The organism is Pseudomonas sp. PA-1-3F (genome assembly GCF_021609665.1).
In the GTDB taxonomy this organism is placed as follows: Bacteria; Pseudomonadota; Gammaproteobacteria; order Pseudomonadales; family Pseudomonadaceae; genus Aquipseudomonas; species Aquipseudomonas paracarnis.
This window is the reverse complement of record NZ_WJZD01000015.1, coordinates 1-57,671: the sequence shown is the minus strand read 5'-3', so window position 1 is coordinate 57,671 and position 57,671 is coordinate 1. Positions and strand designations below refer to the sequence as shown.

The window sequence follows — 57,671 nt, the reverse complement described above, 5'->3', positions numbered from 1 at the left end:
TCCAGGCACAGGCGTATTTCTTCCCAGCGCCCCAGCGCCAGGCTACCAGGCAATGTTCTGTACACGCGGGCCGAAGGGCGGCGACGCAAGCGTGCAGCATCCAGCATCGCCAGCAGCAACAGGGCCAGCAGCAGGCCCCAGGCTACCGAATGAAAGGTGGCGGGCACTTTGAACTGCAACGCTGCCGAGGCGCCCAACAAGATGTTCAAACCGAGCAGAACGCCCAGCCAGGTCAGCAGCAGACGAGTCGGTTTCATGGCCGCGTCATTGCCTTGGTGCTGCAATCTGGTCGAGTAACTGCTGGAGCACCTGGTCGACTTCCAAGCCGTCGATGTCCAGTTCTGGTGCGATGCGTACCCGGTGACGCAGTACCGCCAGGGCGCAGCCCTTGATGTCATCGGGGGTGACGAATTCGCCACCGCGCAACAGCGCACGGGCACGTGCCCCGCGTACCAGGGCGATGGAGGCCCTGGGGCCGGCACCGATGGCCAGCCCCGGCCAACTGCGCGTGGCACGGGCCAGGCGCACGGCGTAGTCGAGCACCTGCTCATCGAGTGGCAGGTCACTGGCAATTTGCTGCATCGTTACTACGTCCGCGGCTTGCAGCACCGTACGCAACGGCTGTACCTCCAGCATGTCGGCCTTGGACGAGCGCGTCACTTCGCGGACCATATCCAGCTCTTGTAGAGCATCTGGGTAGTCCATTCGCACCTTGAGCATGAACCGGTCCAGCTCGGCCTCGGGCAGTGGGTAGGTGCCTTCCTGTTCGATGGGGTTCTGGGTCGCCATCACCATGAAGGGCTGGCCGATGGGCAACGCCTCGCCCTCCAGGGTCACTTGACGTTCCTGCATGGCTTCCAGCAGCGCTGCCTGGGTCTTGGCGGGGGCACGGTTGATCTCATCGGCCAGCAACAGGTGGGTGAATATCGGCCCCTTGCGCAGTTTGAACTGTTCGGTCTGCAGGTCGTAAACGGCGTGGCCGGTGACATCGCTGGGCATCAGGTCCGGGGTGAACTGGATACGGGCGAAATCACCGCCAAAGCAGCGGGCCAGGGCTCGTACCAGCAAGGTCTTGCCCAGGCCTGGCACGCCTTCCAGCAATACGTGGCCGCCTGCGATCAGGGCGGTGAGCACGTCGTCAATCACAAGGTCCTGGCCAATCACGGCCTTGCGCAATTCCACGCGCAGCGCCTGCGCCTGCTGGCTGGCATGCTGAAGGTTTTCGGCGGTCAGGGTGGTGGCCAGTCGAGAGTCGCTCATAAGGCATTCCTGAGGGTTTGCAGGTGCGCCACCTGTCGGCTGAAGTCGGCGCTGGAGAGCCGCTTCAGCGCAACGGGCTCAAGCGCCTGGCTGATGATGTGAGGGGGTTGTCGCGTAAGGTGTTCCAGCACCTGGCGTTGCTCTGACGCATCGAGGTGTTCGAACCCTGGATGGCGTCGCCGGGCTGCGCGCAGAATGTCGTGTCGCAAGGCTTGCAACAACGTGCCCTGGCCGCTGCGGCGCAATAGGAAGTCCGCGCTGGCCTTCAAGTGTTCCTGCAACTGGCGACGTGCCTTGGGAGCCGGTGCCTGGATCGGGCCTTGGCGCATGCCTGCCTGCCACAGCCCCAGAGCAAGCAGCGCAACCAGGGCGACGAGGGCCTGGGGGAAATAACGGAGCAATAGAGTAAACAGATCGTCTGTGTCGCTGTTGAACAGCAGGGTGACGTCAGTGCCCTGGTTCAGGTACCACAGCAACCAGGCGTTATCATGTTTGCCGATATTGGCGGTTTTCCACAGGTCGCTGTCGGTGATCACCGTTACGTGGCCTTGCCCAAGGTCAAGTTGCATCAGGTGGCTGGACTTGGCGCTGTTGGCGGAAAACTGCGCCAAGTGCTTGGGGTCGGTGAGGTTGAAGTCGGTGTCAAAACTGAAGTACGCCGGGGCGGTTTCGTTGTCGACATAGAGCTTGGTCAGGTCCGGCTTGGTTTTTTTACGCGGTGGCGCGGGTTCGTCGAAGGTGTCGCTCAGGGCTTGGCGGATTGTGAGGCGATCAAGCAGCAGGTCACCGCTTGTGCCGGATTCCTCATCCCATAATGCCTCGGCGACCAGTAGCAGGTGGCCACCGGCTTTTGCCCAGCCCAGTAGTTGTTCGACCTGGCGCGGGGTCATGTTGCTGCGCTCCCCCAGCAGCAACAGGCTATGGCCTTTGGCAGGCAGGTCGGCGAGTCGTTCAAGGCCATTGGCGTGCGCCACCACCACGCCTTGCTGGCGCAGAAAGTGCTCGGCGGCCAGGTAAGGGTTGGCGCGTGCTTCTGGCGACGGGCCGCGGTCAACCACTTCGTCGTAGGGAATTGCCTTGTGCCAGGCATATAAGCCGCCCGCACCCAGCAGGCACGCCAACAACAGCGCTGTCCACAATAGCGCGCGATTCATTGGCTCGCTCCTTCACTGAAAAGAGCACGCCAGTCGCTGCACAGTTTTTGTTGGGCTGAAGAGGGCGGCAGACGGTGACCATAGGCCAGGTTTTGCCAGTGGCGCGTCAGTTCGTCGCTGAACGCCAGTAATTGCGGTTGTTGCAAACGATGAACGCGCTCCAGCACCTGCCCCTCGGTATCGGCGCTTGTCAGTGGCAGGTCGAACTCGTGCAACAGCCGGCTGAGCAACCCGCGATACAGCAGGCCAAGGGCTTCCCGGGGCTGGGTGGGCCATAGTTGTTCGGCGGTACTGGCGATGTCTTCGGGCAATGTCTCGGCGCCCAGCTCCAAGCCGAACAACTGAGCGGGAACGGGCGAGGGGGCGGTAGTGCGAGTGGGTCCGAGGCGGCTGACGAACGTGAGCAACCATTCACGGTAACGCCAGAACACCAAGGCCAGGCCGCCAATCACAAGGCTCCAGAGCAGTATTTCCAAGGTTTTGGCGACGTATTTGAAGGTGTCGCTGTTAAGGTTGTCGAGCAGTGCCTGGAGCCAGCCGGGTAATTTGCCGTCGCCCTTGGCCTTGTTTTCAACCGGCGCTTTTTCTTCGCCAAACCGATAGCGTGTGACGGTTTCCGGGTTCTTGAAAGGTGGCTTTTCCAGCAATGCCTGGATGGATTGGCTGGCGGTCTGGGTACTAAGTGGCTTATGGGCTGTGGTTTCATCTGCCATGGTCGGTGGGCTGATTTGTAGCAGTGCCAGACCAACGACCAGCAACAGCAGCGGTGCAACGTTGTTCAGGCGCTGGCGCAGGCGACGGAATACCAGTTCCAGGTCCCAGGCCTCCAGCACCGTGCGGCGGTTGAGGTACAGGCTGAAGCCACAGGCGACGTAGATGGGTTCCCAGAACACCAGGACCAGGGCATAGAAGGCATTGCTCAGGTGCTCAAGCCAAAGCACGTCCGAGCCTGATGCCAATACCAGTCGTTGCCAGTCCCAGTCCAGTTCAACCTGTTGCGGGATGAAGAGATAGAACAGGGCCATGCCGCCAAACCACAGACCGATTTCCAGGTGTACGCCGATCGTCGTCAGCCAGCGTGCGGCGCCAGCGTTACGTTGCAGCAACACCCCAAGGCGTCGTTGACGTGCGTCACCGTCCAGGCCTTCCAGTTGGCTGACGGGCAGGGTGAAGCTGCGACTCATGCTCAGCCGCCGCCAGGTCAGGCTGGCGAACAGTTGCCCTTTGAGCAACTGCGGCCAATGGCGAACGGCCTGTTTGAGGCTGGGGGGCTCAGCAAACAGGGCCTGGGAAAGAATGTACAGCGGCAAGCGGTCGAAGGCCGGCTTGAGCCACCAGAACAGGAACATGACCAGAGACGGGTAACTCCAGAGCAGCACCGTCAACAGGCTGAATATCGGAAGGCTCACCAGCGCCCAACTGTTCATCAGCAAGAAACGGTGTTCCCGGGCCATCAGCACACCCAAGTCCATGGCTTCCCAGGAAGTGCGCGGGCGAATGACTACGCTGGCGTCAGTCAGGCGCATGGCGACTCCGCCCGGCCAGGGTCAGGTAAGCGGCCACCAGCAGCCAGAGGGCGGCGCCTACCGCGTACTTGATCCAGGGCTCAATGCGAGTGGTTGAGGACCAGTAGGCTTCGATAAAGGCGGCGATCAACAGGAACACCATGACACCACAGAGCATCCTTACGCTTTTGCGCGCGGCCAGGCGCAGGGCTTCGCTGCGCGCCAAGCGCCCGGGGGCGACCAGTGACCAGCCCAGTTGCAAGCCTGCGGCACCGGCCAGTGTGATGGCGCTCAACTCGAATGCGCCGTGACCAATGACAAACGACCAGAAGGTCTGGCCATAGCCAATGTCGGTAAGGTGCCCGGAGACCGCACCTATGACCAAACCGTTGAAAATCAGGAAGAACACACTGCCCAGGCCAAACAACAGGCCGGCGGCAAAGGTCTGGAAGGCGATGCCGATGTTGTGCATCACGTAATAGCCAAACATCATCCAGTCTTCGCTGGCGGCACGCTCGGCAGCGCGGCCCAGGCGGTTGGCATCGGGGTTGTACATGCCCTGCATCTCGGCCACCTGCTGGGGGCTGATGATGCTGTAGACCAGGTCGGGGAACAGGTACACCAGCAGGGCGATCCCCGCCAGGCTGCCGAAGAACAGCAGGCCGGCGATCAGCACGAAGCGCCATTGTTCGCGTACCAGGCGTGGGAAGTCGGCGAGAAGAAACGCCAGTATGTTTGCCGTCAGTTGGCTGCGATGACGATACAGTTGTTGATGGCCGCGCAATGCCAGCTGTTGCAACGGATCGACCAGGTAACTGCTGTAGCCGCGCTGCTGAGCCAGGGCCAGATGTTGGCACAGGCGTCGATATTGATGCGGGAAGTCGGCGACATCGGCGGCCTTGGCTTTACCTTGCTCCAGTTGCTTCAACTGCTCGGCGAAGGTTTGCCATTGATGCTGGTGGCGGCTTTCAAAAAGGCTTTGCTTCATGTCGGCCCCAACAAGCCACGCGCTACACCGTTGAGTTGCTCCACGGCACGCGGTGCAGGCACCTGCAGGGGCCCTTCGAGGATGGCGGCCAGTTCATGCACCCGTTCGGCCGAGAGTTCCGCCTGGCGTTCGGCGAAACCGAGGATGGCCCGCTGTTCGCTCAGCTCCAGTGCGAAGGGTAGGCGCAGGGCGGGTGCTTGAGGGATGCTCGGGCGTACCAGCGGCAGATCGCGGTAGACCACCAGCGTGCCTGCCGCCAGGTCGCCGAGCCGCTTGAAGTGCGGATGCTGCAGGCAACTGATCGCGCCGAGGAAATAACCGAAGGGCAGCATGTCGACAAAACGCAGCAGGTTGCGGATCAATGATGCCGACCAGCCAATGGGCGTGCCGTCATCCTGTACCACGCGCAGGCCCATGACCTGCTTGCCCGGCGAGCAGCCGTGGTTGAGCACTTCGAACAACACCATGTACCACCAGCTCACCACGAACAGCAGCAGCGAACCCAGCCCGATCCCCACATTGCCGAGCAGCGCCAGCGGCACTAGCAGGATCCCCATGATGATCCCTCGCGCGCCCAGGTCGAATGCAAAGGCCAATGCCCGAGAGGGCAGGCCAGCAGGACGCAGGGGCAGGTCGATGCCCTCCGGCGTTTCTATCTGATAGTGGGTATCCAAAGGCGTTGATGGCATTGCGATCCTTGGCAGTGCGAGGCGACTTGAGAGACACGGATGCTAGCAGTGTCAACGGTGGAAGCAACCATTCGAGGGTTTTCTGGATATTTATACAGTCAGGTATCGCTGGCTCCCAACGCCTTGCAGCGCCTAGACTTTGTCGATCTTCAGCACAGGAATAGCCCGTGACCTCGATTTTCTGGTACGACTATGAAACCACTGGCATCAACCCGCGCAATGATCGCCCGCTCCAGGTAGCCGGGATCCGCACCGACCTTGAGCTCAATGAGATCGGTGCGCCGATCAATCTTTATTGCCAGCCCAGCGACGATATCCTGCCTCACCCGGCAGCGTGCGCGATCACGGGCATCACGCCGGGTGTCCTCGCCGAGAAGGGCCTTGCCGAAGCCGATTTCATGACTCGGGTGCACGCCGAACTGGCCGCGCCAGGTACCTGCGGCGCCGGCTACAACACCCTGCGATTCGACGATGAAATGACGCGCTACAGTCTGTACCGCAATTTTTTCGACCCGTATGCGCGCGAGTGGCAGGGCGGCAACAGCCGGTGGGACTTGATCGATGTGATGCGCACTGCCTACGCCCTGCGGCCGGAGGGGATCAACTGGCCCGAGCAGGACGGGCGTGTGACCCTCAAGCTCGAACGCTTGACCGAGGCCAACGGCATCGACCATGGCCAGGCCCATGATGCGTTGTCGGATGTGCGTGCAACCATCGCCCTGGCGCGGTTGGTCCGGGAGAAACAACCGAAGTTGTATGAATGGTTGTTTCAATTGCGCAGCAAGCAGCGGGTCATGGATCAGGTGCGGTTGCTGCAACCGATGGTGCATATCTCGGGGCGTTTTTCCGCCGAGCGCCATTATCTGGGCGTGGTCTTGCCCCTGGCGTGGCACCCGCGCAATCGCAATGCCTTGATCGTCTGTGACCTGGGGCTCGATCCACAAGGGCTGTTGGACCTGGATGCGACGACGCTGCGTCAGCGTCTTTACACGCGCCGCGATGAGCTAGCCGAAGGTGAACTGCCGGTTCCGCTCAAGTTGCTGCATATCAACCGCTGCCCGGTGGTTGCGCCGTTGAAGGTGCTGCGCCCTCAAGACCTCGAGCGCCTTCAATTGGATAAGGAAGCTTGCCTCGCGCGGGCGCTGCGGCTAACTGACGCACAGGAAGTTTGGCGGGACAAGTTAGCGGCCATTTATGCCGAGGAAGACTTTGCGTCAAACTCGGACCCGGAGCAGCAGCTCTACGAGGGTTTTATTGGTGACCGTGACCGCCGTTTATGTGAGCAAGTTCGCATGGCAGAGCCCGCGCAATTAGCCCGTCAGCAGTGGCCGTTCGATGATCATCGTTTGCCGGAATTATTATTTCGCTACCGGGCGCGTAACTTTCCTGAAACCTTGAACAATGAGGAGCAACAACGCTGGAAACTTTTCTGTCAGCAACGTTTGTCGGATGCACAGTGGGGGGCGCCGAATACCCTCTTGGCATTTAAGCAGGCGCGTGAGGAGTTGGCGGTTAGTGCTACATCGTTTCAGTGCCAGGTACTGGCGCAATGGCAGGGCTATGTGGATTCCTTAGCGGCGCGCCTGAATCTGTAGGCGCATAACTACAGAATATTCAGACAATAAAAAACGCCAGCAAGCTGGCGTTTTTCATGTGTGACGTATCGGGTGAACGTCCGACCGGGCTTAGCCCAGCAGGGTTGCCCAACCTTCAACTACGTCACCGCCCCACTTGGCTTTCCACTCTTTCAGAGTTTTGTGGTTGCCACCTTTGGTTTCAATTACTTCGCCGTTGTGCGGGTTTTTGTACTGCTTGACCTTGCGAGCACGCTTGGTGCCGGTAGTTTTCACAGCGCCACGCGGTGCTTTAACTTTCGACTCTGGATCCAGCAGCGCGATGATGTCACGCAGGGATTTGGAGTATTCACCCATCAGGGTGCGCAATTTGCCTTCGAATTCCAGCTCGGTTTTCAGCTTGTCGTCTTCGGACAGGTTCTTCAAACGGGCTTGCAGCTCTTTGATAGCTTCTTCGGTGGCGCGGTATTCGTTGATCAGTGACATGTGGACTACCTTATGTAGAACGCTGATTGACAGGGTGAGTGGCCTAATAATAGTCAGGCAATTTCATCAAGTAAACATTTAAGACGGTATTTAGGCGAATGACATTGAATGTGTGGGAGAAAACCTGGCCGATGAGTTAATTAGTGAGCGTTATGCGCAAAAGATAATCACCTTAATTTTTTGCTACTGGCCTGAGCATGCCGTTGTATCGTCATATAGCGCTGGTAAAACCTTACACGATTAAGGGGTGTTACCACGGCCATGCCTCAAGATAAGGTGCAAGGGAATACTGCAGTTTTTCTGCGTAATCGCTAGAATAGCGGCCTTTGTGAAGTTCTGGAGTTTCCCCCTAATGCGCACTTTTCGGCTGGTGATTGCTTGCCCGGACCGGGTTGGCATCGTTGCCAAGGTCAGTAACTTTCTGGCTTCCCATAATGGCTGGATCACCGAGGCGAGCCATCACTCGGACGATCTCAGTGGTTGGTTTTTCATGCGTCACGAAATCCGTGCCGATACGTTGCCCTTTGGCCTGGAAGCCTTCCGCGAGGCGTTTGCGCCGATTGCCGAAGAGTTTTCGATGACCTGGCACATCACCGATACAGAGCAGAAGAAACGCGTGGTGCTGATGGCCAGCCGCGAATCCCACTGCCTGGCAGACCTGCTGCACCGCTGGCACAGCGACGAACTCGATTGCGAGATTGCCTGCGTGATCTCCAACCATGACGACCTGCGCAGCATGGTCGAATGGCATGGCATCCCTTATTACCATGTGCCGGTCAACCCACAGGACAAGGAGCCGGCATTCGCCGAAGTGTCGCGCCTGGTCAAGCAGCATGACGCGGATGTAGTGGTGCTGGCGCGCTACATGCAAATCCTGCCACCGGAGTTGTGCCGCGAATACGCTGGCAAGGTGATCAACATCCACCACAGCTTCTTGCCGTCCTTTGTTGGTGCCAAGCCTTATCACCAGGCTTCCCTGCGTGGCGTGAAGCTGATTGGTGCAACCTGCCACTACGTGACCGAAGAGCTGGACGCCGGCCCGATCATCGAGCAGGACGTGGTGCGCGTCAGCCACAGCGACAGTATTGAAGACATGGTGCGGTTCGGCCGTGATGTCGAAAAGATGGTGTTGGCCCGTGGCTTGCGCTACCACCTGGAAGATCGCGTGTTGGTGCACGGCAACAAGACCGTGGTCTTCTGACCCAGCGGTTTTGATTGAAAGACACCGGGGCCTGGAGGTAAAACTCTCCAGGCCCTTTTTTATTTCTGTTTCAGGAGATTCCCATGAGCGACCCGCTCGATAAAGCCACCTCACGGGCGCCTGCTACCTTGGGCGAGGGCTGTTTGAGTCGTTACGACCCGGACGCGCTGGATGCCGAGGATGGTACTGATTTTCCAGGCGCGGCGCGTTTATGGGAACAGACACAGGCGCAGGATGAGCAGCCTGCCGCCCCTGAAAAAGACGCTTGAGCAGCGGTTTGCCGACCATCAATAGAAACACTGGCGCACCGGCCAGCAAATAGAAGTAGTAGGTCACCGCGCGCCAGATCAGAATCGCCGCAGCCGCTGTGGATGTGCCCACCATGGGCGCCAGCAGTGCCGCTGACGTCAACTCCGCAGCGCCGGCCCCGCCTGGCGCCAGGCTGAACTGCCCGGCAGTCAGGGATAACATTTGGATCAGAAAGCTCCAGGCCCACTGCACCTCGCCCCCCAACCCGCGCAGCGCCAGGTACAGCACGCTGTAACGCAGCAGCCAATGCAGGCTGGTCAGCGCAAAGACCCCAAGCAAGGTGCTCCGGGGTAGTTTCAGGGTGGCGCTGAACGCCGCAAGAAAACGCAGCAACCGGCGTGCCCAGCGTCGGCGGGTGGTAGCACTGACCTTCATGGCCTTGAGTGCCAAACCCGCCAGGCGAATCAGCCGTCGGTGAAAATGCACCACGGCCCAGCCACTGATTACCCCACCCACCATCGACACGGCGCTGAGCCCCAGCAACCACTCCAGACGCGGGCTGAGGCTATGGAATAGCGCATATAGCAAGATCCCCACCAGTGCGCAGAGAAAAAACACTAGGTCGCTCAACTGGTCCATGGCAAACACCGCGCTGCCTTGGGCGGGGCGGATGCCATTGCGTGCCAGCAGGGCCATCAGGGTCAACGGCCCGCCGCTGCCGCCGGGGGTTGCACACATGGCAAACTCGGTGGATATCACCACGCCAAGGCTTTTAAGCGGGCCTAACTCGCTGCGATGCTCGCCAAGCAGCAGGCGGATACGCAGACTGTTGATCAGCCAGCAGCCAATGATCATGGCGAACATCCCCAGTAACTGGGGCAAGGGAAACTGGCGCAGGCGCGCAATGCTTTCGCCGCCGCCCAGCCACAATGGGATCACCAGCGCCACCAAGAGCGCCAACACTAACCAGATCAGTCGGCCCATGGCTGCGTCGCCAGCCAGGCGGCCTTGGTTTGGGGGACGCGCCCCGCGTTGAGCAGGCGTTGCAGGGTGTCTAGCCAATAATCGCGGGAAAACCTGTGGCGCATGTCCACCGGGTGCAAACCCAGTCGGATCAGCGGGGCCTCCTGCCACCGCTGTTCACGGCGATCACTGAGGATTTTGGACAATCCCCGGCGCCAGCCGCTGCGGGCGCTCCACACCAGGCCGGGGGCGTTGATAGGCGTGAAGTCCGGCAGGCGATAAAGATGTTGTGGGTCGCTGGTGTAGCTCAGCGGCAACTGGCGCAATGCCTGCCGGGTGCCGTCGCTCATCAACCAGGCGGGCGCAACAAAGCCATGCAGCGGCCAGCCATTGCGCTCAAATACCTCAATGCCGGCGGTCAACCGCCGCAACGCCTCGGCTTCGGACAGCTGGTAAAACTCGCCTTCGTGGGTATAGATGCGTCGCATAAACCATTCTTTTGGCGTACGCGGCCGAGGTTGGTCGTCGCAATGGTAGTAACCGTGCAAGGTGAGCTCATCGCCCTTGGCGACACGGCTGTCGAGCAGGCGCCGAAAATCGCGGTGGGCGGCCAAGTCGTCATGGTGATGGAAGTCTGGCACCACCAGCCAAGTGATGGGCACGTGGCCCAGTGCATCGACGGCCTCGACGAACGGCCGGTAGTCGGCCCAGGTGTGCGGAGCCACGTCGTGCAGTACCAGCATCAGCGCGCGCTCAGCCATGGGCGAGCATCGGTTCATGGCTGCCCAGCACGGCGCAGTAATGCCCCAGCAGGCTGTCGACTACCGTGTCCCACGCATAATGCTGCTCGACATGGCGCCGAGCCTGAGCACCCAGGCGTCGGCTGTCGGTACTGAACAGCTCGCGCACCGCCTCGGCCATGGCCTTGGGGTTGTTTGGCGCGCACAGCAGGCCACAACGCTCGTCGACAATCTCGGTAAAGGCCCCGGCCGCCACGGCGACCACTGGAATACCGCAGGCCATGGCTTCCAGGATCACCAGGCCGAAGGTCTCCTGGTCACCACCATGCAGTAAGGCGTCGGCGCTGGCCATCAGCCGAGCTACATGTTGGGCGGGCCGGAATCCGTCAATCACGGTGACATTGTCTGGCACGCTGGCCGGCATGCCGGAGCCCACCAGCAGCAAGTGGTAGCCTTCCCCCAGGCGTTTCATGCAGTTGAGCAGCACCGGCAGGTTTTTCTCCTTGGAGCCGCGCCCGGCGAAGATCAGTAGCCGAGTGTCTTCGCCAATCCCCAGTTCGGCGCGCAGGCCGGGGTCACGTACCTCAGGGGTGAAGGTTTGCAGGTCTACGCCCAGGGGTTGAACGAAGACATTTCTGACGCCAAGCCCGATGAGCTTGTCGGCCATTACCTGGCTGGGGGCGAGCACTCGGTCAAAATTCCCATAGAGTTTGCGCACATAGGCTTCAACATTGGGGGTAAACCAAGGCCCCATGCGGTTGCTCACCAACAGTGGCAGGTCGGAGTGGTAAAAGCCGATGACCGGCACATCCAATTGGCGTCGGGCATCCAGCGCGGCCCAGGCGGTCAGGTAAGGGTCGCCAACTTCGATCAGGTCGGGCTGTAAATCGTGCAGGACATTTCGCCAAGGCGCCAAACGAAGGGGGAAGCGATAGCCTTTGCCGAAGGGCAGGGCGGGCGCCGGTACTTTGAAGATGCCGTCCTGCTCGCTCAAGTGTGCGCCAGGAATCAACAGGCTGTGGCGAATGCCCGGCTTGAGCGCCAGACGCCGGTGCTTGGCGTCAAGGTAAGTGCGTACGCCACCGCTGGCCGGGGCGTAGAACATGGTTATGTCAGCGATATGCACGATGAACATCCCTCCGATCCATTGCTCTCCCTAGATGGACCTGAGGTAAGGATAGATGTTCGGTTTAGATTCGCAGCATAACGGTGGCGGGAGTGGACAAACGCACGCTGTAGGAGCGAGCTTGCTCGCGAAAAACTCGCAGACGTCGCGTTTCTTCAGGCAGCCCGCGTTATCGTTGACGTTTTTCGCGAGCAAGCTCGCTCCTACGGGTGAATTTCAAATCCGGAAGCTGCCCACCAATTGCTTCAAGCGCGAGGCCTGTTGTTCCAGGTCCGAGCAGGCGCGAAGGGTCGATTGCAGGTTTTCCACCCCTTCCTGGTTGAGGGTGTTGATCTCGGTGATGTCCATATTGATCGACTCCACCACCGAGGTTTGTTCTTCCGTTGCGGTGGCGACCGACTGGTTCATGCCGTCGATCTCGCCAATGCGCTGGGTCACGCTGTTAAGGCGCTCGCCGGCCAGGTTGGCGATTTCCACGCTGTCCAGGCTGTGGCGTTGGCTTTCGCTCATGGTAGTCACCGAGTCCCGGGCACCCACCTGTAGCTCTTCGATCATCGTCTGCACCTGTTGCGCCGACTCCTGAGTGCGATGAGCGAGGTTGCGCACTTCATCGGCCACGACCGCAAATCCACGCCCGGCTTCCCCCGCGCGCGCCGCTTCGATCGCCGCATTGAGCGCCAGCAGATTGGTTTGCTGGGAAATGCTGGTGATCACCTCAAGAATCTGGCCGATATTCACCGTTTTGCTGTTAAGTGCTTCGATATTGGTGCTTGAGGTGCTGATCATGCTGGATAACTGCGTCATCGCCTTGATATTGCGTTCAACCACCTGCTGGCCGTCTTCGGCCAAGTGCCTGGCATCGCTGGCCTGACTGGAGGCTTGGGCGGCGTTGCGTGCGATCTCCTGGGCTGCGGCCCCCAGTTGATTGATGGCGGCAGCGACACTGTTGGTGCGGTTGGCCTGTTCGTCAGAGTTGACCATCGACGAGTTGGAGGCGCTGACCACCCGCAGGGCTACTTCATTGACGTGCTCGGTGGCTGAAGACACTTCGCGAATCGAGGTATGAATGCGCTCGACGAAGCGGTTGAAAGCATTGCCCAAGGTGCCGAATTCATCATTGTTCTGGATGGTCAGGCGGCGGGTCAGGTCGCCTTCACCGTCGGCAATGTCTTGCATGGCGCGGGTCATCAGGTGCAAAGGTTGCAGCAAGACGCGGATCAGCATGCCGAGCAGGGCGATGATGATCACCACCGCGATGATCGTGGCGATCACCGCCGAGGTGCGGAACTCACTGAGCATGGCGAAAGACTTGTCCTTGTCCACCGAAACGCCCAGGTACCAGTTCACCGATGGCAGGCCCTTGATCGGTGTGAACGTCACGATATTGGTCTTGCCATTGGCTTGCACTTCGCTGAAGTCGCCGCTGATCTTCGGCGTGTCTTTTGGATAAACGTCCGACAGGGTCTTCATCACCAAGGCTTTATCGGGGTGCACCAGCACTTTGCCGTCGGCGCTGACCAGGAACGCATAGCCCATGCCGCCAAAATCCAGCGCGCCGATGTTGTCCACCAGGGTCTGCAGGCTCAGGTCGCCGCCGACTACGCCGATGCTCTGGCCGCCCTTGGTACTGGGCGTGGCAACGGAGATGATCAGTTGCCCGGTCGCCGCGTCGATATAGGGTTCGGTCAGGGTCGAGCCATTACTGGCCTGGGCGCCCTTGTACCAGGGGCGAACACGCGGGTCGAAGCCGTCGGGCATCTTGGTGTCAGGGCGGATGGTGAACGTGCCCTGGCTGTCACCGACGTAGGTCGCCATGAATGACGAAGTCAGCGCTTTCTGCTCCAGCAGGCTGGCGACGACGGTTTTTTCAGGGTTGATGGCGATGTTCTGTGCGGCGTTTTCCACCAGGGCGATACGTCCGGTGAGCCAGGTCTGGATGTTGCTGGCGGTAACGTCGCCCATCTCGTGCAGGTAGTTGTTGAGGTCGTCGCGAATCGCGTTGCGCTGCAGATAGTCGTTGTAGAGGGTAAACAACGCAAAGGCGGCGATGACGATAAGGGAGGCTGCAAGCAGGATCTTGTGGCTGAAGCGCAGATTTTTGTTCATGGCTTGAAGGGTCCGCTAAGGTCTTAATATCCGAGGCGCATCCAATGCGGGAGGCGCGAAATGGCAGCGTTAAAAAAGGTGTGGTATTTCTGGTGATAGCTCCGTTGGTCCGTATCGGAATTATCTGACCGTTTTTTAGTCTTTGTCGGGCTTACATCCGTCTATATCGACCTCGCGGCACTAAAGATTAACCATAGGTGACGAAATGCCTGACTCCACACAACTGCTTATCGGTGCAGGCCCTGACGGCCAGCCCATCGCCCAGTCCATGCGCCTGGCCAACCGTCATGGGTTGATCGCCGGCGCCACCGGCACCGGCAAGACCGTCACCTTGCAGCGCCTGGCGGAAGCCTTCAGTGATGCGGGCGTGGCGGTGTTCGCTGCCGACATCAAAGGCGACCTCTGCGGCCTGGGCGCCGCCGCCAACCCCCAGGGCAAAGTGGCCGAGCGCATCGCCGGTATGCCCTTCCTTGATTACACGGCCCAGGCGTACCCGGTCACCCTGTGGGATATCCACGGCCAATCCGGTCATCCGTTGCGCACCACCATCAGTGAAATGGGCCCGCTCTTGCTCGGCAGCCTGTTGGAACTCACCGACAGCCAGCAGTCGGCGCTCTATGCGGCGTTCAAAGTGGCCGACCGCGAAGGCCTGTTGCTGCTGGACCTCAAGGACCTCAAGGCACTGCTCAATCACCTGCGCTATCACCCGGAACTGCTGGGCGAAGACGCCGCCTTGATGACCACCGGTTCCAGCCAGGCCTTGTTACGACGCCTGGCGGTGCTGGAGCAGCAGGGCGCCGAAGCCTTGTTTGGCGAGCCGGCCCTGCAACTGGAGGATATTTTGCAGCCCGCCAGTGATGGGCGTGGTCGCATCCACCTGCTGGACGCCAGCCGCCTGGTGCATGAAGCGCCGAAGGTCTACGCGACCTTCCTGTTATGGCTGCTGGCAGAGTTGTTCGAACAATTGCCGGAACGCGGCGATGCCGACAAACCGTTGCTGGCGTTGTTTTTCGATGAAGCGCACTTGTTGTTCGCCGATACGCCAAAAGCCTTGCAGGAGCGTCTGGAGCAAGTGGTGCGCCTGATCCGTTCCAAAGGGGTTGGCGTGTACTTCGTCACCCAGTCGCCGGGCGACCTGCCGGATACGGTACTGGCGCAACTGGGCCTGCGCATCCAGCACGGTTTGCGCGCATTCACCGCCAAAGAGCAGAAATCCCTGCGAGCGGTGGCGGACGGTTTTCGGCCCAATCCGACGTTCGATACTTTGTCTGTGCTTACAGAATTGGGCACCGGTGAGGCATTGGTGGGAACCTTGCAGGAAAAGGGCACGCCGGAAGTCGTCCAGCGCGTACTGGTTGCTCCCCCGCAATCGCGGATCGGGCCGCTCACCGAAGCCGAACGTAAGGCGTTGGTTGCCAGTTCGCCGCTGTTGGGGCGCTATGACAAACCAGTGGATCGTGAGTCTGCCTATGAGGTGCTGATGGCCCGCAAGGAGCTTGGGCCTGCCGAGCAGGCTGCTCCGGCCGCCGAAGAGCCGAGCTTCACCGACAAGGCGGGTGCATTCCTGGGGACCACGGCGGGCAAGGCGTTGAAATCAGCCATGCAGCAGGCCGCCAATCAGATGGGGCGCCAGTTGGTGCGGGGGTTGCTGGGTTCGTTGCTGGGCGGCAGCAAACGCAAATAGCGCTTCAGGCTTTGGGCCGGGCATGGGCGGCCAGCCGTTCCAGGGCAGCGCGCAACCCCGGGTCGTTGATCCCTTCAGCAGTGGCCTGAAGGGTTTCGGCGGCCGTTTCCGACAGGTCCATGGTATGCCCCACTGCGCCTTGCGGCACGGTGGGTGGCTGTACCTTGAACTGAATGCGCGTCAAATTGGCAAATTCGTCGAACGCCATCAACTGGCGCTGCAAGCGCTTCTGTTGGTAGCGCAAGCGGGTCGCCCAATGCCCATCGGTGACAATTAATAGCAGGTTGCCTTCACGCCAGGAGGCGACGTGACAATGTTCCCGGGCGGCCGGCTGCAGTTGGCTTTCCAGCAGGCGTTGCAGATGGCCCAAGCGTTGCGCCTGGCCGAAGATAGCTTTCAGCGGTTTGGCTTCGCGGAGCAACGCGCCGGGCGCGCGGGCTGTGAGAGGGCGAAATGCCATGTTTAGACACCTTAGGTAACAGAGCGGCTATCTTAGCAGAAAGCGCCTGTATGCCCTGAGGCTCTGCGTCGGCAGGGCTTTCTCCGTCAAATCAATAAGTAACTTCTGCGCCTGGTGGGTTGAAGTTCCAGCAAAAGCCCTTATTTTAAACATGCCCTCTCACTATGCCGTGCCTGTCTCAGGGAACAACGCCACTTTCCTCACCCACGATTCCGGGTAGAATGCGCGTTCGCAATGCGGCCGTGAGGGCTGCTCGGGCCACTCACGGTGCGCCCTCCATCCCTATGTGTGGAAGAACCTGCCGATATGTTTGCGCCTTTGTTAAAGAAACTTTTTGGAAGCAAGAATGAGCGCGAAGTCAAACGCATGCTCAAGACGGTGCAGCTGGTCAATGCCTTCGAAGAGCAGATGGTTGCTCTGTCGGACGAGCAATTGCGCGCCAAGACCCAAGAGTTCAAGGCCCGCATAGCCAAAGGTGAAACCCTCGACAAGCTGCTGCCCGAAGCCTTCGCGGTTGCCCGTGAAGCCGGTAAGCGCGTCATGGGCATGCGCCACTTCGACGTCCAGTTGATCGGCGGCATGACCTTGCATGAAGGCATGATTGCCGAAATGCGCACCGGTGAAGGCAAGACCCTGGTGGCAACCCTGGGCGTTTACCTCAACGCACTGTCCGGCAAGGGCGTGCACGTTGTGACGGTGAACGACTACCTGGCTCGCCGGGACGCCAACTGGATGCGCCCGTTGTATGAATTCCTCGGCCTGACCGTCGGCGTGGTAACGCCGTTCCAGCCGCCGGAAGAGAAGCGCGCCGCGTACGCCTGCGACATCACCTACGGTACCAACAACGAATTCGGTTTCGATTACCTGCGCGACAACATGGCGTTCAGCATGGATGAAAAATTCCAGCGTGAACTCAACTTTGCCGTGATCGACGAAGTCGACTCCATCCTCATCGACGAAGCCCGTACCCCGCTGATCATCTCCGGCCAGGCCGAAGACAGCTCGCGCCTGTACACCGAGATCAACAAGTTGATCCCGCGTCTTGAGCAGCACATCGAGGAAGTGGAAGGCGTGGTGACCAAAGAAGGTCACTTCACCATCGACGAGAAGACCCGCCAGGTCGAACTCAACGAAGCCGGTCACCAGTTTGTCGAAGAAATGCTGACCCAGATCGGCGAACTGGCCGAAGGCGAAAGCCTGTACTCGGCGCACAACCTGGGCCTGTTGACCCACGTGTACGCTGGCCTGCGCGCCCACAAGCTGTTCCATCGCAACGTCGAATACATCGTGCAGGACGGCCAGGTGGTACTGGTTGACGAGCACACCGGTCGTACCATGCCCGGTCGTCGTCTGTCCGAAGGCCTGCACCAGGCCATCGAAGCCAAGGAACACCTCAACATTCAGGCCGAAAGCCAGACGTTGGCGTCCACCACCTTCCAGAACTACTTCCGTCTGTACAACAAGCTGTCCGGCATGACCGGTACGGCCGACACCGAAGCGTTCGAATTCCACCAGATCTACAACCTGGCCGTGATGGTCATTCCGCCGAACAAACCGTTGGCGCGTAAAGACTACAACGACCTGGTGTTCCTGACCGCCGAAGAGAAATACGCGGCGATCATCAATGACATCAAGGACGGTATGGCCAAGGGCCGTCCGATCCTGGTGGGTACCGCCACCATCGAGACCTCCGAGCACGTGTCCAACCTGCTCAACAAGGAAGGCATCGAGCACAAGGTACTGAACGCCAAGTTCCACGAAAAAGAAGCCGAGATCATTGCCCAGGCCGGTCGCCCAGGCGCACTGACCATCGCCACCAACATGGCCGGTCGTGGTACCGACATCCTGTTGGGCGGCAACTGGGAAGTGGAAGTGGCCTCGCTCGACAACCCGACGCCTGAGCAGATCGCCCAGATCAAGGCCGACTGGCAGAAGCGTCACCAGGCTGTGCTGGAATCCGGTGGCTTGCAGGTGATCGCGTCCGAGCGTCACGAATCGCGTCGTATCGACAACCAGCTGCGTGGCCGTGCCGGCCGCCAGGGTGATGCCGGTTCCAGCCGTTTCTACCTGTCGTTGGAAGACAGCCTGATGCGTATCTTCGCATCGGACCGGGTGAAGAACTTCATGAAAGCCCTGGGCATGCAGTCCGGTGAAGCGATCGAGCACCGCATGGTGACCAACGCCATCGAGAAGGCCCAGCGCAAAGTAGAAGGCCGCAACTTCGATATTCGCAAGCAACTGCTCGAGTTCGACGACGTCAACAACGAACAGCGTAAAGTGATCTATCACATGCGTAACACGTTGCTGGCCGCCGACAACATTGGCGAGACCATCGCTGATTTCCGTCAGGACGTGCTCAACGCCACTGTCAGCGCCCATATTCCGCCACAGTCGCTGCCTGAGCAGTGGGATGTTGCCGGCCTGGAAGCGGCATTGAAGAGCGACTTCGGTGTGGACTTGCCGGTTCAGCAATGGCTGGACGAAGACGACCACCTGTATGAAGAAACCCTGCGCGAAAAACTGATGGCCGAGTTGCTGGCGGCGTACAACGAGAAAGAAGAGCAGGCGAGTGCCGAAGCTCTGCGCACCTTCGAGAAACAGATCGTATTGCGCGTGCTGGATGACCTGTGGAAAGACCACCTGTCGACCATGGACCACCTGCGCCACGGTATCCACCTGCGTGGCTACGCCCAGAAGAACCCGAAGCAGGAGTACAAGCGCGAGTCGTTCACGCTGTTCTCCGAATTGCTGGATTCGATCAAGCGCGATTCGATCCGCGTGCTGTCCCACGTTCAGGTGCGTCGCGAAGACCCGATCGAGGAAGAAGCACGCCTGCGTCAGGAAGCCGAAGCACTGGCGGCGCGCATGCAGTTCCAGCATGACGAAGCGCCGGGCCTGGATGAGCCTGAAGCATTGGGTGAAGAGGTCGATGTGGCCCTGGCCCAGACCCCGGTTCGCAATGACCAGAAGCTGGGCCGCAACGAGCTGTGCTACTGCGGTTCGGGCAAGAAATTCAAACACTGCCACGGCCAGATCGAATAAGATTTTCGCCTGAAGCTGCAACACCCCGCGCCGCGACCGGCCTTTGCCGTCGCGGCGTTTTGCCATTAATTCCCACCGTCGATAGCGACGGCACAGACATCACCTATTTTTGAGGAGCGCATTCATGGCTGTTGGTCTTGGTCCTTTGCCCACGTTGCACCCGGTTGCCGGTTTTGAACTCGGTATCGCTTCGGCGGGCATCAAGCGCCCGGGGCGCAAGGATGTGGTGGTGATGCGTTGTGCGGAAGGCTCGACCGTGGCGGGCGTGTTCACCCTCAATGCCTTCTGCGCTGCGCCGGTGATTCTGGCCAAGCAACGAGTGGCCGGGTCGATTCGCTACCTGCTGACCAATACCGGCAATGCCAACGCCGGCACCGGAGAGCCGGGCCTTGTCGCGGCGGCGCGCACCTGCGCCAAGCTGGCCCAGTTGACCGGCGTCGATGCCAGCCAGGTGCTGCCGTACTCCACCGGTGTGATCGGTGAGCCGCTGCCGGTGGAAAAAATCGAAGGTGCCCTGCAAGCCGCGCTCGATGACCTGTCTGCGGATAACTGGGCGGCTGCCGCTACCGGCATCATGACCACCGATACCTTGCCAAAAGGCGCGAGCCGTCAGTTCGTGCATGAGGGCGTGACCATCACCGTCACCGGTATCAGCAAGGGCGCAGGCATGATTCGACCAAACATGGCCACCATGCTCGGTTATATCGCCACCGACGCCAAAGTCTCCCGCGATGTGCTGCAACGCCTGATGCTGGATGGCGCCAACAAGTCGTTCAACCGCATCACCATCGACGGTGACACCTCCACCAACGACTGCTGCATGCTGATCGCCACCGGCCAGGCCAACCTGCCGGAAATCACGTCCACCGAAGGTCCATTGTTCGCGGCGTTGAAACAGGCAGTGTTTGAAGTGTGCATGGACGTGGCCCAGGCCATCGTGCGTGACGGCGAGGGCGCGACCAAGTTCGTCACTGTTGAAGTCAACGGTGGCGGCAACCATCAGGAATGCCTGGATGTGGGCTACACCGTGGCGCACTCGCCGCTGATCAAGACCGCGCTGTTTGCTTCGGACCCGAACTGGGGCCGTATCCTCGCGGCTGTCGGCCGTGCTGGCGTGCCGGACCTGGACGTGAGCAAGATCGACGTGTTCCTGGGTGACGTGTGCATCGCCAGCCGTGGCGCCCGCGCCGAAACCTACACCGAAGCCCAGGGCTCGGCGGTGATGCAGCAGGAAGAAATCACCATCCGTATCGAACTGGGTCGTGGTGACTGCAGCGAAACCATCTGGACCACCGACCTGTCCCACGAGTACGTGAAGATCAACGCGGAATACCGTACCTGAAAATGACCCTCCCCCTGTAGGAGCGAGCTTGCTCGCGAAAAACTCAATGCCATCGCGGTTATCCTGAATGCACGCGTTATCGTTGACGTTCTTCGCGAGCAAGCTCGCTCCTACAAAGGGCTACGACGAGAGGAAGCAGTGGCGTGAAACGAGTGCATGTAGCAGCAGCGGTGATCCGCGGTGTCGATGGCAGGATCCTGCTGGCGCGCCGTGCCGATACTCAGCATCAAGGTGGCCTCTGGGAGTTTCCCGGCGGCAAGGTGGAGGCTGATGAGTCGGTTGCCACGGCCTTGTCCCGTGAATTGCAGGAAGAGCTGGGCATCCAGGTCACCACGGCGCGGCCGCTGATCAAGGTGCAACATGACTATCCGGACAAGCAGGTATTGCTGGATGTCTGGGAAGTCTCGGCTTTTACCGGCGAGCCCCATGGCGCTGAAGGGCAGCCGTTGGCGTGGGTGGCACCGCGGGACCTGGTCAACTATGAATTTCCGGCGGCGAATGCGCCGATTGTCGCCGCGGCACGCTTGCCCGCCGAGTACCTGATCACCCCTGGCGAGCTGGAGACCCCGACGCTGTTGCGCGGTATCCAAAAGGCTATTGCTGGTGGCATCAAGCTGGTTCAACTGCGTGCGCCCAACGGCTATGACCCCAAATACCGTGACCTGGCGGTAGATGCGGTGGGCCTGTGTGCCGGCAAGGCGCAATTGATGCTCAAGGGGCCGTTCGAGTGGCTGGGGGATTTCCCCGCTGCCGGCTGGCACATGACCTCGGCGCAGTTGCGCAAATACGCCAGTAGGGGCCGCCCACTGCCCAAAGACCGTTGGCTGGCGGCTTCGTGCCACAACGCGGAAGAGCTGGCCCTGGCAGAAATGATGGACGTGGATTTCGTCACCCTATCGCCGGTGCAGCCGACCCAGACCCATCCGGATGCCCAGCCGTTGGGGTGGGAGCAGGCGCAGCAGTTGATCGCCGGGTTCAGCAAGCCGGTGTTTCTGTTGGGCGGGGTTGGGCCGGCGCAGCGGGAGCAGGCCTGGGAGGCTGGTGCGCAAGGTGTGGCAGGTATTCGAGCGTTCTGGCCGCAGGTGTGATGATTATTCCCACGCTCTGCGTGGGAATGCCTCCTGTGACGCTCTGCGTCATGTTTTGGACGCGGAGCGTCCCTTGATACATTCCCACGCAGAGCGTGGGAATGATCAGGTCAGTGTGGCTTGGCCGCCGCCTGCCACAACACTTCCGCAACGCCTTGGCGCTTGGCAATCACCCTGGCCGCCACAAACAGCAAATCCGACAACCGATTGATGTACGCCAACCCCACACCCTCCAGTGGCTCCACCGCATTCAAGTGCTGACAGCGGCGCTCGGCGCTGCGCGCCAGGCTGCGGCACACATGGGCCTGGGCAATCAGGGCTGAGCCGCCGGGCAGGATGAAATTCTCAAGCGGCCCGACTTCCTCGTTCCAGCGATCAATCGCTGCTTCCAGCCGATCCACTTCCGCCGCATTCAGCGCCTTGTATACCGGCATCGCCAGTTCACCGCCCAAGTCAAACAGACGGTGCTGGCAAGGCGTGAGCACTTCAATCACGTCCTTCAACGCCGGGTGCTTGCCGCTTTGTTCTTCAAGGTTGGCCAGCAGCAGGCCCAGTTGGCTGTTCAGGGTATCCACCTCGCCAATCGCTTCCACGCGTGGATGGTCCTTGGGCACGCGGCGGCCGTCGCCGAGGCCGGTCTCGCCTTTGTCGCCGGTACGGGTGTAGATCTTCGACAGGCGAAAGCCCATGGTCAGTGCTCCAGTTGGGTAAGTTCAGTGGGGGGCAATTGGCTGCCGGCCAAAGGCAGGCGCAAGGTAAAGCAGGTGCCCTGGCCCAGGGTGGAATGCACCTCCATCTGGCCCTTGTGGTTGTTGGTGATGATGAAGTACGACACCGACAGGCCTAGCCCGGTGCCCTGGCCGATTTCCTTGGTGGTAAAGAAGGGTTCGAACGTGCGCTTGCGCACGTTTTCGCTCATGCCTATGCCGTTGTCTTCTACCTGGATTTCTGCCCACGGCGGGTTCAGACGGGTGCGCAGGATAATGCGCCCAGGTTCGCTGTCGTCTTCACGCAGGTGAATGGCCTGGGCGGCGTTCTTCAACAGGTTGAGCAGCACTTGTTCCAGCTCGTTGGCGGTGCCGGGTACCGGGCCCAGTTGCGGATCGAACTGGCGGATGATCGCCTGGCCCTTGAAGTCGAAACCAATGGTCAGATCAAAGTCGTTGCCAGCGATTTCCACCGCCTGGTCGATCAGCGCCGGCAAATCGCAGGGCGCCATCTGGCGATTGCTGCGGCGGCTGAAGCTGAGCATGTGGGTAACGATTTTCGCGGCACGCGCCCCGGCCTGCTGAATGCCGTCGAGCAGTTGCGGGACTTCGCGGCCTTGCAGGTATCGGTTGACCGTCTCCAGCTCGATGCCCACCTGTTCGGCAAGTTCAAGGTTCTTGGGCAGCTCGGGAGACAGGCGCCGCCGAATGTTCTGCACGTTATGCAGGATCGCGCCCAACGGGTTGTTGATCTCATGGGCCATACCTGCGGCCAGGCCGCCCACGGAGAGCATTTTTTCCGATTGCACCATCATTTCTTCCAGGGACAGGCGCTGGGTGATGTCGTCGATTCGGATAACCACACCGCGCCCGGCGCCGCCCATCAACGGGTAGAACGTCAGCGCATAATGCTTGGGCTCGTCGTCCTTGATCCAGGTGACCCGTTCTATCCGCTCCACTGTGTGTTGCTCCACGGTGGCCTTGATCTGTGGCAGGTACGGCTTGAGCGGCTGGAATGCCAGGAAAACCGGCTGGTTCAGGGCTTCGTCCAGGCGAGTGCCGGATAGGGCGGTGGCTTCCTGGTTCCACTGGGTAACGTAGAGTTGTTCATCCAGGGCGATCAGCGCCGAGGGCATCGAGTCGATAATGCTGTTCAGGTAGTTCTGGAAGCCCGTGAGCTTTTTCTCGATCTTGCTGCGTACCTGGACTTCCAGTTCCAGCTTGCGGTTGGTATGCCGGGTTTCTTCGGCCAGGCCCTGAGCCTGGTCATACGCAGCCTGGGAGTCGTCGCGTGCGCGTTTGAGTTGCTGCTCGCGGGCTTCAATGCGCGACAACATGGTGTTGAACGCTTCGGCCAGGCTGCCGATTTCATCACGGTTGCCACGCCCGGCGCGTAAAGCGTAGTTCTCCTCGCGGGTCACCTGGCGGGACAGTTCTTCAAGTTCATGAATTGGCCGTGTGATCAGGCGTTTGATCTGCCGGGCGATGACCAGCCACAACAACACACTGAAAATCAGGATGCCCAGGCTGGCGGTCAGCGTGCCGGTATAGAACGCCACCGGCAGCTCACTGCTGGCCACCAGCAACAAATGCCCCGAAGGCTGAGTACCACGGGGCAGGGTGATGACCTGGTTACTTCGAAATTCAGTGAGGCGCCACGCTTCGATATGCCGGTAGTGGTCCGGCAGGTGCAGGCGGTCGCCGTGCTGCATCTGCGCCAGGCGGTTGCCTTCGCCATCGTACAAAGCGGCGGCGCGCAACGGTGAATAGCTGGTCAGCTCATTGAGCAGCGCCTCTGCCTTGGTCGGAGACTCAAGGGCCTCGGCGGCAAGCGCGGGGTTGGACACCAGTCGACCAATGGACTGCAAGGCCTGGGGGGCCATGCTTTCCTGGGAGATCCAGTAGGCGGCGCTGATAAACGTCAGGTTGGCCACCAGCAATACGGTGGTCAACAACACCAGCAGGGCCGCCAGCAGTTTCTGTCCTACCGGTAGATTTTCAAGACGCTGGCGCAATGGCATCAGGGGTTTCCCAGGTGATAGACAGGTAGGCAGGGTAGCGCGTGCCTCAGTCGCTGGCCAATCCGCGTGCGCGCAGATATTCGACCAGGCGCGCTTGCAACTGTTGCAGGTGCGGCAACACCAATTGATGGCGGGCCGCCGCCTGGCAGGCATAGCCCAGCAGGTAGCTGATCTCGGTACGTCGGTGGTTGGCCACGTCCTGGTGCATGGACGAGTAATTGGCCGCCGTGGCCTGGATCACCCGCTGCACTTCGCTGTGCAGGTCCTGTGCGGCAGCAGGCTGGCCGCAGCATTCCAGCAGCTCGGCCAATTCAGCGCACAAGGTTGCCACTTCACACGCGTGGGCTTGCAAACCGCCGTTGCGGCACTGGTAAAGCACGGTCAGCGGGTTGATGGCGCAATTGAGCGCCAGCTTGCGCCACAGGCGTGTGAGGATATCACTGGCCCAATCGTGGGGAATGCCGGCCGCTTGCAGGTCGTTCAGCCACAGCGGTGGCGTGGGGTGGCTCGCATCCCCCAGCCAGGTGTAACCATGGCCGGCAAATACCACCCGCCAGTCGCCTTCGCGAAACGCGCCTTCGGTACTTGAGGCATAGATGCAACGGGCCAACGGCACTTGTGCAGCCACTGCGTCCTGGCTGCCAAGGCCGTTTTGCAGCAGGATCAGTTCGGCGTCGGGCGCAAGTCTAGGGTGCAACTGGGCGATAGCGCTTTGAGCATCGTAGGCTTTGCACGCGACCAGCAGGCGATGAATCGGCTCCGGGCTGTCAGGCGTTTCACCGACTACCGGGTAAGTCTGTTCCACACCCTGCTCGACCAGGGTCAGCCCTTGGCCGGCTCGATAGTCGGCCAGGCGCGCCTCATTGCGCAGAATCAGCCTGACGGGCACCCCCGCACGTGCCAGCCGCGTGGCCCAGAGGGTGCCCAGGCTGCCGGCGCCAAGAATATGCCACGGGGTCGACATCAGTGTGTACTCCATAAGGTCGCCAGCGGTGAACGGCGCGAAAGAACCGCTATAATGCCCCGGCATTTTAGCTCGGGCGCGCTCCATCTCTACTGAGCCCGCCCCTTATATTGGAGAAATCACATGCCTTCGTTCGACGTGGTATCTGAACTGGACAAACACGAAGTCACCAACGCCGTCGAGAACGCCGTCAAGGAACTGGACCGTCGCTATGACTTGAAAGGCAAGGGCAGCTTCGAATTCAAGGAAAAGGAACTGACCGTCAACCTGACCGCTGAAGCCGATTTCCAGCTGGAAGCGATGATCGAGATCCTCAAGCTGGCCCTGGTCAAGCGCAAGATCGACGTGCAGTGCCTGGAAGTCAAGGACGCCTACGCCTCAGGCAAACTGATGAAGCAGGAAGCCGTGCTCAAGGAAGGCATCGACAAAGAGCTGGCCAAGAAGATCGTGGCGCACATCAAGGACGCCAAGCTCAAGGTCCAGGCTGCCATCCAGGGCGAGCAGGTTCGTGTCACCGGCAAGAAGCGTGACGACCTGCAAGAGGCCATTGCGGCCCTGCGCGCCAAGACATTTGACATGCCGCTGCAGTTCAATAACTTCCGCGACTGATGGCACTTTGGGGAACCTGTGGGCACTTTTGGCGTCCCACGCCCCAGCATCAGTGCCTACAATTGAGCCCTTCGGGGCTCAATTGCGTTTTCAGGCAGTCAATACAGCCTTATCGCCGCACAACAGGAGAAAGTAGATGGATTTGAACGCTGAAATGGATCACCTGATCAAGACCTCCCAGTCTTGGCTCCCCATGATCATGGAATATGGCAGCCGCGTATTGCTGGCGTTGGTCACCCTGGCCATCGGCTGGTGGCTGATCAACGTCTTGACTCACCGCGTGGGCCGTCTGCTGGCCATGCGTAACGCTGACTTGGCACTGCAACACTTCATCACCAGCCTTGCTAACATCGCGCTCAAAGTCATGCTGGTGGTCAACGTGGCCTCGATGATTGGTGTGGCCACCACCTCGTTCGTTGCGGCGATCGGTGCCGCTACCCTGGCAATCGGCCTGGCCTTGCAAGGCAGCCTGGCGAACTTTGCCGGCGGCGTGTTGATTCTGTTGTTCCGCCCGTTCCGTATCGGTGACTGGATCGAAGCCCAGGGTACCTCGGGTACCGTCGACAGCATCCAGATCTTCCACACGGTGCTGCGCACCGGCGACAACAAGACGGTGATCATTCCCAACGGCAGCCTGTCCAACGGCCTTATCACCAACACCAACCGCCAGCCGACCCGCAAGGTTGTGTTTGACGTGGGTGTGGACTATGAGGCGGACCTGCAGAAGGCCCGTGAAGTGCTGCTGGCTTTGGCTGAAGACCCGCGTGTACTGAAGGACCCTGCCGCCGTGGCGGTTGTGTCGACCTTGGGCGACAGTTCCATCACCGTCTCCCTGCGTTGCTGGACCAACACACCGGATTATTGGGACGTGATGTTTATGTTCAATGAGCTGGCGCGTGACCGTTTGAAAGCGGCCGGGATTGATATTCCGTTTCCGCAACGGGTTATTCGAGTGATGCAGGAAAGTGCGCCGAAGTAACTTGGCGTGATGCTATCGAAGTTGGCCGAAAGGTCAGCTTTGAAAAACTAGTTACTTAGCTTGCTAGTTGTTTGGTTGGTTGAAATAAAACTGCAATAAAAAAGCCGCTCCCTGTTTAAACAGAGGAGCGGCTTTTTGTTTAAGGCCGAGGCCTCAAGTCATCGTTGTAATTGAACCGGCAATTACAAGATGTTCAGCGGGTAGTTGGCGATCAGACGCAGCTCGTCGATCGATGGCGAACCGTAGTACACGCCATCACCGGAACGGTAAGTCGCTTGACGCAGGCGCAGGCTCAGGTCTTTTGCCGGGCCGCTCTGGATCACGTACTTGGCTTCGATGTCGCGTTCCCACTCTTTGCCATTCGAGGTGGTGCCCGTATTGGCGCCGCTACCGGTTACATAACGGGTCATGAAGCTCAGGCCCGGAATGCCGAAGGTTGCCATGTTGATGTCATAACGCGCCTGGTAGGACTTTTCGCCTTCGGCGTTGAAGTCGGAGCGGGCGATGGAGTTGGCCAGGAACACAGTGCCGCCGCCGTCTACGCCGTAACCGTAGTCGCCGTCACCGGTGACTTTCTGGGCTGCCAGGGTGAAGGTGTGAGCACCGATGGTGTACGCGCCCTGCAAGCTGAAGGCGCGGTTGTCGAGCTTGGTCACGCCATCTTTCTCTGCGCGTTGCAGGCCGGCGCCGTCGCTCTTGGTGTCGTAGATGTTGAAGTCCAGGGCGAACGACTGATCATCGCTCAGGGCGTGGGTCCAGTTCAGGTTGCTGTAGTACTTGCGGAAGTAATCTTCGGTTTTCGCGTAGTACAGGCTGCCGGTGACTTCTGGAGTGAAGGCATACACACCGCCGACGAAGTCGGTTTTGGTCAGGCCCAGGCTGTCGTGGTAGGTCTGGTTCTGCGCGACGCTGGAAGTGAAGTGACCGCCTTCAAGCTTCAGGCCCTTGATTTCGTTGCTGGTGATGGAGATACCTTGCGGCAGCTCTGGCAGCAGGCGGCTGTCGTCGGAGGCAAACACTGGGGCTGTGGTGTATTGGTCACCGACTTTCAGCACAGTGTTGGAGATGCGGAACTTCACCGCGCCGCCGCCTTTGGAATAGTCATCTTGCGAGCGACCGTCGGAACCGGTTGGGAACAGGCCGGTGCCGGCGCGACCCTTGCCGCTGTCGAGCTTGACGCCCATCAGGCCGATCACGTCGACACCGACACCAATGGTGCCTTGGGTGAAGCCCGATTCGTACAGGGCATTGAAGCCCAGGCCGGTTTCTTCAGCACGGCTCTTGGAGCCTGGGCCCGACGGGTTGTTACGGAAGTCACGGCTGAAGTACAGCGCGCGAGTATTGATGCTGAACGTACTGTCTTCAACAAAGCCCTTGGAATCGTCCTGGGCGGACGCCATTGCGAACTGCGAGGTGCCTGCTGAAACAGCCAGGGCGATCATGCTCCACTTCATCACGCGCATCGTGATTTGCTCCTTTGGTTTTAGGAAGAGTACTGCCGTCCCACCTGTATTTTTATCTGGGCGGCTCTTTCTTTTTGTGTCGGCGCAAAGTTATCTCACGCAGACCCTATTGACGATACTTACTCAATTATCCTTTCAGCTTCTTTACGAGGCTGTCGTAAATCGCTAGATCCATGTCGCAAATTCACAGCCTGAAATGTATCCAGGCTGACAACTTCAATGCTGTTTTCAGACTTCTTTCAAAGTTTGAACGCATCCCTGATACACATTGAAACGCCACTATTTTTATCGCGAAACACCTGTGTCCAAACGGGTGTCGTTGCCGACGATATGGGGGTGAATGCAACAAGCGTGCTCAAACCACTTACCGAATGTCATTTTTTCGTGAAAAGTGTGATGAACCTGTAAAAACCGCATAAGCACGGGGGTTTTACGCCATTTCGGTTGGGCTTGACGCCAGGGTGTTACCCCGGTTCGGTGGTACCTGAATCCTGTACCTGGGTAAAACGTTACCGGTTGACCCTTATCAGTGGGTAATCGGCGGATCCCTTTGAGGCACAGGTGGGTTATTTTGGTGCATCCCGTTGAGGCCCGGCCTAGCGTTGCTCACCTGGGCTGTTGCCTCTAAAGGGTGCATCTTTTTGCCTGGTTGCCTCAAGGCCGCCAGCATTGCCCGTGAAGCCTTGGGCATTCGAAGGTATGCTGGGCACCTGTTACCGACCTGCCGAACGGAGTGCCACGTGTTCGCCTTAGATCAACGCCTGCAACAAGATACCTTGGCCATTGGGGACTTCCCGCTCTGTCGCCTGCTGCTGTCCAATGACGCCAATTACCCCTGGTTCATCCTGGTGCCGCGCATCGAAGGTATCAGCGAAGTGTTTCAACTGGATGTCGCAGATCAACAAACCTTGTGGCAAGAAACGACGGCCCTGGCGCAGCTGCTTAACGACGGGCTGGCGGCCGACAAGATGAACATCGGCGCGCTGGGTAACGTGGTCAGCCAGTTGCATGTGCATGTGATTGTGCGCAAGCGCGACGACGCCGCCTGGCCAGCCCCGGTGTGGGGCAAGCACCCGGCCCGGCCCTACACCGAAGAGCAGGTGGCCGCGACTCGCAGCCGATTGCGCGAGCTATTGCCTGCCGACTTCATCTTTACCCAGGACTGAACCATGGACCTGCAAGAACGCGTCACCGACCTGGAAAGCCGCCTGGCCTTCCAGGACGACACCATTGAGACCCTCAACGACATCCTGGTCACCCAGCAGCGGGCCGTCGAACGTCTGCAATTGCAAATGACTGCATTGCTCAAGCGCCAGGAAGAAATGGGCGGGCAGTTCGAGTCATCCGAAGAGGAAGCGCCGCCGCCACACTATTGAGTGCGCAAGCAATAAAAAAACCGCGACTCAGCCAAGGCTGGATCGCGGTTTTTTTTGCTGCGAGGGCTGGGATCAGCGACGCGGCAGGGCAGCGATGACATCTTCGGCTTGCAGGCCCTTGTCACGGTTCATCACCGAGAACTCTACGCGCTGGCCTTCGACCAGGACGCGATGGCCTTCGCCACGAATGGCTCGGAAGTGGACGAAGATATCGTCGCCCGAGTCGCGGGAAATGAAGCCGAAGCCCTTGGAGGTGTTGAACCACTTGACGGTCCCGGTATCCCGGTTGGTCATGTCATAGTTTTGCGACGCGGCCGCTGGAGACGAGCGGTAGAAGCTGATGGCCAGGTGAAGAACGATGGCGACCACAGCGATCACCAGGCTGAGCAGGATGGCCGGATGGCCCCCGACTTCAGGCATGGGCGCCAGGAGGGTGAGGGTTTGTACGACAACAGTCAGCACCAGCAGCGCACTGACCAGGTTTTGCAGTTGATGACGCGTGCCTTTGTTCCAGTAAGGGATTACCGGTGCGAGCGTCAGGTTAAGAAGGCCGAACAAGGCCAGGTACAGGGCGTCGTGTTGTTCCAGGTAGGGCAGGCTTTCAGGCTGCAGGCTCGGAATAAAGGACAGCAGCAAGGATGCGACGCCCGTTAGCAGGTGGACGATTTTCAACATTTTGGTTAACTCACGTTAAGACGGATCACAAGGAAGAGCTGACTGGCACGGTTCGCTTCTGAACAATGGGAGGCGTTGAGCACGTGCGCGGGTATCAGCCTATGTGACGTGCCGCAGGAATAAACGGCAGCCACACCGCGTCTATTTAACAGCAAAGGCTGTGCCTACTCAAATCAAGCATTTCGGGGTGTTGCCACGGCCAAGGCATTTCTGCGTCAAACGCTTGTCCTAGACAGGTGCGGGATTTTTTCAGTGGTGGCCTAGACCCTTCCTACAGGTAAATAGGCTTGCCAAGTCAGATCCCGCAGTCGGTGCGGGGCGATTTGCCGCATGCAGCCCGAGTGTGTCGGGCTGCACGTGGCGCACTCTCTTGCTAGAGTGGAACTGCACCTGATCAATGAATGCTCGTCAATTGAAGGGGAAACACATGGCAATCGATATTGGTATCAGTGAAGAAGACCGTAAATCCATCGTCGACGGACTTTCCCGCCTACTCTCCGATACCTATGTTCTGTATCTGAAGACCCACAATTTCCATTGGAACGTCACAGGCCCCATGTTTCGTACGCTGCACCTGATGTTCGAAGAGCAGTACAACGAGCTTGCGCTGGCAGTGGACTCCATCGCCGAGCGTATCCGTGCCCTGGGCTTCCCGGCGCCGGGTGCCTATTCGATTTACGCCCGCCTGTCTTCCATCAAGGAAGAAGAGGGGGTGCCGAGCGCCGAAGAGATGATCAAGCAGTTGGTGGCCGGTCAGGAAGCAGTCACGCGTACCGCGCGAGGCATCTTCCCATTGCTCGACAAAGTCAGTGATGAGCCGACGGCGGACCTCTTGACCCAGCGTATGCAGGTTCATGAGAAAACCGCGTGGATGCTGCGCTCCCTGCTTGAAAACCAGTAACTGTCGAACCCAGGCGGCGCCTTTTCGGCGCCGCCTGCTGGTTTCCCTGCGCTTCCTGGCGTTGTCCTACAACTAACAACTCCCCGTCTTCTGGCTGCTCTGCGCTGGCTGCTGTTTTATAGGCCATCGTCCAATGGGAGAAGCCCATTGGCTGCTGTTTGGCAATGGAGTGTCAGGTGTATGTCACGTGGAGTGGGTAAGGGAATGATGGAAGCCTGTGGTTTTCACAAGATAAAGGTCGACCCTTTTACCAAGGGTTTTGATATGGGGCTGGCCAAGCCACTGTCCCGTTCGGTCAGGCTCAATGGGTTTTCTACCTGCCTGCGGCTTGAACAGATCTATTGGAATATCCTGACGGAAATCGCCAGGCTCAATACCTGTTCGGTCAGTGCGCTGTTGTCCTATGTCGATCGGGAAGTGCATTTGCGTTACGGAGGCGTGAAGAACTTCAGTGGGCTGGTGAGGGTGGTGTGCGTGGTTCACGTCCTCAAAGGTCGGGGCGCCCTCACGTCCGGGGATACGCTCGCGCAGTAGTCCGATGGCCGGGCCTTCAGCCCGACGGGCCGGGTCCTGGGCACAAAGCCGGCTGCGCTGTATTGATTTACCAGATATAATCCCGCGCTTTGCTGCGCATGCCGGGCTTTATGCACAGGGCAGGGCGTGGCGCTGTAACGATCTGATCGCCGAGACATCTCCATGCCCATGTACGACTATCAATGCGCTTCCTGTGGTCATCAGTTGGAAGCCATTCAGAAGATCAGCGCCGCGCCGCTGGTCGATTGCCCTGCCTGCCAGGCACCTGAGTTGAAGAAGATGTTGTCCATGCCGGGCTTCCGCCTGAGCGGCAGCGGCTGGTACGAGACTGATTTCAAGACCGGTGCCAAGAAGAACCTGGCCGGCGGCGACAAAGCAGACTGAGTTGAACTCTACGCGCAGGCTCCTGCATTATCCGTCCCCTGCTTTAATGTGCGGTGACGAGGCGGGCCTGCCACCGAATTTCGAATTACGAGAAGTGAAACCACGACCATGATGCGCAGCCACTATTGCGGCCAACTGAACGAGACCCTGGAAGGTCAGGAAATCACCCTTTGCGGATGGGTTCACCGTCGCCGCGACCACGGCGGGGTAATCTTCCTCGATATCCGTGACCGTGATGGTCTGGCCCAGGTAGTGTTCGACCCGGACCGCGCCGAAAGCTTCGCCGCCGCCGACCGCGTGCGCAGCGAATACGTCGTGAAGATCACCGGCAAGGTACGCCTGCGTCCGGCCGGTGCCGTGAACAAGAACATGGCGTCCGGCGGCATCGAAGTGCTGGGCTATGAGCTGGAAGTGCTGAACGAGTCGGAAACCCCGCCGTTCCCGCTCAACGAATACTCCGACGTGGGCGAAGAAACTCGCCTGCGCTACCGTTTCCTGGACCTGCGTCGTCCGGAAATGGCCGAGAAGCTGCGCCTGCGCTCGCGCATGACCACCAGCATCCGCCGCTTCCTGGATGAAAACGGCTTCCTCGACGTCGAAACCCCGATCCTCACCCGGGCCACCCCGGAAGGCGCGCGCGACTACCTGGTACCGAGCCGTACCCATGCCGGCAGCTTCTTCGCCTTGCCGCAATCGCCGCAGCTGTTCAAGCAACTGCTGATGGTGGCTGGTTTCGACCGCTACTACCAGATCGCCAAGTGCTTCCGTGACGAAGACCTGCGTGCCGATCGCCAGCCGGAATTCACCCAGATCGACATCGAGACCAGCTTCCTCGATGAAAAAGAGATCATGGGCCTGACCGAGCAGATGATCCGCAACCTGTTCAAGGAAGTCCTGGACCTGGAGTTCGGCGAGTTCCCGCACATGACCTTCGAAGAAGCCATGCGCCGCTACGGTTCCGACAAGCCAGACCTGCGTAACCCGCTGGAGCTGGTGGACGTGGCCGACCAGCTCAAGGACGTCGACTTCAAGGTGTTCAGCGGCCCGGCCAACGATCCTAAATGCCGCATCGCCGCCCTGCGTGTGCCTGGCGGCGCGAGCATGCCGCGCAAGCAGATCGACGACTACACCAAGTTCGTCGGCATCTACGGTGCCAAGGGCCTGGCGTACATCAAGGTCAACGAGCGCGCCAACGGTGTCGACGGCCTGCAGTCGCCGATCGTGAAAAACATCCCTGAAGCCAACCTGAACACGATCCTCGATCGCGTCGGTGCGGTTGACGGCGACATCGTGTTCTTCGGTGCCGACAAGGCCAAGATCGTCAGCGAGGCCCTGGGCGCGCTGCGTATCAAGCTCGGTCACGACCTGAACCTGCTGACCTGCGAATGGGCGCCGATGTGGGTTGTGGACTTCCCGATGTTCGAAGAGAACGACGACGGCAGCTTCAGCGCCTTGCACCACCCGTTCACCGCACCGAAGTGCTCCCCGCAAGAGCTGGAAGCCAACCCTGCAGGCGCGCTGTCCCGTGCCTACGACATGGTGTTGAACGGTACTGAACTGGGTGGCGGTTCGATCCGTATCCACCGCAAAGAGATGCAACAAGCGGTCTTCCGCCTGCTGGGCATCAACGAAGCGGAACAGGAAGAGAAATTCGGCTTCCTGCTCGACGCCCTGAAATACGGCGCGCCGCCGCACGGTGGCCTGGCGTTCGGCCTGGACCGTCTGGTGATGCTGATGACCGGCGCCCAGTCGATCCGTGAAGTGATCGCCTTCCCGAAAACCCAGAGCGCTGCGGACGTCATGACCCAGGCTCCGGGTGTGGTTGATGCCAAGGCACTGCGCGAGCTGCACATCCGCCTGCGCGAGACGCCGAAGGCTGAGTAAGGCTGCAGCGTGAAAGCGCGATAAGGTTGTACGCAGTCAAAAAGGCGCATCTTCGGATGCGCCTTTGCGTTTAAAAGAGGGAAATCTCGCCTGGGGCGTAATGCCGATCAGTTAAGGCTTTTTGTAGGAGCGAGCCTGCTCGCGAAAAACTCACAGGCGCCGCGTTCAATCAGGAAGCACGCGTTATCGTTGACGTTTTTCGCGAGCAAGCTCGCTCCTACAGGGGGCGATATACGCTTAACTGAACGGCATTACGCCGAGGGCGGGATTGATAAGATTTCTAGAGAATTCGGAGTTGTGTTATGGCTGGCCATTCCAAGTGGGCGAACATCAAGCACCGCAAAGAGCGTCAGGATGCCAAGAAAGGCAAGATCTTCACCAAGTGGATCCGCGAACTGACCGTGGCGGCCCGCCAGGGTGGCGGTGACCCGGGCTCCAACCCGCGTCTGCGCCTGGCGCTGGACAAGGCGCTGGGCGCCAACATGAGCCGCGACATCATCGACCGCGCCGTGGCCCGTGGTGCTGGTGCGGCCGACACCGACGATATGGTCGAGCTGACCTATGAAGGCTACGGCCCGGGCGGTGTGGCGGTGATGGTCGAATGCATGACCGACAACCGCAACCGTACCGCGGCAGCCGTGCGCCATGCGTTCAGCAAGTGTGGCGGCAACCTTGGCACGGACGGCTCGGTGGCCTACCTGTTCGAGCGCAAGGGGCAGATCACCTTCGCACCGGGCACTGATGAAGACGCGCTGATGGAATCCGCGATGGAAGCGGATGCCGATGACGTGGTCACCAACGAAGACGGCTCCATCGATGTGTTCACCTCGTTCGCCAGCTTCTACGCCGTGCGTAATGCCCTGGAAGCCGCTGGTTTCAGCGGCACCGACGCGGAGATCGTGATGCTGCCGACCACCAGTGCCGAACTGGACCTGGACGGTGCCCAGAAGGTGCTGAAGCTGCTGGACATGCTTGAAGATCTGGATGACGTGCAGAATGTGTATTCGAATGCCGACATCCCTGAGTCTGTGGCCGAACAGCTCGCTTAAGAACGATGAATATCCGCTGTGGGAGCTGGCTTGCCTGCGATAGCATCACCTCGATTTGACAGAAGCACCGAGGTGCCCGCATTGCAGGCAAGCCAGCTCCCACAGGGCTTCTATGCTGTTACACAAATGTGTGCCTGGCACATACCGTTGTAAATCCAACCCGCAGGCGTTATGACTTTAATCCTAGGTATCGACCCCGGTTCGCGCATCACCGGTTTTGGCGTGGTGCAGCAGACCCCACGCGGCTGTGTGTACGTCGCCTCGGGCTGCATCCGCACTGGCGCAGGGGAATTGGCCGAGCGGCTGCAGATCGTCTATCGCGGCGTACGTGAAGTCATCCAGACCTACGGCCCGGTCACCATGGGCATAGAGAAAGTCTTCATGGCCAAGAATGCCGACTCGGCGTTGAAGCTCGGGCAGGCCCGGGGCGCTGCCATCGTGGCAGGTGCCGAGGAGGGCATGGAGATCGCTGAATACACCGCGACCCAGGTCAAGCAGGCCGTGGTCGGCACCGGTGGCGCCAACAAGGAGCAGGTGCAAATGATGGTCATGCACATGCTCAAGCTCACTTCAAAGCCGCAGATCGACGCCTCGGATGCCCTGGCCATCGCCATTTGCCATGCCCATACCCGCTCCAGCCTGTTGCCTCACGGCTTGGGCGCAGCACGTAGTCGTGGCGGGCGGCTGCGTCTCTGATAGCATCAGCGCAATCGTTATTTTTGCGGTCAGACTCCGATCTGACCCCCAAGCTTTAAGGATCTGAACCGTGATTGGACGCTTGCGCGGCACCCTGGCTGAGAAACAGCCGCCGCACCTGATTCTGGATGTGAATGGGTTGGGTTATGAGCTGGAAGTGCCCATGACCACCCTGTATCGCCTGCCGTCGGTCGGCGAGCCGATAACCTTGCACACTCATTTAGTGGTGCGCGAAGACGCGCAACTACTCTATGGTTTCATCGGCAAGCGTGACCGCGATTTCTTCCGCGAGCTGATTCGTCTCAATGGCGTGGGGCCCAAATTGGCCCTGGCCTTGATGTCGAGCCTGGAAGTGGATGAATTGGTCCGGGCTGTATCGGCCCAGGATACCTCGGCCCTGACCAAGGTGCCGGGGGTGGGCAAGAAGACCGCCGAGCGCTTGTTGGTCGAGCTCAAGGACCGCTTCAAAGCCTGGGAGGTGGTGCCGAGCATGTTCGCCCTGGTACCGAACCAGCCGGATATGCCGGCGGCCCAGGTCGCCAGCGCGGAAAGCGATGCCGTCAATGCGCTGATCTCCCTGGGCTACAAGCCTCAGGAAGCCAGCAAGGCCGTATCGGCCATCAAGGACAAGAACCTGAGCGCTGAAGACATGATTCGCCGTGCCCTGAAGGGAATGATTTAAGTGATTGAAGCCGATCGTCTGATCGCGGCCACCGGCCCGCGTGACCGTGAAGAAGTCCAGGACCGGGCCATCCGCCCGTTGAGCCTGGCCGAATACATCGGCCAGCCCACCGTGCGCGAGCAGATGGAGCTGTTTATCCAGGCCGCTCGCGGGCGCAGTGAGTCCCTGGACCACACCCTGATCTTCGGCCCGCCGGGTTTGGGCAAGACCACTCTGGCCAATATCATCGCCCAGGAAATGGGCGTGTCGATCAAGTCCACCTCCGGCCCGGTGCTTGAGCGTCCTGGCGACTTGGCCGCGTTGCTGACCAATCTTGAACCCCATGACGTGCTGTTTATCGACGAAATCCATCGCTTGTCGCCGATTGTCGAAGAAGTGCTGTACCCAGCCATGGAAGACTTCCAGCTCGACATCATGATCGGCGAAGGCCCGGCGGCCCGTTCGATCAAGCTCGACCTGCCGCCCTTTACCCTGGTGGGCGCGACCACCCGCGCGGGCATGTTGACCAACCCGCTGCGAGACCGTTTCGGCATTGTTCAACGTCTAGAGTTCTATAGCACCGCCGATCTGGCGACCATTGTCAGCCGGTCGGCGAGTATCCTCGGCTTGCCCCTGGACCCGGAAGGCGCCTTTGAAATCGCTCGACGCGCTCGCGGTACGCCACGAATTGCCAACCGTTTGCTGCGCCGCGTGCGAGACTTTGCCGAGGTGCGTGCCAAGGGCCACATCACCAAGGCGGTCGCGGACCTGGCCTTGAACCTGCTGGATGTGGACGAACATGGTTTTGATCACCAAGATCGACGCCTACTTTTGACCATGATCGAGAAATTCGACGGTGGCCCGGTCGGCGTGGACAGCCTGGCCGCAGCCATCAGTGAGGAGCGCCATACCATTGAGGATGTGCTGGAACCGTACCTGATTCAGCAGGGCTACATCATGCGAACCCCGCGGGGCAGGGTGGTGACGCGTCATGCCTATTTGCACTTCGGGCTAAACATTCCGTCACGATTGGGAGAGATGCCCGTGGTAGACGAATTCCTCGATGCAGTGGACGATTAAAAAATTGCAGGAGCGAGCTTGCTCGCGAAAAACGCCAACGATAACGCGGTATGTCTGGTTATACGCGGCGTGCTCAGGTTCTTCGCGAGCAAGCTCGCTCCTACAGGGTATTTGTCATGTGGGGTGATTTATCTGAGCTTTGTGCTGTCCCAGTGTCTGGCGTCGTCATTTGAAAGCGTTCAGGAATGAAAAAACAGTTGCCCAGCCAATTGGCAACCTGAGGAGTAAGCACTAGAGTATGCGCGCGCAAAACGGGGATCAGTCGTTCGCACATCGCTGTCGCGTTTATTACGAGGACACCGATGCCGGCGGCATCGTTTATTACGTCAATTACCTGAAATTCATGGAACGGGCTCGAACCGAGCGGCTGCGGGAGTTGGGTTTTGCCCAGTCCGAGCTGGTAGGCGAGGACCTGTTATTCGTCGTGCATTCCAGCGAGGCGCGGTATTACGCGCCGGCGCGACTGGACGATGAGTTGCTGGTCAGTGCTGAAGTCATCGAATTGAACCGTGCCAGCCTGCGTTTCAAACAGCAGGTCAGGCGGGCCACGGATGCAACGCTGCTCTGTGAGGGGCAGTTCCTGGTGGCGTGTGTGCGCACCAACAGCTTGAAACCTCGGGCCATTCCCGAAACTCTACGCGCGGCCTTTGCCGCCGTGAGCGGCGCGGGTCAACAATCAAAGCAGGAGATTTAGCGTGGAACCTACCGTCGTCGACCATTCCTCCATGTGGAGCCTGGTCAGCAATGCCAGTGTCGTGGTTCAACTGGTCATGCTGACCCTGGTAGCCGCATCGGTTACCTCTTGGGTCATGATTTTTCAGCGCAGCAACATGTTGCGCGCCGGTCGACGTGCCCTGGAGAGCTTTGAAGAGCGCTTCTGGTCGGGTATCGACCTGTCCAAACTGTACCGCCAGGCCGGCAGCAACCCGGACCCGGACTCGGGCGTCGAGCAGATCTTCCGTGCCGGTTTCAAGGAGTTCTCGCGCTTGCGCCAACAGCCGGGTGTCGATCCTGAAGCGGTGATGGAAGGTGTGGCCCGTGCCATGCGCGTGGCCATCTCCCGCGAAGAAGAGAAACTCGAGCAGGGCCTGCCGTTCCTTGCCACCGTGGGTTCTGTCAGCCCGTACATCGGCCTGTTCGGTACCGTATGGGGCATCATGAACTCCTTCCGCGGCCTGGCCCAGGCGCAACAAGCCACACTGGCCACCGTGGCCCCGGGTATTGCCGAAGCCCTGATCGCCACCGCGATCGGCCTGTTCGCCGCTATCCCCGCAGTAATCGCCTACAACCGTTTTGCCGCAACCAGCGAAACCTTGATCGGCCGTTACTACACCTTCGCCGATGAATTCCAGGCGATCCTGCACCGTAAAGTGCACACCAGCGAAGAATAAGCAGGTAATTCCCAATGGCTTTAATCGCTCGAGCTCGCAAAAAGCGCAAGCCGGTCGCCGAGATGAACGTAGTGCCCTACATCGACGTGATGCTGGTGCTGCTGGTGATCTTCATGGTGACCGCGCCGATGCTCAACCAGGGCGTGAAAGTTGATCTGCCCAAGGTTTCCAGTGAAGCCTTGCCGCAGGACAACAACACTCAGGTCCTGACCATTTCGATCAAGGCTGACAAGACCTATTACTGGAACCTTGGCAGCGAAGTCGATACGCAAAAGCAGCAGGACAAGGCCCTGACCTTGCCTGCAATGACCGATGCGGTGACCAAGATCATTCGCTCCGGCAACGAAGGCGGCAAGCACACCCAGGTGTTTATCCGGGGTGACAAATCGGTCGACTACGGCTCCGTCATGGGCGCCATGGGCGGGCTGCAGAAGGCCGGCGTCGGTAACGTTGGCTTGATTACCGAGGCGCCCTGATGCAGCAACAGCGAGAGCCGTCCGCCTCGGAAAGCTACTTCTGGCCTGGCGTGTGGGCAATTGCCCTGCACGTCCTGGTGTTCGGCATGCTGTTCGTCAGCTTTGCCATGACCCCGGACCTGCCGCCAGCCAAGCCGATCGTGCAGGCGACCCTGTATCAGCTGAAATCGAAAAGTCAGGCCACCACCCAGACCAATCAGAAGATTGCGGGTGAGGCCCAGAAGTCGGCCGCGCGCCAGACTGAAGTCGAGCAGATGGAACAGAAGAAGGTCGAGCAGGAAGCGGTGAAGGCTGCTGCGGAACAAAAGAAAGAAGAGGCGGCTCAAAAGGCCGAGGAATCGAAAAAGGCTGACGAAGCCAAGAAGGCCGACGAGGCTAAAAAGGCTGATGAAGCGAAGAAAGCCGAGAAAGCTGCCGAAGCGAAAAAGGCCGAAGAGAAACAATTGGCTGATATAGCCAAGAAGAAATCGGAAGAAGAAGCCAAGAAGGCTGCCGAAGAAGAGGCCAAGAAAAAGGCCGCTGAAGAAGCCAAGAAAAAGATAGTCGAAGACGCGAAAAAGAAAGCCGCCGAAGACGCCAAGAAAAAAGCTGAAGCAGACGAGGCGAAGAAGAAAGTCGCCGACGAAGCGAAGAAGAAAGCTGCCGCCGACGCCTCCAAGAAAAAGGCCCAGGAAGCAGCACGCAAATCCGCCGAAGAGAAAAAGGCCCAGGCCCTGGCAGATTTGCTTTCCGACACGCCGCAGCGTCAGCAAGCCTTGGCCGATGAGCGTGGCGATGAAGTCGCGGGCAGTTTCGACGACCTGATTCGGGCGCGGGCAGCGGAAGGTTGGACACGTCCACCTTCGGCACGTAAAGGCATGACAGTAGTGCTGCAGATCGGCATGTTGCCGGACGGTACGGTGACTTCGGTCAGCGTGGCCAAGTCCAGTGGTGACGGTTCGTTCGACAGTTCGGCGGTTGCCGCGGTCAAGAATATTGGCCGGTTGACCGAGATGCAGGGAATGAAACCAAGTGACTTCGCTCCCTATCGTTCATTCAAGATGACATTCACACCTGAGGATCTAGCCTTGTGAGAAACCTTCTTCGAGGAATGCTTGTCGTTATTTGCTGTATGGCAGGGATAGCGGCGGCGGATGAAAAGAACATCCTGGTAACGAGCGGCAGTGATCGGGCCACCCCGATTGCAGTCGTGCCGTTCGGTTGGCAGGGCGGCAGCGTGCTGCCGGACGACATGGCCCAGATCGTCAGCGACGACCTGCGTAACTCCGGTTACTACGCGCCGATTCCAAAAGGCAACATGATCAGCCAGCCAACCCAGGCCAGCGAAGTCATCTTCCGTGACTGGAAGGCGGTGGGTGCCCAGTACCTGATGGTCGGCAGCATCACGCCGGCCGGCGGTCGCCTGCAGATCCAGTACACGTTGTTCAACGTGGCCACCGAGCAGCAGGTCTTGACCGGCAGCGTATCGGGTACCGCCGAACAACTGCGCGACATGGCTCACTACATCTCGGACCAGTCGTTTGAAAAACTCACCGGTATCAAGGGGGCGTTCTCGACGCGCCTGCTGTATGTCACGGCTGAGCGTTTCTCTGTAGACAATACCCGCTACACCCTGCAGCGTTCGGACTACGACGGTGCTCGTGCAGTGACCTTGCTGCAGTCCCGTGAGCCAATCCTGTCGCCGCGCTTCGCGCCGGACGGCAAGCGTATTGCCTACGTATCGTTCGAACAGCGTCGCCCGCGTATCTTTGTGCAGCACATCGATACTGGCCGTCGTGAGCAGATCACCAACTTCGAAGGCCTCAACGGTGCGCCAGCCTGGTCGCCGGACGGTTCGCGCCTGGCTTTCGTGCTGTCCAAGGACGGCAACCCGGATATCTACGTGATGAACATGGCCTCGCGTCAACTCTCGCGTGTAACCAGCGGCCCGGGCATCAACACCGAACCGTTCTGGGGCAAAGATGGCTCGACCATCTACTTCACCTCTGACCGTGGCGGCAAGCCTCAGGTCTACAAGGCAAATGTGAACGGCGGCGGTGCGGAACGTGTGACCTTTATTGGTAACTACAACGCCAACCCCAAGCTTTCGGCCGATGAAAAGACGTTGGTGATGATTCACCGTCAGGATGGTTTCACTAATTTCCGGGTTGCGGCCCAGGATTTGCAGCGCGGAACCGTAAAAATCCTTACAGATACCAACCTTGATGAGTCAGCCACTGTTGCGCCCAACGGCACCATGGTAATCTACGCCACCCGCCAGCAGGGCCGGGGAGTCTTGATGCTCGTGTCCATCAATGGACGCGTAAGGCTCCCACTTCCTACCGCACAAGGCGAAGTCAGAGAACCATCCTGGTCCCCTTACCTGAACTGACGCGGCGCTACAAAAAGAAGTACTTAACACACTGGGGTTCATTAGGAGTTTCACGATGGAAATGCTGAAGTTTGGTAAGTTTGCTGCTCTGGCTCTGGCTCTGTCCGTAGCCGTTGGTTGCTCCTCTAAAGGCGGCGACAATGCCGGTGAAGGCGCAGCTGTTGATCCAAACGCTGGTTACGGCGCCAACACTGGTGCGGTCGACGGCTCCCTGAGCGAAGAAGCTGCTCTGCGCGCTATCACCACTTTCTACTTCGAATACGACAGTTCGGACCTGAAGCCAGAAGCCATGCGCGCTCTGGACGTTCACGCCAAGGACCTGAAAGCTAACGGCGCTCGCGTTGTTCTGGAAGGTAACACTGACGCCCGTGGTACTCGTGAGTACAACATGGCACTGGGCGAGCGTCGTGCGAAAGCCGTTCAGCGCTACCTGGTACTGCAAGGTGTTGCTCCAGGCCAGCTGGAGCTGGTTTCCTACGGTAAAGAGCGTCCAGTTGCAACTGGCAACGACGAACAGTCGTGGGCTCAGAACCGTCGCGTCGAACTGCGTAAGTAATTCGTCATGCGAACGTGCCGTCGTGCTCTAACTGTATTGGCTCTCAGCTTCGCACCGCTTGCGGTGTGGGCTGCGGTTCCTGTAACGGATAGCAACTCAGGCTATAACAATAGCGGGAGCAGTTATCCGCCAGCGGGTTATGGCACGAACGGCGCCTATGCGGGGGGAGCGGCTACGTCCGCTCCCTCGGCACAGGGCGAACTGTTCAACCAGCTGCAACGCATGCAGGATCAATTGGCCCAGCAACAAGGCGCCATTGAAGTTCTGCAGAACCAAGTGAACCAGCTGAAGCAAGAAGGCCTGGAGCGTTACCAGGATCTTGACCGTCGTATTGGAGCCGGTGTTGCACCTGCCGCTACTCCTGATAATTCTTCTACCGGTGGCGCACCCAGTGCCGCTGCCGGTGGCGCAGCAGCGGGGGCCGCCGCTGCAGCTCCTGCCGCCAGCAGCGAGCCGGGCGATCCAGCGAAGGAAAAACTGTACTACGATGCAGCCTTCGACCTGATCAAGGCCAAGGATTTCGATAAAGCCAGCCAGGCTTTTACCGCTTTCCTGCGCAAATACCCCAACAGCCAGTACGCGGGCAACGCCCAGTACTGGTTGGGTGAGGTCAACCTGGCAAAGGGTGATTTGCAGGCGGCGGGCCAGGCTTTTGCCAAGGTCAGCCAGCTGTATCCCAAGCACGCCAAGGTGCCGGATTCGCTGTATAAACTCGCTGACGTAGAACGCCGCCTGGGTCATACCGACAAGGTCAAAGGCATTCTGCAACAGGTGGTTGCCCAGTATCCGGGTACCTCCGCGGCGCAGTTGGCCCAGCGGGACCTGCAACGCTTGTAAGCAGTGCAGCCCGTTTAGAAGAAACCCGCGCTTGTCGCGGGTTTTTTCGTTAGAATCCACGCCCTTTTATGAAACACGCTTTCTGGGGTTGGCGCGTTGGCGCAATCCCTTGAAGTGCCTGACGGAGGCGGACAGCCTGTTTAGCTGTTACGCCCGTGGCGACTATGCAAGACACATTACGTATTACCGAAGTCTTTTACTCGTTGCAGGGTGAAACGCGCACTGCTGGCCTGCCCACCGTATTTGTACGGCTCACCGGCTGCCCGTTGCGCTGCCAATACTGTGACAGCGCCTACGCCTTCAGCGGCGGCACCGTGCGCACCCTCGACGACATCCTGGAACAGGTTGCCGGTTACCGGCCGCGCTACGTCTGCGTGACGGGCGGTGAGCCTCTGGCGCAACCCAACGCCATTCCGTTGCTCAAACAGCTGTGTGATGCCGGTTACGAGGTCTCCCTGGAAACCAGTGGCGCCCTGGACATCTCCGCGGTCGACCCGCGCGTCAGCCGAGTGGTTGACCTCAAGACCCCGGACTCCAAGGAAGCCCACCGCAATCGCTACGAGAACATGGACTTGCTGACGGCCAACGATCAGGTCAAGTTCGTCATCTGTTCCCGTGACGATTATGACTGGGCCACCTCCAAGCTGATCCAGTATGGCCTGGAGCGTCGAGCGGGCGAGGTGCTGTTCTCGCCGAGCCATCACGACCTGAATGCCCGTGACCTGGCGGATTGGGTAGTGGCGGACAACCTGCCGGTACGCCTGCAATTGCAGCTGCACAAGTACTTGTGGAACGACGAGCCGGGGCGCTGATCCGGCTGCTGCGATAGGCGTTCTACCCACCGAATTACCGTTGAAATGCGTTTTTTCTGATTTATTTAAAATAAGGTGTTGAATAATCCTTAGAAATCAGTATTATACGCGCCACCACACAGCGGGTCGTTAGCTCAGTTGGTAGAGCAGTTGGCTTTTAACCAATTGGTCGTAGGTTCGAATCCCACACGACCCACCATTTTTGGCGGTTTAGAAAATCCGGAAGGCCCACGCAAGTGAGGATTTCCGGGTTTTTTTTTGCCTGTGATTTGGCAGGCCCGAGTCGACGCTGAGTCGTCTCTTGCTCAGATTCCGTCGCCGTCCAAAAAGCATTCCTTAAATTCAAATACTCATACGCGGACCGGCGCTGACCGATAGTCCGGTCGTTCGTATACGGCTTCAATGTGTATCAAACCTGATACCGCTGGTCGGAAACCAAATCGGAACTTCAAACGAAACTCTCTCCTTTTTGGTTATTTTTTATTCTGTGTCAGCTGCTTACGAATTTTTTAAGACATTGCCTAAAGTGCAGTCGGTTTATTGGCGTGAGGGGCGGTCGATGTTAGTTTGCCACCCTTCGTAAATTCGATGGATCGAACATGAATTCCCAACCACCACGGACTCGGTATTCACTGAGCATTGCCCTGCTTGTCTGCCTCGCCTCCCCCAGCGTGATGGCGGCAACCCTTCCGGGTGATCAGGACCTGATCCGCGACCGGCAAAACCGCCTGTTGGAAGATCAGCAGCGCCGCCTTGAACAACTCAAGGAACTGCCCGGCAAAGAGGCCAGGCCCGAAGCGCCAGCAGCCCCGGTGGACAGCCGTTGCTTCCCGATCCAAACCATTGAACTCCAGGGGGCCGACCACCTGCCTGCCCCTGAACGCGAGCGTCTGCTCAAACCGTACATCGGTCAATGCCTGGGCGTCTCACAACTCAACGCCCTGCTCAAAGACCTCACCGACTTCTACATCGACAAGGGCCTGATGACGAGTCGCGCCTACTTGCCGCAACAGGACATGTCCAAGGGGCATCTGCAAGTGCTGGTGGTGGAGGGCAAACTCGAAGGCTTGAAGGGCGCCGACAACAGCAAGTTGACGGACCGCGAGCTGGCCATGGCCTTTCCCGGCAAAAGCGGCGAGATATTGAACCTGCGAGAAATCGAGCAGGCCGTCGACCAACTCAATCGCTTGCCGTCCAATCAAGCCCAAATGGAGCTGACCCCGGGCGAAGCCGTGGGCGGCAGCTCGGTATTGGTCAAAAACAACCCGCAAAAGCCATGGCGCGCCAGCCTTTCACGTAACAACGATGGCCAGAAAAGCACCGGCGAACAGCAGTGGGGCACCGGCTTTGAGTGGGACAGCCCGCTGGGCCTGGCCGATCAGCTGATTCTGCGTGGCGGCCATGACGCGGTCAGCGACCATCAGAAAACCTCCAAGAATGCGATGCTCTACTACAACGTGCCCTGGGGCTGGTGGAACTTCAGCTACAGCTACAACCAGAGCGATTACCGTTCGGTCGTCCAGGGCGACGGTTTCGACTTCAAGCAAACCGGTGACAGTGAAAACCATCAGTTACGCGCTGAGCGGGTGATCCACCGTGATGCCGTGAGCAAGACGTCGCTCAACGTCGGCTTGTCCCACCTGCGAACCAACAACTACATCGATAGCAGCCGCCTCAAAGAGAGCAGCAACCGCCTCAGTGAACTGCAGTTGGGCATCAACCATGGTCGTCGTATCGGCAGTGCGTTCGTCAACGTCGATGTGGGCATGCAAAACGGCACCGGCGCCTTCGACGCCCAAGGCAATCATAACCCCCTGCCTGGCGTGCCGGATGCGCGCTACCGCAAATACACCGCCACCGTCAGCTACCTGCAACCCTTCACGCTGTGGGGCGAGTCGTTCAGTTTCACCAGCCTGGCCACCGGCCAACGCAGCGAAGACGTGCTGTTCAGCCCCCAGCGCATGAGCCTCGGTGGCTCGGCGTCGGTACGCGGCTACAAGGATCAGCAACTGACCGGCGACAGCGGCGGCTACTGGCGCAATGACCTGCGCTGGAGCCGCCCGGTGACCCTCGGTTGGCTGCGCCCGGTGTTCGGCGAGTACGGTGCCAGCGTGGGCTACGACCAGGGCGTGATCCGCAATGGTCGCTACAACGGCGAGGTGCACGGCCGCGTCTCGAGCAACTCCCTTGAGCTGTTCGCCCGCGGCCAGCACGTGAGCACCAGCGTGACCTTCGCCCACTCCTTGGAACGACCGGCCGCGCTGCTTGAGCGCGAGGCACCGATCTACTTCCGCATGGATTTCTTCCTGTAATTCAACGCCCAGTTGCAACGAGAATTTGAAATGGATGTTCGCCAATTTGCCTTCCTGGTTCGCCAGCCTTCTGCTGCCCTGAAAAGCCGTGACGCGTTCCTGGGCCTGCCCAAACGTGGCGTGGCGCTGATCCTGGCCAACGCGCTGTTCTGGCAACCGCTGCTGGCCCAGGCCGAAGGCATCGTGGTCAGCGCGCCGGGCACCACGGTCGGCCAGGCGGGCAATGGCGTGCCGGTGGTAAACATCGCCGCCCCCAATGGCAGTGGCCTGTCCCACAACCAGTTCAAGGACTACAACGTCGGCGCCAACGGCGTGATACTCAACAACGCCACCGACCGTACCCAATCGACGCAACTGGGCGGCATCATCCTCGGCAACCCGAACCTGCAAGGCCGCGCCGCCAACGTCATCCTCAACGAAGTCAACGGCGGCAGCCCCAGCCAACTGCGCGGCTACACCGAAGTGGCGGGCCAGTCGGCCAAGGTCATCGTCGCCAACCCCTATGGCATTACTTGCAGTGGCTGCGGCTTCATCAACACCCCCAACGTCACCCTGACCACCGGCAAACCGATACTCGACGCAAGCGGGCAACTGCAACGTTACCAGGTTGATGGCGGCGCCGTGACCATCGACGGCCAGGGCTTGAATGCCGATAACGTCGACCGCTTTGAAATCATCACCCGCTCGGCCAGGATTAACGCACAGATCAACGCGCGCAACTTGAGCGTGATTGCCGGGCGCAATGACGTCGATGCTAAAAGTCTGCAAGCCACCGCCCGGGCCGATGACGGCAGTGCCAAGCCGGAGCTGGCGATTGATTCGACGGCGTTGGGTGGGATGTATGCCGGGGCGATCAAACTGGTGGGCACCGAGGCCGGGGTGGGCGTGAAGCTCGACGGTACGTTAATGGCCAGTGGCGGTGATATTCAGCTCGATGCCAATGGACGACTGAGTTTGGCTAATGCCAAAGCCAGCGAAGCGGTGGTGATTAAGGCCGGTCAATTGGACGCTACGGGTGCGGTGTATGCCGGCACGCGAGTCGATGTACAAACCTCTACAGGCCTGAGCAACCAGAAAAGCCTGGCGGCCCGCGACAGCATCACCGTGACCAGCGGTGGGGCGCTGGTCAACAGCGGCATCATCGAAGCCGGTGTCAACGCCGATGAAAGCCGCAATGCCGGTGGCGATGTCAGTCTGCGCGCGGCAAACCTGAGCAATAGCGGCAGCGTGGTTGCCAGCCGAACCCTTACCGCCACGGCCAACCAAACCTTGAACAACCAAGGCGGCACTCTGAGCGGTACCACCGCCGTGATTAACGCCGGTCAACTCGACAACCGTGGCGGTCGTGTACTGGGTACGGACTCGCTCAAGGTCACGGCCACCGGTCTGGATAACCGCACCAACGGTCTGCTGCACAGTGAAAACAGCACCGACGTTACGGTGACCGCTGCGCTGGATAACCAGAACGGTCGCGTGATCGGCCTCAAGAACCTGACGCTCAACGCCGGCCAACTGACTAACGATAACGGCCTGGTCGCCAGCCAGGCGCAGGCCCGTGTAACCGCAGGGCAACTGAGTAACCAGGCGGGTGAAATCTCTGCCAGCCACACAACCGTGATTGCCACGAACCTGGATAACCGTTCAGGCAAATTGCTGGGCAGCAACCTCAACGTAACCGCCAGCGGTGCCATCGATAACCGCCTGGGGATTTTCTCTGCGACCAGCCTGACAGTACAGGCGGCCAGCCTGGATAACCGCGACAAAGGTTCCATCGCCGCCCAAGGCGTGATGAACCTGACCGTCGCCGGGCTGCTGGACAATCGCAATGAAGGCAACCTCGTCAGCCAGGGGGCTCAACAAATAACCGCAGGGCAGTTGAACAACAGCCAGGGCGGCCTGGTGTCCAGCAAAACCACCCTGGCGTTGCACGGCGACAGCCTGATCAACCAGGGTGGCCTGGTCATTGCCGACGGCGCGCTGACCCTCACCGGCGGCGATCTGGATAACAGCCAAGCGGGCGTGATCAGCACCAAGGCCGCCGCGCATGTGCAACTGAACCAGTTGAACAACAGCAATGGCGGCAAGTTGGGCAGCGATGGTGCGCTGACCCTCAACGCCAACCAGCTCGAAAACGGCGCCGGTCGCATCAGCGCCAAGGGCGACCTGCAGGCAACCGTCGGTGTGCTCAATCAACAAGCGGGCGAACTCGTCAGCGACGGTGCGCTGAACCTGACCGGCGCGTCCCTGGATAACCGCAACGGCGGCCTTATCGCTGCCACCAAGGGCGTGGACCTGCGCAGCCAGACCATCCTCAATCAGCAAGGCGAGATCTCCAGCCAGGCCAGGGTGCTGGTGGTCGCCGATCAACTGAACAACACCACCGGCAAGGTCATCGGCGACAGCGGCCTGACGCTCACGGTGCAGCGCCTGCTCAACCAGAGCAACGGCTTGCTGGCGGGGCGTGAGAGCCTGGCATTGAATGGCGACCAACTGGATAACAGCCTGGGTGGCCGCGTTACCAGCCAAAAAGACCTGACCATTAGCCTGACCGGAGACTTGCTCAACCAAGGGCAGGGCACGCTGCTGAGCGAGGGCGGACTGACCGTCAGGGCTGGCACCCTGGATAACAGCCGGGGCGGTATTCTTTCTGCGGCCAATGCGCTGTCGATCACCACCCAGGGCCAACTGAACAATCAGGCTGGCAAGCTGCTGGCCGATGGCACCGCCACGCTGGTCAGCACTGCGCTGAACAACAGCCAGGGCGGCGTGATCAGCGCCAAGCAACAGGTGGACGTGCGCAGCGCCGGCCTGGACAACAGCCAGCGCGGCAGCATCAGCAGTGACGCTGGCATCACCCTCAACGCAGGGCGACTGGATAACAGCCAACAAGGTTCGATCTTCGCCAAGTCCACGGTCAAGGCAACCCTGACCGGGCTGGACCAACATGATCGTGGCGAGCTGATCAGCAATACCAGCATCGACCTGGACTTGAGCCATGGGCAACTGATCAACCGTGACTACGGCCTGATCGCGACACCGGGCCAACTGCTGCTGAACAACCTGGGCACCGTCGACAACAGTCAGGGCGGTGAAATCTCCAGCACCCAATCATTCCTGTTGATGGCCGATGCGCTGAATAACCGCGGCGGTAAAGTCATCAGTGGCGACAGCCTGCAGGTACGTATCGCCAAGGCGCTGGATAACAGTGTGGAAGGTGTACTGTCCGCCAAGAGCGTTCTGCAGGTGGCAGCCGACAGCCTGGACAACCAGGCCGGTGGCGCGCTCGCCAGCCGTGGTGCGCTGGACCTGAAGGTCACCGGCGTGCTGGATAACCATAACCAGGGGCAGATCTTTGCCGCTACGGTTTTGACGACCACCTCAGGCTCCTTGAACAACAGCGACAAGGGCAGCCTTTCGGCCGGCACGCTCCAGACGCTCAACACCGGCGCGCTGGACAATCACCAGGGCGGGCGAATCGTCAGCGATGGTAGCCAGACGGTCACAGCCGCCAATGTGGATAACCGCGCGGGTGTGATCGGCAGTCAACAGGCGTTGAACCTGACCACTGCCAACCTCGATAACACTGCCGGGTTGATCAACAGCCAGGCTGATTTGACCCTGACCGGGCAAACGGTCGACTCAAGCCTGGATGGCGAAATCTCAGCCAAGGGCGACTTGAAACTCATCGTCCAACAGCTGATCCAGCGCCAGGGTCGCTTGATCGGCGAACGCGCTGTGAGCCTCGATCTGCAAGGCGGAAATCTCGAAAACAGCGCAGGCTTGATCAGCGCCAAAGGTCCGCTGACCTTCGCGCGCCTGGCTAACCTGACCAACCGAGAACAAGGCGAAATCTCCAGCCAGACGGCGTTCACCATCGCCGCCAAACGCATCGATAACGGTGATCGCGGGGTCATCCTCAGTGCCGATCAATTGCGCCTTGAAGCGGATACCGTGGTCAACACCAACAAGGGCTTGATCTCCGGCTGGAACGGTCTGACGGTGGTCGGCAATGGCCTCGACAACAGCGCCGAGGGCACGTTGTCGAGCAAGAGTGGCACCCTGCACACTGACCTCACCGGTGTATTGGATAACCACGCGGCGGGTGCCCTGGTCAGCATGGGCAAACAAACGCTCATCGCGGGCAGCCTGAACAATGATCAGGGGATCATCTCCGGCCAGGCCGATGTCGACCTCAACGTTGCCGGTCGCCTGGATAACAGCAACAACGGCCTGATTTCCGCAGCTCAACACCTGGGCTTCAATAATGCCCAGAGTCAAATTCTCAACCGTGGTGGGCGTATCAACGCCGCCAACATCACCTTTATCGGCGAGAGTCTCGACAACAGTGCTGGCCAACTGATCAGCCAGGGCACCTTGGACGGCACCCTCAGTGGCGCGCTGATCAATGCCAACAATGCGCGCCTGGCCAGTGGCGCAGCCCTGTTGCTGAACGCCGCCAGCCTGGGCAACCGAGGCGGCCAACTGGTCAGCCAGGATCGCCTTGACCTGACCCTCGCCAATGGCGACCTGGATAACAGCGCCAAAGGCACGCTTGCCAGCCAGAAAGACCTGGTGATCAAGCTGTTGGCCGGTGACGTTCAAAACCAGCAAGACGGCCTGATGTTCAGCCAGAAGGGCAAGCTCGACCTTACCGCCCGCGCCCTCACCAACGATCAAGGCACGCTGCAAAGCCAGACCGATAACCGCCTGCGCCTCAGCGGCGCCCTGAGTAACCAGGGCGGCCGCGTCGACAGCCTCAGTGGCAACCTGGACCTGGAAACCGCCAGTGTAGCCAACACGGCCGGTGGCGTACTCAACAGCAGCAAGGGCTGGGTCAAACTGGTCACTGGGTTGTTCACTAACAGCAACGGCATCACTCAGGCGCAGTCGCTGGATATCCAAGCCAAGGGCGGGCTGCTCAACCAAATGGGGCATTTGTCCGCACTCGGCGGTGAAAGCCGCATCGTCACCACGACCTTCAATAACCAGGGCGGCGGTGTCTACGCCGATACCTTGCTCAAGGTCACTGCCCAGGCTTTCGATAACCAGGGCACGGCGGCCGGTAAGGGCGGCAAGGTCGGTGCACGCAATATCGACTTCGGCCTCACTGGCGCCCTGAGCAATGGCTATGGCCTGATTGAAAGCGACGACGTCCTGCGCCTTGCTGCGCAAACCATCAACAACGTCGGCGGTAACCTGCGGGCCATGGGCCGTACGGGCACGACCGACATCGATGTTTCCGGCCTGTTCGATAACCGCTTCGGCGTGCTTGAAAGCGCCAACGAACACCTGAACCTGCAAGCCGCCGGCCTGGACAATAACGGCGGGCGCATCGTACACACCGGCACCGGTACGTTCGACCTGACCTCCGACCAAGTCACCCGGGCCGGCGGCAGCTTCGTCACCAACGGCCAGTTGGACATCAAGGCTGCCAGTTGGACCAACAGCAGCGTGCTCCAGGCCGGGCGCCTGAACCTCGACATCGGCCAGTTCACCCAGACCGCCAGCGGCCAGTTGCTCGGTGCACAAAGCCTGATCGGCATTGGCGACACCTGGACCAACGACGGCCTCCTGGCCAGTGATGGCACCCTCAGTGTGACGCTCACCGGTGGCTACAGCGGCAACGGCCGCGTCAGCAGCCTGGGCAACATGAGCCTCACCAGCGCCAGCATGGACCTGGGCGAGAACGCCCGCATTGCCGGCGGCGCACTCAACCAGGTCACTAGCACGAGCCTGAATAACCACGGGCGCCTGACTGCCATCGGCGACCTGACAGTCAATGCCACCAGCCTGAACAACTACGGCACCCTAGGCGGCGCCGGAAAAGTCCGGCTGAACGCCACGCACCTGGTCAATGACAAGGGCTTGCTCTTCAGCGGCAACGACATGGCGTTGCGCGTCAATGATTTCAGCAACCGCTATGGCGACGTCTACAGCCTCGGCGCCCTGGACATCGCCCGGGATGATGCGAGCGCGCGCAGCAGCCTGATCGAGAACGTCTCCGGCAGCCTGGAAAGTGGCACCGGCATGCGCTTGCTGGCAGACACCCTGAGCAACCGTCGTGACCAGTTCACCACTGAAATGAAGCTGGTGTCGGGCAACCTCAATATCTATTGGAACGACTACTGCAAAGGCAAAGGCTGCGAGCTGTACTTCAACTCGGTGGAGAAATACGAAGATGTCATCACCGGCAGCTCGGCCTCTGCGTTCATCAACGCCGGTGGCGACCTGACTGTGGGCAGCCAGACCTTCGATAACCTTTACAGCTCGGTATCCGCCGCCGGGAATATCCTGATCAACACCGATGTGCTGACCAACCGCGGCGCGGCAGGCGGCGAAGAGCGTCACTTCAATTCCGGGCTCTATACCCGCGACCGTGGCATCTACAACACCTTCATGGAGCGCCAGAACCAGTTCAACATCTACAACAATCCCAACTCAGGCGACTACCGCCCGGGCCAGATGACGATGGACCAGGTCAGGGCAGGCGTTGGCAATTTCTATGAAAGCAGTAGCTATGTAGTGCCCACCACCGGCAGCGTGATTGCACAGGCGGTGATTCAGGCCGCAGGTGCGGTGACGGTCAATGCGACCTCCAGGATCGACAACAGCGTCATCCGCCCCAACGCTACCCACATCGACACCCCGGCGGCCAACCGCAACACCAATTCCGAGGTATTTGCCTCCACCGTCAAACCGGCGATCACCGCACAGCTACCGCCAGATCTGGCCCAACGCCAAGTCAACCCGGTGACCTTGCCAGGCTTCAGTTTGCCGACCAGCCAGAACGGCCTGTTCCGTCTCAGCGGCCAGGCAGCGAACGCGGGTGTAGCGGGTAAAGCGGACACCGCTACCGGTGACTTCAGCGTCAACGGGCGTGTCATCACCGCCGCCGACCGCGAAAAAAACCTCGACTACACCGCCGTGCAAGAACGCGGTTTCAGCCTCGACGGCCAGCCCGTCAGCGGCGCAGTCAACGGCCAGGGTCCGCTGGCTCTGGACAGCCGTGCCCCATCAGTCACCCGCGTACAAGGCCTGCCGGAAATCACCCCGGTAGATAACAGCCACAAATACCTGATCGAAACCAACCCGGCGCTCACCGACCTCAAGCAGTTCATGAGCTCCGACTACCTGCTCGGCAAACTGGGCTACAACCCCGACGCCAGCTGGAAGCGCTTGGGCGACGGCCTGTACGAGCAACGCCTGATCCGCGAAGCCGTTGTGGCCCGTACCGGCCAACGCTACATCAACGGCCTCGCCAGCGACGACGCACTGTTCCGCTACCTGATGGACAACGCCATCTCGTACAAGGACTCGCTCAACCTCCAACTGGGCGTGTCGCTAACTGCCGAGCAAGTCGCGGCACTGACCCACGACATCGTTTGGATGGAAGAAGCCGAGGTCAACGGCCAGAAAGTCCTCACCCCCGTGCTCTACCTGGCCCAGGCCAACAACCGCCTGGCCCCCAACGGCTCGCTGATCCAAGGCCAGGACGTGAGCCTGGTCACCGGCGGCGACCTGCACAACAGCGGCACCCTGCGTGCCACCAACAACCTGAACATGGTTGCCAACAACATCGACAACAGCGGCCTGATACAAGCCGGCAACCGCCTGGAAATGCTCGCCACCGACTCGATCCGCAACAGCCGTGGCGGCATCATCAATGGCCGCGACATCAGCGCCACCGCGGTGACCGGCGACATCATCAACGAGCGCACCGTCACCACCTTTAAACAGGAAGGCCAGGGCTACCAACTGCGCAACGACGTGGCCAGCGAAGCCTCCCGCTTCGAAGCCACCGACACGCTCAAGCTGAACGCCGGCCGCGACGTGCTCAACCTCGGCAGCAACCTCAAGGCCGGTGGCAACGCCAGCGTAACCGCAGGGCGTGATGTGCTGATCGCCAGCCAGACCGAACAGGACGACTACGCCTACCAACGCCGCCGCATCAAAGGCACCGAGCAAACCATCCTGCAACACACCTCCGGTGTGGACGTGGGCGGCAACCTCGCCATCGACGCCCGCCGCGACATCGCAGTGGTCGCCAGCACTGTAAGCGCGGCCAAAGACCTCATCGTCAAAGCCGGCGAAAGTCTGACCCTGGCTGCTGCCGCCAACGAACAACATGACTACTCCAAAGGTAAAAAAGGCGGCACCAAAACCACTACTCAACTGGACGACGTCACCCAACAAAGCGCCGAACTCAAAGCCGGCGGCGACCTGATCGCCATCGCCGGCACCGACCTAACACTGGTCGCCAGCAAAATCAGCGCGGGCAACGAAGCCTATGTGCATGCGGATAACGAACTGCAAATGCTGGCGGCGCAAGACAGCCACTACTCGCTGTACGACATGAGCAAGAAGGGCAATTGGGGCAGCAAGAAAACTCAGCGTGATGAAGTGACCGATGTGAAGAATGTCGGGAGTGAAATCAAGACTGGGGGTGATCTGACGCTGGAGAGTGGTGGGGATCAGAAGTACCAGGCGGCGAAGCTTGAGAGTGGTGGGGATATTGCGATTGTCAGTGGGGGGGCGGTTGAGTTTGAGGCGGTGAAGGATCTGCATCAGGAGAGCCACGAGAAGAGCAAGGGAGATGCGTTCTGGACATCATCAAAAGGTAAAGGCAATACAGATGAGACCCTGCGCCAGACCCAAATGGTGGCTGAGGGAAATATCGCGATCAAGGCGGTGGAAGGCCTGAAGATTGACGTCAGGCAGGTCAACCAGCAAACCGTCAGCCAATCGATTGATGCGATGGTCAAGGCCGATCCGCAGTTGGCCTGGATCAAAGAGGCCGAAGCGCGTGGGGATGTGGACTGGAGGCAGGTCAAGGAGATTCACGACAGCTTCAAGTACAGCAACTCGGGGTTGGGGCCTGCGTCGCAGATCATTATTGCGATTGTGATGGCTGCATTTGTTGGACCTGCAGCTATGGGGGCAATGACCACCGCAGGTGCTGGTATTGGCGTCGCTGCTGGCACTGGCGCTATTGCCGCAGGTGCTGCGACTAATGCCACGGTGAGTGCGGTTAATAATCGCGGCAACCTCGGCGCGGTATTTAAAGATGTCACTTCGTCTGATGCGATGAAGGGATACGCAGTATCTGGCCTCACAGCAGGTTTCACGGCGGCATATTTTGACGGTTGGACGGGAAGTAAAACGACTCAAGCTTCCGGAAAAATCGACTTACAACTTAATACGCTGAAGGGCGTAGGGCAGTTTGCGGCCAACCAGACGCTACAGAACGGCACCTCGGCCGTGCTTAAAAAAGCGCTGGGGCAGGATGCCGATTTGGGTGATGCGCTCACCAGCGTTTTATTCAACACATTGGCGGCCACCAGCTTTAACGCAGTTGGTGAAATAGGTTTGAAGACGGGCAGTATCGAAAAAGTAGCTACCCACGCGCTCGTTGGTGGATTTATCGCGGAGGTGGCCGGAGGAGATTTTGTTAGCGGGGCTATCGCCGCCGGAGCTAACGAAGCACTGGCAAATCAGCTACGCCGCTTGGCTACCGATATAAGCCCTGAGAAGCGGGACGTCCTTCTAACCACCGCCGCTCAACTGATTGGTGTCGCTGCAGCAGCAGTTGTTGATGGTGGCGCCGACACGAAAAATCTTCAAGTTGCCGCATGGGCTGCTCAGAATGCCACCAATTACAACAGCTTAAATCATGAAGATGCCGCCGATTTTGTAGCAGATATGAATATCTGCGGGAAAGACGTGACATGCCAGCAGAAAACGTGGAAGGCAGGTAAGTACGACGATATCAGCCTCGGAAATTATGAAGAGGCCATGAAAACCGCTGGCCCGGCGTGGGCAAAGTCTCAGATAACAACGCTCGAAGGTGGTTTGTTTGCGCTTAAATCGCTCAACTGCCAAACAGATGTGTGTTTTAACTACAAGCAGATATTGGAGGCTAGGGCGTATGAGAATCTGGATAAGCTCCATACGTTGGTTAACACCTATGAACCTTATATTGCAGGCATAGCTGGTGGTGTTGCTGGAGGCGTGCGTCCTAGGCAACCTACGCTTCGAGAGGGTGAGACAGCAGGTGCGCAGGCTGGTAAATCAGAGGCGTACTGGAGTAAGGTTAAAATCGAAACTGGCGGTGTAAAAACACCGACAAGCTGGCAGGGGTCAGGCCCTGCGCCTGGGGTTTTAGGCTTGGAGCCGGGGTCTGTATCATCTAAAGCTATACAGAATTATTTTCCTAGTACAAAAAACGGTTCCATTGAGTTTGTTTTTGATCCTAAAACTAGCACTTTCGCTGTCGGTAAGCCTACCACTAACCTTGGGGGCTCTCCTCATCAACAGCTGGCAGAAACTATAAAGTCCGACGGATCGGCTCTAGTTGGTGGTATGTTTCGGCGAGGACCCAACGGGGAGGTGATAACGAATGAGTTTAGCGGGCACTACTGGAAAAATTGGACACCTGAGGTCAGAGCTAAGTTTGAGCAGACTCTTAAGCAGTACGATCTCAATGTCAAACATCATCCTGGAATGTAATGTATGAAAGATTCTGAGAGAATTATTTTGGATGGGGGGGGCGTAATTTGCAGATGTGAGTCTGGTCGCTGGAAGCTATCAAGCGATGAAGCTACATGGCCTTTGGTTAGCTCGTCAGATTTCAAAAGAGTTATCTCATTACTTGAGATACCTTTTGAAAGCGTTAAATTAGCTCTAGGACTAGACTTTCCCTACATGAGTGTTGTGAGGGTTGGATTGAGGCACGATTCTGATTATTGGATAAATCTTGCCATTTCTTGGGTCGCGCAAAGTTCGGCTCAAGAGGTCGCTTCCTTTGTAGAAGACCTGAAGAAGTTATCAGTAGATAAGGCTGTCTCACAAAGTAACCGACATTTGGCAAGAAAGGAACTAAAGCGTATTCTTAATGGTTAATTGATACAAGGCGCGCAGTATCCACTGCTAAGGAGTAGAGAAAAAAAGAAAAAAGGGGACAGATTTATTTTTTTTCCATTTGCTAGGCTGTAATTCTCTAAGGAAGGAGGTTACCTATGCCCAGAGTGGGACGTGTCGTTTTGCCCAACTATCCTCATCATGTTGTACAGCGTGGTCACAACCGCCAGGTGGTCTTTGCTGCCGAGGAGGACTACCAGCGCTACGTGAGAGACCTTCGAGAGCTTAAGGACGCATTTGGCATAAAAATATACGCCTACTGTTTGATGACTAATCATGTCCATTTACTGGTTTCTCCGGGTAACTCGGTTGCAGGGCTAGGGCAGTTAATGAAGGCGCTCGCGGCTCGGGCCACTCGG

The 57,671-nt window shown here is 59.4% G+C and carries 47 protein-coding genes, 1 tRNA gene and 1 pseudogene (1 of these 49 running past the window's edge); 31 read left to right on the top strand and 18 right to left on the bottom strand.

From position 1 onward, the window contains the following. The 6 genes in view from GIV26_RS12825 to GIV26_RS12800 are tightly spaced (at most 7 nt apart) and all read right to left on the bottom strand, a layout consistent with a single transcriptional unit that may run on beyond the window. Window positions 1–257, bottom strand: partial view of a DUF58 domain-containing protein gene (locus GIV26_RS12825; RefSeq protein ID WP_057975095.1) — the 5' end (the start) only. The gene continues 1,075 nt to the left of window position 1, outside the view; the window shows 257 of its 1,332 coding nt (coding positions 1–257); it begins with the start codon at window positions 255–257; the stop codon falls past the left edge of the window. Window positions 258–264: 7 nt separating this feature from the next. Next, window positions 265–1,260, bottom strand: coding sequence for an AAA family ATPase (locus GIV26_RS12820; RefSeq protein ID WP_236280912.1), 996 nt, complete (start codon window positions 1,258–1,260; stop codon window positions 265–267). Continuing rightward, the gene (locus GIV26_RS12815) at window positions 1,257–2,414 is read right to left on the bottom strand and encodes a DUF4350 domain-containing protein (RefSeq protein ID WP_236280910.1); all 1,158 of its coding nucleotides are present in this window, start codon (window positions 2,412–2,414) and stop codon (window positions 1,257–1,259) included. The genes GIV26_RS12820 and GIV26_RS12815 overlap by 4 nt, the downstream gene beginning before the upstream one ends. Continuing rightward, window positions 2,411–3,940, bottom strand: a complete 1,530-nt coding sequence (locus GIV26_RS12810; RefSeq protein WP_236280907.1) for a DUF4129 domain-containing protein — start codon at window positions 3,938–3,940, stop codon at window positions 2,411–2,413. The genes GIV26_RS12815 and GIV26_RS12810 overlap by 4 nt, the downstream gene beginning before the upstream one ends. Then, on the bottom strand, window positions 3,927–4,907 hold the full coding sequence (locus tag GIV26_RS12805) for a stage II sporulation protein M (RefSeq protein WP_186527679.1): 981 nt from the start codon (window positions 4,905–4,907) through the stop codon (window positions 3,927–3,929). Before GIV26_RS12805 ends, GIV26_RS12810 begins: the two co-directional genes overlap by 14 nt. Next, complete coding sequence (locus tag GIV26_RS12800; protein WP_236280904.1) at window positions 4,904–5,596, bottom strand: RDD family protein; 693 nt, start codon at window positions 5,594–5,596, stop codon at window positions 4,904–4,906. The genes GIV26_RS12805 and GIV26_RS12800 overlap by 4 nt, the downstream gene beginning before the upstream one ends. A 167-nt stretch (window positions 5,597–5,763) precedes the next feature. Here GIV26_RS12800 and sbcB point away from each other — a divergent pair, with 167 nt between their 5' ends. Then, on the top strand, window positions 5,764–7,191 hold the full coding sequence (gene sbcB / locus GIV26_RS12795; protein ID WP_236280902.1) for an exodeoxyribonuclease I: 1,428 nt from the start codon (window positions 5,764–5,766) through the stop codon (window positions 7,189–7,191). A 90-nt stretch (window positions 7,192–7,281) separates the two neighbouring features. Here the strand turns inward: sbcB and mvaT are convergent, their stop codons facing one another. Next, window positions 7,282–7,656, bottom strand: a complete 375-nt coding sequence (gene mvaT / locus GIV26_RS12790; protein ID WP_019821235.1) for a histone-like nucleoid-structuring protein MvaT — start codon at window positions 7,654–7,656, stop codon at window positions 7,282–7,284. Between the two features lie 352 nt (window positions 7,657–8,008). Between mvaT and purU the strand changes: the two genes are divergently transcribed. Next, on the top strand, window positions 8,009–8,857 hold the full coding sequence (purU, locus tag GIV26_RS12785) for a formyltetrahydrofolate deformylase (protein ID WP_019821236.1): 849 nt from the start codon (window positions 8,009–8,011) through the stop codon (window positions 8,855–8,857). A 123-nt stretch (window positions 8,858–8,980) separates the two neighbouring features. Here the strand turns inward: purU and GIV26_RS12775 are convergent, their stop codons facing one another. The 5 genes and pseudogenes from GIV26_RS12775 to GIV26_RS27370 all read right to left on the bottom strand — a co-directional run. After that, window positions 8,981–10,090 carry a lysylphosphatidylglycerol synthase transmembrane domain-containing protein gene (locus GIV26_RS12775; RefSeq protein ID WP_181123929.1) on the bottom strand — a complete coding sequence of 370 codons (1,110 nt, stop codon included), beginning with the start codon at window positions 10,088–10,090 and terminating at the stop codon, window positions 8,981–8,983. Further along, window positions 10,078–10,830, bottom strand: a complete 753-nt coding sequence (locus tag GIV26_RS12770; protein ID WP_034128595.1) for a DUF2334 domain-containing protein — start codon at window positions 10,828–10,830, stop codon at window positions 10,078–10,080. Before GIV26_RS12770 ends, GIV26_RS12775 begins: the two co-directional genes overlap by 13 nt. Continuing rightward, window positions 10,823–11,944: a glycosyltransferase family 4 protein gene (locus GIV26_RS12765; RefSeq protein ID WP_054898008.1), complete on the bottom strand. Its 1,122-nt coding sequence runs from the start codon at window positions 11,942–11,944 to the stop codon at window positions 10,823–10,825. The genes GIV26_RS12770 and GIV26_RS12765 overlap by 8 nt, the downstream gene beginning before the upstream one ends. Window positions 11,945–12,151: 207 nt before the next feature. Beyond that, window positions 12,152–12,916 carry a methyl-accepting chemotaxis protein gene (locus tag GIV26_RS27375; protein ID WP_370694806.1) on the bottom strand — a complete coding sequence of 255 codons (765 nt, stop codon included), beginning with the start codon at window positions 12,914–12,916 and terminating at the stop codon, window positions 12,152–12,154. A 93-nt stretch (window positions 12,917–13,009) separates the two neighbouring features. Beyond that, window positions 13,010–14,041: pseudogene (locus GIV26_RS27370) on the bottom strand (HAMP domain-containing protein); the annotation flags it as partial. A gap of 205 nt (window positions 14,042–14,246) precedes the next feature. Between GIV26_RS27370 and GIV26_RS12755 the strand changes: the two are divergent. Beyond that, window positions 14,247–15,725, top strand: coding sequence for a helicase HerA-like domain-containing protein (locus GIV26_RS12755; RefSeq protein ID WP_054918416.1), 1,479 nt, complete (start codon window positions 14,247–14,249; stop codon window positions 15,723–15,725). A 4-nt stretch (window positions 15,726–15,729) separates the two neighbouring features. On the opposite strand, the gene GIV26_RS12750 is transcribed toward GIV26_RS12755, so the two are convergent. Then, window positions 15,730–16,185: a DUF721 domain-containing protein gene (locus GIV26_RS12750; protein WP_034128591.1), complete on the bottom strand. Its 456-nt coding sequence runs from the start codon at window positions 16,183–16,185 to the stop codon at window positions 15,730–15,732. Window positions 16,186–16,491: 306 nt separating this feature from the next. On the opposite strand from GIV26_RS12750, the gene secA reads away from it, so the two are divergent. The 3 genes from secA (at window position 16,492) to GIV26_RS12735 (ending at window position 21,657) form a co-directional block, all read left to right on the top strand. Further along, window positions 16,492–19,227 (top strand): preprotein translocase subunit SecA, encoded by a 2,736-nt coding sequence (secA, locus tag GIV26_RS12745; protein WP_014719726.1) that lies wholly within the window; start codon window positions 16,492–16,494, stop codon window positions 19,225–19,227. Window positions 19,228–19,351: 124 nt separating this feature from the next. Next, entirely contained in the window at window positions 19,352–20,569 is a 1,218-nt protein-coding gene (argJ, locus tag GIV26_RS12740) for a bifunctional glutamate N-acetyltransferase/amino-acid acetyltransferase ArgJ (protein WP_034128590.1), read from the top strand. A gap of 143 nt (window positions 20,570–20,712) precedes the next feature. Then, window positions 20,713–21,657 carry a Nudix family hydrolase gene (locus GIV26_RS12735; RefSeq protein WP_236280900.1) on the top strand — a complete coding sequence of 315 codons (945 nt, stop codon included), beginning with the start codon at window positions 20,713–20,715 and terminating at the stop codon, window positions 21,655–21,657. A 110-nt stretch (window positions 21,658–21,767) separates the two neighbouring features. Here GIV26_RS12735 and GIV26_RS12730 read toward each other — a convergent pair whose 3' ends face one another. From GIV26_RS12730 to GIV26_RS12720, 3 genes are read right to left on the bottom strand one after another with little or no spacing between them, the layout of a single operon-like run. After that, entirely contained in the window at window positions 21,768–22,346 is a 579-nt protein-coding gene (locus GIV26_RS12730; protein WP_032895497.1) for a cob(I)yrinic acid a,c-diamide adenosyltransferase, read from the bottom strand. 2 nt (window positions 22,347–22,348) lie between these two features. Continuing rightward, window positions 22,349–24,385: a sensor histidine kinase gene (locus tag GIV26_RS12725; protein ID WP_054918432.1), complete on the bottom strand. Its 2,037-nt coding sequence runs from the start codon at window positions 24,383–24,385 to the stop codon at window positions 22,349–22,351. Between the two features lie 46 nt (window positions 24,386–24,431). Continuing rightward, entirely contained in the window at window positions 24,432–25,349 is a 918-nt protein-coding gene (locus GIV26_RS12720; protein WP_072447142.1) for a putative 2-dehydropantoate 2-reductase, read from the bottom strand. A 123-nt stretch (window positions 25,350–25,472) separates the two neighbouring features. On the opposite strand from GIV26_RS12720, the gene GIV26_RS12715 reads away from it, so the two are divergent. After that, on the top strand, window positions 25,473–25,958 hold the full coding sequence (locus GIV26_RS12715) for a YajQ family cyclic di-GMP-binding protein (RefSeq protein WP_003193880.1): 486 nt from the start codon (window positions 25,473–25,475) through the stop codon (window positions 25,956–25,958). Between the two features lie 136 nt (window positions 25,959–26,094). After that, window positions 26,095–26,937: a mechanosensitive ion channel family protein gene (locus GIV26_RS12710; protein ID WP_054898004.1), complete on the top strand. Its 843-nt coding sequence runs from the start codon at window positions 26,095–26,097 to the stop codon at window positions 26,935–26,937. Between the two features lie 182 nt (window positions 26,938–27,119). On the opposite strand, the gene GIV26_RS12705 is transcribed toward GIV26_RS12710, so the two are convergent. Further along, window positions 27,120–28,400 carry an OprD family porin gene (locus tag GIV26_RS12705; protein WP_034128586.1) on the bottom strand — a complete coding sequence of 427 codons (1,281 nt, stop codon included), beginning with the start codon at window positions 28,398–28,400 and terminating at the stop codon, window positions 27,120–27,122. Window positions 28,401–29,140: 740 nt separating this feature from the next. Between GIV26_RS12705 and GIV26_RS12700 the strand changes: the two genes are divergently transcribed. Beyond that, entirely contained in the window at window positions 29,141–29,566 is a 426-nt protein-coding gene (locus tag GIV26_RS12700; RefSeq protein ID WP_054898003.1) for an HIT domain-containing protein, read from the top strand. Between the two features lie 3 nt (window positions 29,567–29,569). Then, complete coding sequence (locus GIV26_RS12695; protein WP_005790924.1) at window positions 29,570–29,776, top strand: SlyX family protein; 207 nt, start codon at window positions 29,570–29,572, stop codon at window positions 29,774–29,776. Window positions 29,777–29,848: 72 nt separating this feature from the next. Here the strand turns inward: GIV26_RS12695 and GIV26_RS27230 are convergent, their stop codons facing one another. Next, window positions 29,849–30,451: a cold-shock protein gene (locus GIV26_RS27230; RefSeq protein ID WP_329610237.1), complete on the bottom strand. Its 603-nt coding sequence runs from the start codon at window positions 30,449–30,451 to the stop codon at window positions 29,849–29,851. 427 nt (window positions 30,452–30,878) lie between these two features. Between GIV26_RS27230 and GIV26_RS12685 the strand changes: the two genes are divergently transcribed. From GIV26_RS12685 to GIV26_RS12580, 21 genes are all read left to right on the top strand, one after another. Then, the gene (locus tag GIV26_RS12685) at window positions 30,879–31,352 is read left to right on the top strand and encodes a Dps family protein (protein ID WP_003193874.1); all 474 of its coding nucleotides are present in this window, start codon (window positions 30,879–30,881) and stop codon (window positions 31,350–31,352) included. A 180-nt stretch (window positions 31,353–31,532) separates the two neighbouring features. Then, the gene (locus tag GIV26_RS12680; RefSeq protein WP_034128584.1) at window positions 31,533–31,886 is read left to right on the top strand and encodes a ribbon-helix-helix domain-containing protein; all 354 of its coding nucleotides are present in this window, start codon (window positions 31,533–31,535) and stop codon (window positions 31,884–31,886) included. A 162-nt stretch (window positions 31,887–32,048) separates the two neighbouring features. Further along, complete coding sequence (locus GIV26_RS12675) at window positions 32,049–32,270, top strand: FmdB family zinc ribbon protein (RefSeq protein ID WP_003193872.1); 222 nt, start codon at window positions 32,049–32,051, stop codon at window positions 32,268–32,270. A 108-nt stretch (window positions 32,271–32,378) separates the two neighbouring features. After that, window positions 32,379–34,154 carry an aspartate--tRNA ligase gene (aspS, locus tag GIV26_RS12670; protein WP_005790914.1) on the top strand — a complete coding sequence of 592 codons (1,776 nt, stop codon included), beginning with the start codon at window positions 32,379–32,381 and terminating at the stop codon, window positions 34,152–34,154. A gap of 302 nt (window positions 34,155–34,456) precedes the next feature. Beyond that, window positions 34,457–35,203: a YebC/PmpR family DNA-binding transcriptional regulator gene (locus GIV26_RS12665; protein WP_236280898.1), complete on the top strand. Its 747-nt coding sequence runs from the start codon at window positions 34,457–34,459 to the stop codon at window positions 35,201–35,203. A 171-nt stretch (window positions 35,204–35,374) separates the two neighbouring features. Continuing rightward, window positions 35,375–35,899, top strand: a complete 525-nt coding sequence (gene ruvC / locus GIV26_RS12660) for a crossover junction endodeoxyribonuclease RuvC (protein WP_019821257.1) — start codon at window positions 35,375–35,377, stop codon at window positions 35,897–35,899. Between the two features lie 70 nt (window positions 35,900–35,969). Beyond that, window positions 35,970–36,581, top strand: coding sequence for a Holliday junction branch migration protein RuvA (gene ruvA / locus GIV26_RS12655; RefSeq protein ID WP_003193868.1), 612 nt, complete (start codon window positions 35,970–35,972; stop codon window positions 36,579–36,581). Continuing rightward, the gene (gene ruvB / locus GIV26_RS12650; RefSeq protein WP_003193867.1) at window positions 36,582–37,640 is read left to right on the top strand and encodes a Holliday junction branch migration DNA helicase RuvB; all 1,059 of its coding nucleotides are present in this window, start codon (window positions 36,582–36,584) and stop codon (window positions 37,638–37,640) included. Window positions 37,641–37,878: 238 nt separating this feature from the next. Then, entirely contained in the window at window positions 37,879–38,334 is a 456-nt protein-coding gene (ybgC, locus tag GIV26_RS12640; RefSeq protein ID WP_014719714.1) for a tol-pal system-associated acyl-CoA thioesterase, read from the top strand. A gap of 1 nt (window position 38,335) precedes the next feature. Then, on the top strand, window positions 38,336–39,031 hold the full coding sequence (gene tolQ / locus GIV26_RS12635) for a protein TolQ (protein WP_003193865.1): 696 nt from the start codon (window positions 38,336–38,338) through the stop codon (window positions 39,029–39,031). A 23-nt stretch (window positions 39,032–39,054) separates the two neighbouring features. After that, a complete protein-coding gene (gene tolR / locus GIV26_RS12630; protein WP_161793227.1) occupies window positions 39,055–39,507 on the top strand; it encodes a protein TolR in 453 nt (150 codons plus the stop codon). Continuing rightward, window positions 39,507–40,580 (top strand): cell envelope integrity protein TolA, encoded by a 1,074-nt coding sequence (gene tolA, locus GIV26_RS12625; protein ID WP_003193863.1) that lies wholly within the window; start codon window positions 39,507–39,509, stop codon window positions 40,578–40,580. Before tolR ends, tolA begins: the two co-directional genes overlap by 1 nt. Window positions 40,581–40,597: 17 nt before the next feature. Next, the gene (tolB, locus tag GIV26_RS12620) at window positions 40,598–41,878 is read left to right on the top strand and encodes a Tol-Pal system beta propeller repeat protein TolB (protein ID WP_032874245.1); all 1,281 of its coding nucleotides are present in this window, start codon (window positions 40,598–40,600) and stop codon (window positions 41,876–41,878) included. A 55-nt stretch (window positions 41,879–41,933) separates the two neighbouring features. After that, complete coding sequence (gene pal, locus GIV26_RS12615) at window positions 41,934–42,434, top strand: peptidoglycan-associated lipoprotein Pal (protein ID WP_003193861.1); 501 nt, start codon at window positions 41,934–41,936, stop codon at window positions 42,432–42,434. Window positions 42,435–42,440: 6 nt separating this feature from the next. Next, on the top strand, window positions 42,441–43,271 hold the full coding sequence (gene ybgF / locus GIV26_RS12610) for a tol-pal system protein YbgF (protein WP_034128581.1): 831 nt from the start codon (window positions 42,441–42,443) through the stop codon (window positions 43,269–43,271). A gap of 164 nt (window positions 43,272–43,435) precedes the next feature. Then, the gene (queE, locus tag GIV26_RS12605; RefSeq protein ID WP_034128580.1) at window positions 43,436–44,083 is read left to right on the top strand and encodes a 7-carboxy-7-deazaguanine synthase QueE; all 648 of its coding nucleotides are present in this window, start codon (window positions 43,436–43,438) and stop codon (window positions 44,081–44,083) included. 123 nt (window positions 44,084–44,206) lie between these two features. Then, a tRNA-Lys gene (locus GIV26_RS12600) sits at window positions 44,207–44,282 on the top strand. 400 nt (window positions 44,283–44,682) lie between these two features. Beyond that, complete coding sequence (locus GIV26_RS12595; protein ID WP_329610236.1) at window positions 44,683–46,395, top strand: ShlB/FhaC/HecB family hemolysin secretion/activation protein; 1,713 nt, start codon at window positions 44,683–44,685, stop codon at window positions 46,393–46,395. Between the two features lie 30 nt (window positions 46,396–46,425). Next, a complete protein-coding gene (locus tag GIV26_RS12590; RefSeq protein WP_236280896.1) occupies window positions 46,426–56,901 on the top strand; it encodes a two-partner secretion domain-containing protein in 10,476 nt (3,491 codons plus the stop codon). 3 nt (window positions 56,902–56,904) lie between these two features. After that, window positions 56,905–57,294, top strand: a complete 390-nt coding sequence (locus GIV26_RS12585; protein ID WP_127880968.1) for a hypothetical protein — start codon at window positions 56,905–56,907, stop codon at window positions 57,292–57,294. A 116-nt stretch (window positions 57,295–57,410) separates the two neighbouring features. After that, window positions 57,411–57,671 (top strand): transposase (locus GIV26_RS12580; RefSeq protein WP_236280894.1); only part of this gene is annotated, 261 nt, incomplete at its 3' end.

What these genes read in the sequence shown, in the direction of transcription:
- GIV26_RS12705 (WP_034128586.1), bottom strand. Translation starts at nt 28,400, where the DNA reads ATGCGCGTGATGAAGTGGAGCATGATCGCCCTGGCTGTTTCAGCAGGC.
- GIV26_RS12710 (WP_054898004.1), top strand. Translation starts at nt 26,095, where the DNA reads ATGGATTTGAACGCTGAAATGGATCACCTGATCAAGACCTCCCAGTCT.
- GIV26_RS12750 (WP_034128591.1), bottom strand. Translation starts at nt 16,185, where the DNA reads ATGGCATTTCGCCCTCTCACAGCCCGCGCGCCCGGCGCGTTGCTCCGC.
- GIV26_RS12695 (WP_005790924.1), top strand. Translation starts at nt 29,570, where the DNA reads ATGGACCTGCAAGAACGCGTCACCGACCTGGAAAGCCGCCTGGCCTTC.
- GIV26_RS12720 (WP_072447142.1), bottom strand. Translation starts at nt 25,349, where the DNA reads ATGTCGACCCCGTGGCATATTCTTGGCGCCGGCAGCCTGGGCACCCTC.
- pal (WP_003193861.1), top strand. Translation starts at nt 41,934, where the DNA reads ATGGAAATGCTGAAGTTTGGTAAGTTTGCTGCTCTGGCTCTGGCTCTG.
- GIV26_RS27375 (WP_370694806.1), bottom strand. Translation starts at nt 12,916, where the DNA reads ATGGTCAACTCTGACGAACAGGCCAACCGCACCAACAGTGTCGCTGCC.
- GIV26_RS12755 (WP_054918416.1), top strand. Translation starts at nt 14,247, where the DNA reads ATGCCTGACTCCACACAACTGCTTATCGGTGCAGGCCCTGACGGCCAG.
- GIV26_RS12595 (WP_329610236.1), top strand. Translation starts at nt 44,683, where the DNA reads ATGAATTCCCAACCACCACGGACTCGGTATTCACTGAGCATTGCCCTG.
- GIV26_RS12805 (WP_186527679.1), bottom strand. Translation starts at nt 4,907, where the DNA reads ATGAAGCAAAGCCTTTTTGAAAGCCGCCACCAGCATCAATGGCAAACC.
- GIV26_RS12675 (WP_003193872.1), top strand. Translation starts at nt 32,049, where the DNA reads ATGCCCATGTACGACTATCAATGCGCTTCCTGTGGTCATCAGTTGGAA.
- GIV26_RS12730 (WP_032895497.1), bottom strand. Translation starts at nt 22,346, where the DNA reads ATGGGCTTTCGCCTGTCGAAGATCTACACCCGTACCGGCGACAAAGGC.
- tolA (WP_003193863.1), top strand. Translation starts at nt 39,507, where the DNA reads ATGCAGCAACAGCGAGAGCCGTCCGCCTCGGAAAGCTACTTCTGGCCT.
- GIV26_RS12715 (WP_003193880.1), top strand. Translation starts at nt 25,473, where the DNA reads ATGCCTTCGTTCGACGTGGTATCTGAACTGGACAAACACGAAGTCACC.
- GIV26_RS27230 (WP_329610237.1), bottom strand. Translation starts at nt 30,451, where the DNA reads ATGTTGAAAATCGTCCACCTGCTAACGGGCGTCGCATCCTTGCTGCTG.
- aspS (WP_005790914.1), top strand. Translation starts at nt 32,379, where the DNA reads ATGATGCGCAGCCACTATTGCGGCCAACTGAACGAGACCCTGGAAGGT.
- ruvC (WP_019821257.1), top strand. Translation starts at nt 35,375, where the DNA reads ATGACTTTAATCCTAGGTATCGACCCCGGTTCGCGCATCACCGGTTTT.
- GIV26_RS12815 (WP_236280910.1), bottom strand. Translation starts at nt 2,414, where the DNA reads ATGAATCGCGCGCTATTGTGGACAGCGCTGTTGTTGGCGTGCCTGCTG.
- queE (WP_034128580.1), top strand. Translation starts at nt 43,436, where the DNA reads ATGCAAGACACATTACGTATTACCGAAGTCTTTTACTCGTTGCAGGGT.
- GIV26_RS12770 (WP_034128595.1), bottom strand. Translation starts at nt 10,830, where the DNA reads ATGGCTGAGCGCGCGCTGATGCTGGTACTGCACGACGTGGCTCCGCAC.
- argJ (WP_034128590.1), top strand. Translation starts at nt 19,352, where the DNA reads ATGGCTGTTGGTCTTGGTCCTTTGCCCACGTTGCACCCGGTTGCCGGT.
- tolB (WP_032874245.1), top strand. Translation starts at nt 40,598, where the DNA reads ATGCTTGTCGTTATTTGCTGTATGGCAGGGATAGCGGCGGCGGATGAA.
- GIV26_RS12820 (WP_236280912.1), bottom strand. Translation starts at nt 1,260, where the DNA reads ATGAGCGACTCTCGACTGGCCACCACCCTGACCGCCGAAAACCTTCAG.
- ybgF (WP_034128581.1), top strand. Translation starts at nt 42,441, where the DNA reads ATGCGAACGTGCCGTCGTGCTCTAACTGTATTGGCTCTCAGCTTCGCA.
- GIV26_RS12800 (WP_236280904.1), bottom strand. Translation starts at nt 5,596, where the DNA reads ATGCCATCAACGCCTTTGGATACCCACTATCAGATAGAAACGCCGGAG.
- GIV26_RS12590 (WP_236280896.1), top strand. Translation starts at nt 46,426, where the DNA reads ATGGATGTTCGCCAATTTGCCTTCCTGGTTCGCCAGCCTTCTGCTGCC.
- GIV26_RS12765 (WP_054898008.1), bottom strand. Translation starts at nt 11,944, where the DNA reads ATGTTCATCGTGCATATCGCTGACATAACCATGTTCTACGCCCCGGCC.
- GIV26_RS12685 (WP_003193874.1), top strand. Translation starts at nt 30,879, where the DNA reads ATGGCAATCGATATTGGTATCAGTGAAGAAGACCGTAAATCCATCGTC.
- purU (WP_019821236.1), top strand. Translation starts at nt 8,009, where the DNA reads ATGCGCACTTTTCGGCTGGTGATTGCTTGCCCGGACCGGGTTGGCATC.
- GIV26_RS12810 (WP_236280907.1), bottom strand. Translation starts at nt 3,940, where the DNA reads ATGCGCCTGACTGACGCCAGCGTAGTCATTCGCCCGCGCACTTCCTGG.
- secA (WP_014719726.1), top strand. Translation starts at nt 16,492, where the DNA reads ATGTTTGCGCCTTTGTTAAAGAAACTTTTTGGAAGCAAGAATGAGCGC.
- GIV26_RS12725 (WP_054918432.1), bottom strand. Translation starts at nt 24,385, where the DNA reads ATGCCATTGCGCCAGCGTCTTGAAAATCTACCGGTAGGACAGAAACTG.
- GIV26_RS12665 (WP_236280898.1), top strand. Translation starts at nt 34,457, where the DNA reads ATGGCTGGCCATTCCAAGTGGGCGAACATCAAGCACCGCAAAGAGCGT.
- mvaT (WP_019821235.1), bottom strand. Translation starts at nt 7,656, where the DNA reads ATGTCACTGATCAACGAATACCGCGCCACCGAAGAAGCTATCAAAGAG.
- GIV26_RS12585 (WP_127880968.1), top strand. Translation starts at nt 56,905, where the DNA reads ATGAAAGATTCTGAGAGAATTATTTTGGATGGGGGGGGCGTAATTTGC.
- GIV26_RS12680 (WP_034128584.1), top strand. Translation starts at nt 31,533, where the DNA reads ATGTCACGTGGAGTGGGTAAGGGAATGATGGAAGCCTGTGGTTTTCAC.
- ybgC (WP_014719714.1), top strand. Translation starts at nt 37,879, where the DNA reads ATGCGCGCGCAAAACGGGGATCAGTCGTTCGCACATCGCTGTCGCGTT.
- GIV26_RS12775 (WP_181123929.1), bottom strand. Translation starts at nt 10,090, where the DNA reads ATGGGCCGACTGATCTGGTTAGTGTTGGCGCTCTTGGTGGCGCTGGTG.